Annotated in this window: 54 protein-coding genes and 1 other RNA gene (2 of these 55 only partly in view); 29 read left to right on the forward strand and 26 right to left on the reverse strand. The window is 64.2% G+C overall.

Going from position 1 to position 55,833, the window contains the following annotated elements; all coding sequences use genetic code 11:
• The 3 genes from LPA34_RS03710 to recG all read right to left on the reverse strand — a co-directional run.
• Positions 1–1,235 carry the 5' portion of a catalase gene (locus LPA34_RS03710; RefSeq protein ID WP_228975058.1) on the reverse strand. The gene continues 226 nt to the left of window position 1, outside the view, so the window shows 1,235 of its 1,461 coding nt (coding positions 1–1,235); its start codon is at positions 1,233–1,235; its stop codon lies off the left edge, out of view.
• Between the two features lie 372 nt (positions 1,236–1,607).
• Positions 1,608–2,567, reverse strand: a complete 960-nt coding sequence (locus LPA34_RS03715; RefSeq protein WP_228975060.1) for a LysR substrate-binding domain-containing protein — start codon at positions 2,565–2,567, stop codon at positions 1,608–1,610.
• Positions 2,568–2,734: 167 nt separating this feature from the next.
• Positions 2,735–4,945, reverse strand: a complete 2,211-nt coding sequence (gene recG / locus LPA34_RS03720; protein WP_228975061.1) for an ATP-dependent DNA helicase RecG — start codon at positions 4,943–4,945, stop codon at positions 2,735–2,737.
• A gap of 178 nt (positions 4,946–5,123) precedes the next feature.
• Here recG and queA point away from each other — a divergent pair, with 178 nt between their 5' ends.
• The 5 genes from queA (at position 5,124) to secF (ending at position 11,215) form a co-directional block, all read left to right on the forward strand.
• Positions 5,124–6,173: a tRNA preQ1(34) S-adenosylmethionine ribosyltransferase-isomerase QueA gene (gene queA, locus LPA34_RS03725; protein WP_228975064.1), complete on the forward strand. Its 1,050-nt coding sequence runs from the start codon at positions 5,124–5,126 to the stop codon at positions 6,171–6,173.
• A 114-nt stretch (positions 6,174–6,287) separates the two neighbouring features.
• On the forward strand, positions 6,288–7,475 hold the full coding sequence (gene tgt / locus LPA34_RS03730; RefSeq protein WP_228975066.1) for a tRNA guanosine(34) transglycosylase Tgt: 1,188 nt from the start codon (positions 6,288–6,290) through the stop codon (positions 7,473–7,475).
• A 254-nt stretch (positions 7,476–7,729) separates the two neighbouring features.
• Positions 7,730–8,053, forward strand: coding sequence for a preprotein translocase subunit YajC (yajC, locus tag LPA34_RS03735; RefSeq protein ID WP_228975067.1), 324 nt, complete (start codon positions 7,730–7,732; stop codon positions 8,051–8,053).
• A 144-nt stretch (positions 8,054–8,197) separates the two neighbouring features.
• Positions 8,198–10,246, forward strand: coding sequence for a protein translocase subunit SecD (gene secD / locus LPA34_RS03740; protein WP_228975070.1), 2,049 nt, complete (start codon positions 8,198–8,200; stop codon positions 10,244–10,246).
• A gap of 18 nt (positions 10,247–10,264) precedes the next feature.
• The gene (gene secF, locus LPA34_RS03745; protein WP_228975072.1) at positions 10,265–11,215 is read left to right on the forward strand and encodes a protein translocase subunit SecF; all 951 of its coding nucleotides are present in this window, start codon (positions 10,265–10,267) and stop codon (positions 11,213–11,215) included.
• 106 nt (positions 11,216–11,321) lie between these two features.
• Here the strand turns inward: secF and LPA34_RS03750 are convergent, their stop codons facing one another.
• From LPA34_RS03750 to LPA34_RS03765, 4 genes are all read right to left on the reverse strand, one after another.
• Positions 11,322–12,599 (reverse strand): MFS transporter, encoded by a 1,278-nt coding sequence (locus LPA34_RS03750; RefSeq protein ID WP_228975074.1) that lies wholly within the window; start codon positions 12,597–12,599, stop codon positions 11,322–11,324.
• A gap of 243 nt (positions 12,600–12,842) precedes the next feature.
• Positions 12,843–13,403 carry a YceI family protein gene (locus LPA34_RS03755; protein WP_228975316.1) on the reverse strand — a complete coding sequence of 187 codons (561 nt, stop codon included), beginning with the start codon at positions 13,401–13,403 and terminating at the stop codon, positions 12,843–12,845.
• Between the two features lie 86 nt (positions 13,404–13,489).
• Entirely contained in the window at positions 13,490–14,053 is a 564-nt protein-coding gene (locus tag LPA34_RS03760) for a YceI family protein (protein WP_228975076.1), read from the reverse strand.
• Positions 14,054–14,060: 7 nt separating this feature from the next.
• Entirely contained in the window at positions 14,061–14,630 is a 570-nt protein-coding gene (locus tag LPA34_RS03765) for a cytochrome b (RefSeq protein WP_228975079.1), read from the reverse strand.
• A gap of 440 nt (positions 14,631–15,070) precedes the next feature.
• Here LPA34_RS03765 and LPA34_RS03770 point away from each other — a divergent pair, with 440 nt between their 5' ends.
• The 7 genes from LPA34_RS03770 (at position 15,071) to LPA34_RS03800 (ending at position 21,789) form a co-directional block, all read left to right on the forward strand.
• Positions 15,071–15,751 (forward strand): paraquat-inducible protein A, encoded by a 681-nt coding sequence (locus LPA34_RS03770; RefSeq protein WP_228975081.1) that lies wholly within the window; start codon positions 15,071–15,073, stop codon positions 15,749–15,751.
• A 7-nt stretch (positions 15,752–15,758) separates the two neighbouring features.
• The gene (locus LPA34_RS03775; RefSeq protein ID WP_228975083.1) at positions 15,759–16,409 is read left to right on the forward strand and encodes a paraquat-inducible protein A; all 651 of its coding nucleotides are present in this window, start codon (positions 15,759–15,761) and stop codon (positions 16,407–16,409) included.
• A complete protein-coding gene (locus tag LPA34_RS03780; protein WP_228975086.1) occupies positions 16,406–18,025 on the forward strand; it encodes a PqiB family protein in 1,620 nt (539 codons plus the stop codon). The genes LPA34_RS03775 and LPA34_RS03780 overlap by 4 nt, the downstream gene beginning before the upstream one ends.
• On the forward strand, positions 18,022–18,819 hold the full coding sequence (locus LPA34_RS03785; protein ID WP_228975088.1) for a PqiC family protein: 798 nt from the start codon (positions 18,022–18,024) through the stop codon (positions 18,817–18,819). The genes LPA34_RS03780 and LPA34_RS03785 overlap by 4 nt, the downstream gene beginning before the upstream one ends.
• 281 nt (positions 18,820–19,100) lie before the next feature.
• Entirely contained in the window at positions 19,101–20,405 is a 1,305-nt protein-coding gene (locus tag LPA34_RS03790; protein WP_228975090.1) for a THUMP domain-containing class I SAM-dependent RNA methyltransferase, read from the forward strand.
• A gap of 192 nt (positions 20,406–20,597) precedes the next feature.
• On the forward strand, positions 20,598–20,981 hold the full coding sequence (locus LPA34_RS03795) for a VOC family protein (RefSeq protein WP_228975092.1): 384 nt from the start codon (positions 20,598–20,600) through the stop codon (positions 20,979–20,981).
• Between the two features lie 61 nt (positions 20,982–21,042).
• Positions 21,043–21,789 carry a helix-turn-helix transcriptional regulator gene (locus tag LPA34_RS03800; protein WP_228975094.1) on the forward strand — a complete coding sequence of 249 codons (747 nt, stop codon included), beginning with the start codon at positions 21,043–21,045 and terminating at the stop codon, positions 21,787–21,789.
• Between the two features lie 55 nt (positions 21,790–21,844).
• On the opposite strand, the gene LPA34_RS03805 is transcribed toward LPA34_RS03800, so the two are convergent.
• Genes LPA34_RS03805 through LPA34_RS03815 form a run of 3 tightly spaced genes read right to left on the reverse strand, consistent with a single transcriptional unit; the run spans position 21,845 to position 24,780 of the window.
• On the reverse strand, positions 21,845–23,299 hold the full coding sequence (locus LPA34_RS03805) for an NAD(P)(+) transhydrogenase (Re/Si-specific) subunit beta (protein WP_228975097.1): 1,455 nt from the start codon (positions 23,297–23,299) through the stop codon (positions 21,845–21,847).
• Complete coding sequence (locus tag LPA34_RS03810) at positions 23,299–23,625, reverse strand: NAD(P) transhydrogenase subunit alpha part 2 (RefSeq protein ID WP_228975099.1); 327 nt, start codon at positions 23,623–23,625, stop codon at positions 23,299–23,301. The genes LPA34_RS03805 and LPA34_RS03810 overlap by 1 nt, the downstream gene beginning before the upstream one ends.
• A gap of 12 nt (positions 23,626–23,637) precedes the next feature.
• Complete coding sequence (locus LPA34_RS03815) at positions 23,638–24,780, reverse strand: Re/Si-specific NAD(P)(+) transhydrogenase subunit alpha (protein ID WP_228975101.1); 1,143 nt, start codon at positions 24,778–24,780, stop codon at positions 23,638–23,640.
• Positions 24,781–25,008: 228 nt separating this feature from the next.
• Between LPA34_RS03815 and LPA34_RS03820 the strand changes: the two genes are divergently transcribed.
• The 3 genes from LPA34_RS03820 (at position 25,009) to LPA34_RS03830 (ending at position 28,379) form a co-directional block, all read left to right on the forward strand.
• Positions 25,009–25,506 carry an NUDIX hydrolase gene (locus LPA34_RS03820; RefSeq protein ID WP_228975103.1) on the forward strand — a complete coding sequence of 166 codons (498 nt, stop codon included), beginning with the start codon at positions 25,009–25,011 and terminating at the stop codon, positions 25,504–25,506.
• A gap of 10 nt (positions 25,507–25,516) precedes the next feature.
• On the forward strand, positions 25,517–26,677 hold the full coding sequence (gene mnmA, locus LPA34_RS03825; RefSeq protein WP_228975105.1) for a tRNA 2-thiouridine(34) synthase MnmA: 1,161 nt from the start codon (positions 25,517–25,519) through the stop codon (positions 26,675–26,677).
• 67 nt (positions 26,678–26,744) lie between these two features.
• On the forward strand, positions 26,745–28,379 hold the full coding sequence (locus LPA34_RS03830) for an FMN-binding glutamate synthase family protein (protein ID WP_228975107.1): 1,635 nt from the start codon (positions 26,745–26,747) through the stop codon (positions 28,377–28,379).
• 104 nt (positions 28,380–28,483) lie between these two features.
• Here LPA34_RS03830 and LPA34_RS03835 read toward each other — a convergent pair whose 3' ends face one another.
• The 3 genes from LPA34_RS03835 to LPA34_RS03845 all read right to left on the reverse strand — a co-directional run bounded on the left by LPA34_RS03835 (position 28,484) and on the right by LPA34_RS03845 (position 31,283).
• Positions 28,484–29,347, reverse strand: coding sequence for an ABC transporter permease (locus LPA34_RS03835; RefSeq protein ID WP_228975109.1), 864 nt, complete (start codon positions 29,345–29,347; stop codon positions 28,484–28,486).
• Positions 29,348–29,363: 16 nt separating this feature from the next.
• Positions 29,364–30,158, reverse strand: a complete 795-nt coding sequence (locus tag LPA34_RS03840; RefSeq protein ID WP_228975111.1) for an ABC transporter ATP-binding protein — start codon at positions 30,156–30,158, stop codon at positions 29,364–29,366.
• A gap of 102 nt (positions 30,159–30,260) precedes the next feature.
• On the reverse strand, positions 30,261–31,283 hold the full coding sequence (locus LPA34_RS03845; RefSeq protein ID WP_228975113.1) for an ABC transporter substrate-binding protein: 1,023 nt from the start codon (positions 31,281–31,283) through the stop codon (positions 30,261–30,263).
• Positions 31,284–31,517: 234 nt separating this feature from the next.
• On the opposite strand from LPA34_RS03845, the gene LPA34_RS03850 reads away from it, so the two are divergent.
• A complete protein-coding gene (locus tag LPA34_RS03850) occupies positions 31,518–32,195 on the forward strand; it encodes a response regulator (protein WP_228975319.1) in 678 nt (225 codons plus the stop codon).
• Positions 32,185–33,582: a sensor histidine kinase gene (locus LPA34_RS03855; RefSeq protein WP_228975115.1), complete on the forward strand. Its 1,398-nt coding sequence runs from the start codon at positions 32,185–32,187 to the stop codon at positions 33,580–33,582. Before LPA34_RS03850 ends, LPA34_RS03855 begins: the two co-directional genes overlap by 11 nt.
• 21 nt (positions 33,583–33,603) lie before the next feature.
• Here the strand turns inward: LPA34_RS03855 and LPA34_RS03860 are convergent, their stop codons facing one another.
• Positions 33,604–34,215 carry a glutathione S-transferase C-terminal domain-containing protein gene (locus LPA34_RS03860; protein WP_228975116.1) on the reverse strand — a complete coding sequence of 204 codons (612 nt, stop codon included), beginning with the start codon at positions 34,213–34,215 and terminating at the stop codon, positions 33,604–33,606.
• A 206-nt stretch (positions 34,216–34,421) separates the two neighbouring features.
• Between LPA34_RS03860 and LPA34_RS03865 the strand changes: the two genes are divergently transcribed.
• The 9 genes from LPA34_RS03865 to LPA34_RS03905 all read left to right on the forward strand — a co-directional run bounded on the left by LPA34_RS03865 (position 34,422) and on the right by LPA34_RS03905 (position 43,852).
• A complete protein-coding gene (locus LPA34_RS03865) occupies positions 34,422–35,846 on the forward strand; it encodes an aminopeptidase P N-terminal domain-containing protein (RefSeq protein WP_228975320.1) in 1,425 nt (474 codons plus the stop codon).
• Entirely contained in the window at positions 35,847–37,052 is a 1,206-nt protein-coding gene (locus tag LPA34_RS03870; protein WP_228975122.1) for a UbiH/UbiF/VisC/COQ6 family ubiquinone biosynthesis hydroxylase, read from the forward strand. It begins immediately after the preceding gene.
• Between the two features lie 196 nt (positions 37,053–37,248).
• Positions 37,249–38,304, forward strand: coding sequence for a tRNA dihydrouridine synthase DusB (dusB, locus tag LPA34_RS03875; RefSeq protein WP_228975123.1), 1,056 nt, complete (start codon positions 37,249–37,251; stop codon positions 38,302–38,304).
• Positions 38,301–38,534 (forward strand): Fis family transcriptional regulator, encoded by a 234-nt coding sequence (locus LPA34_RS03880; RefSeq protein WP_090532649.1) that lies wholly within the window; start codon positions 38,301–38,303, stop codon positions 38,532–38,534. Before dusB ends, LPA34_RS03880 begins: the two co-directional genes overlap by 4 nt.
• Positions 38,535–38,588: 54 nt before the next feature.
• On the forward strand, positions 38,589–40,154 hold the full coding sequence (purH, locus tag LPA34_RS03885; RefSeq protein WP_228975124.1) for a bifunctional phosphoribosylaminoimidazolecarboxamide formyltransferase/IMP cyclohydrolase: 1,566 nt from the start codon (positions 38,589–38,591) through the stop codon (positions 40,152–40,154).
• A gap of 256 nt (positions 40,155–40,410) precedes the next feature.
• A complete protein-coding gene (gene ruvC, locus LPA34_RS03890; RefSeq protein WP_228975128.1) occupies positions 40,411–40,953 on the forward strand; it encodes a crossover junction endodeoxyribonuclease RuvC in 543 nt (180 codons plus the stop codon).
• A gap of 151 nt (positions 40,954–41,104) precedes the next feature.
• Positions 41,105–41,686, forward strand: coding sequence for a Holliday junction branch migration protein RuvA (gene ruvA / locus LPA34_RS03895; protein ID WP_228975132.1), 582 nt, complete (start codon positions 41,105–41,107; stop codon positions 41,684–41,686).
• 120 nt (positions 41,687–41,806) lie between these two features.
• Positions 41,807–42,874: a Holliday junction branch migration DNA helicase RuvB gene (ruvB, locus tag LPA34_RS03900; RefSeq protein ID WP_228975134.1), complete on the forward strand. Its 1,068-nt coding sequence runs from the start codon at positions 41,807–41,809 to the stop codon at positions 42,872–42,874.
• A gap of 45 nt (positions 42,875–42,919) precedes the next feature.
• Positions 42,920–43,852 carry an oxygenase MpaB family protein gene (locus LPA34_RS03905; RefSeq protein ID WP_228975136.1) on the forward strand — a complete coding sequence of 311 codons (933 nt, stop codon included), beginning with the start codon at positions 42,920–42,922 and terminating at the stop codon, positions 43,850–43,852.
• Positions 43,853–43,937: 85 nt separating this feature from the next.
• Here LPA34_RS03905 and LPA34_RS03910 read toward each other — a convergent pair whose 3' ends face one another.
• The 3 genes from LPA34_RS03910 to tyrS form a co-directional block, all read right to left on the reverse strand.
• The gene (locus LPA34_RS03910; RefSeq protein ID WP_228975138.1) at positions 43,938–44,597 is read right to left on the reverse strand and encodes a histidine phosphatase family protein; all 660 of its coding nucleotides are present in this window, start codon (positions 44,595–44,597) and stop codon (positions 43,938–43,940) included.
• A gap of 75 nt (positions 44,598–44,672) precedes the next feature.
• Positions 44,673–45,131 (reverse strand): D-aminoacyl-tRNA deacylase, encoded by a 459-nt coding sequence (dtd, locus tag LPA34_RS03915; protein ID WP_228975142.1) that lies wholly within the window; start codon positions 45,129–45,131, stop codon positions 44,673–44,675.
• A 64-nt stretch (positions 45,132–45,195) separates the two neighbouring features.
• On the reverse strand, positions 45,196–46,443 hold the full coding sequence (gene tyrS / locus LPA34_RS03920) for a tyrosine--tRNA ligase (RefSeq protein WP_228975144.1): 1,248 nt from the start codon (positions 46,441–46,443) through the stop codon (positions 45,196–45,198).
• 190 nt (positions 46,444–46,633) lie between these two features.
• On the opposite strand from tyrS, the gene LPA34_RS03925 reads away from it, so the two are divergent.
• The gene (locus LPA34_RS03925; protein ID WP_228975147.1) at positions 46,634–47,764 is read left to right on the forward strand and encodes an anhydro-N-acetylmuramic acid kinase; all 1,131 of its coding nucleotides are present in this window, start codon (positions 46,634–46,636) and stop codon (positions 47,762–47,764) included.
• 111 nt (positions 47,765–47,875) lie between these two features.
• Here the strand turns inward: LPA34_RS03925 and erpA are convergent, their stop codons facing one another.
• The 3 genes from erpA to rplM form a co-directional block, all read right to left on the reverse strand.
• On the reverse strand, positions 47,876–48,241 hold the full coding sequence (gene erpA / locus LPA34_RS03930; RefSeq protein WP_090532670.1) for an iron-sulfur cluster insertion protein ErpA: 366 nt from the start codon (positions 48,239–48,241) through the stop codon (positions 47,876–47,878).
• Between the two features lie 224 nt (positions 48,242–48,465).
• Entirely contained in the window at positions 48,466–48,858 is a 393-nt protein-coding gene (gene rpsI, locus LPA34_RS03935; RefSeq protein WP_090532672.1) for a 30S ribosomal protein S9, read from the reverse strand.
• Positions 48,859–48,869: 11 nt separating this feature from the next.
• Positions 48,870–49,298, reverse strand: coding sequence for a 50S ribosomal protein L13 (rplM, locus tag LPA34_RS03940; protein ID WP_095418259.1), 429 nt, complete (start codon positions 49,296–49,298; stop codon positions 48,870–48,872).
• Positions 49,299–49,937: 639 nt separating this feature from the next.
• Between rplM and LPA34_RS03945 the strand changes: the two genes are divergently transcribed.
• Complete coding sequence (locus LPA34_RS03945; RefSeq protein ID WP_228975149.1) at positions 49,938–50,360, forward strand: OsmC family protein; 423 nt, start codon at positions 49,938–49,940, stop codon at positions 50,358–50,360.
• Between the two features lie 95 nt (positions 50,361–50,455).
• Here the strand turns inward: LPA34_RS03945 and rnpB are convergent.
• The 3 genes from rnpB to pyrC all read right to left on the reverse strand — a co-directional run bounded on the left by rnpB (position 50,456) and on the right by pyrC (position 52,955).
• An RNA gene (gene rnpB / locus LPA34_RS03950) (RNase P RNA component class A) lies at positions 50,456–50,869 on the reverse strand.
• Between the two features lie 39 nt (positions 50,870–50,908).
• Entirely contained in the window at positions 50,909–51,745 is an 837-nt protein-coding gene (locus tag LPA34_RS03955) for a DUF3025 domain-containing protein (protein WP_411178788.1), read from the reverse strand.
• 148 nt (positions 51,746–51,893) lie between these two features.
• Positions 51,894–52,955, reverse strand: coding sequence for a dihydroorotase (gene pyrC, locus LPA34_RS03960; protein WP_228975151.1), 1,062 nt, complete (start codon positions 52,953–52,955; stop codon positions 51,894–51,896).
• A 168-nt stretch (positions 52,956–53,123) separates the two neighbouring features.
• Here pyrC and LPA34_RS03965 point away from each other — a divergent pair, with 168 nt between their 5' ends.
• Entirely contained in the window at positions 53,124–54,041 is a 918-nt protein-coding gene (locus tag LPA34_RS03965) for a class II glutamine amidotransferase (RefSeq protein ID WP_228975154.1), read from the forward strand.
• A 105-nt stretch (positions 54,042–54,146) separates the two neighbouring features.
• Here LPA34_RS03965 and LPA34_RS03970 read toward each other — a convergent pair whose 3' ends face one another.
• The 3 genes in view from LPA34_RS03970 to LPA34_RS03980 are tightly spaced (each overlapping or abutting the next) and all read right to left on the reverse strand, a layout consistent with a single transcriptional unit that may run on beyond the window.
• Entirely contained in the window at positions 54,147–54,872 is a 726-nt protein-coding gene (locus LPA34_RS03970; RefSeq protein WP_228975156.1) for an amino acid ABC transporter ATP-binding protein, read from the reverse strand.
• Positions 54,869–55,546, reverse strand: coding sequence for a glutamate/aspartate ABC transporter permease GltK (gltK, locus tag LPA34_RS03975; RefSeq protein WP_228975158.1), 678 nt, complete (start codon positions 55,544–55,546; stop codon positions 54,869–54,871). Before gltK ends, LPA34_RS03970 begins: the two co-directional genes overlap by 4 nt.
• Positions 55,546–55,833, reverse strand: partial view of an amino acid ABC transporter permease gene (locus LPA34_RS03980; protein ID WP_228975159.1) — the 3' portion only. It continues 453 nt past the right edge of the window; the window shows 288 of its 741 coding nt (coding positions 454–741); the start codon falls outside the window, past its right edge; its stop codon occupies positions 55,546–55,548. Before LPA34_RS03980 ends, gltK begins: the two co-directional genes overlap by 1 nt.

Below are 55,833 nucleotides of genomic sequence, written 5' to 3' on the forward strand. Positions count from 1 at the left end.
TGGTCGTAGCGATCGACGTTCCCGGCAGCGAGCGGCGGTTCCGCGGCGTTGCGGTCCTGCGCAAAGTCACCAAAGCGGTTCGGCTCGTAGTTCGCCGTACCGCCCAGGTTGCTGTCGGTGCGCATGCCGCCGTCCCGATGGAACGAATGCGGCGACGCGACGCGCGACGCATTCACCGGAATCTGGTGATGGTTCACGCCCAGCCGGTAACGCTGCGTGTCGCCGTATGAAAAAAGGCGCCCCTGCAACAGGCGGTCCGGCGAAAACCCGATACCCGGCACCACGTTCGCCGGCGAAAACGCCGCCTGCTCGACGTCCACGAAGTAGTTGCCGGCATTACGGTTCAATTCAAGGGTGCCGACGTCGATCAACGGATAGTCCTTGTACGGCCACACTTTCGTGATGTCGAACGGATTGTAGCGATACGTCGCGGCCTCCGCTTCCGGCATCACCTGAATGCAGAATCGCCACTTCGGAAAATTCCCGCTGTCGATGTTCGCGACCAGATCGCGTTGCGCGCTTTCACGATCGGCGGCGATCACCTGCGCGGCTTCGGCGTCGGTATGGTTTTCGATACCCTGCATCGACCTGAAGTGGAACTTCACCCAGAAGCGCTCGTTATTCGCGTTGATGAACGAGTACGTGTGCGAGCCGAAGCCGTGCATCGTCCGGTAGTTCCGCGGAATGCCGCGATCGCTCATCACGATCGTCACCTGGTGCAGCGACTCCGGATGCTGCGACCAGAAGTCCCACGCCGCGACGTTGCTGCGCGTGTTCGTGTACGGGTCGCGCTTTTGCGTATGGATGAAGTCCGGAAACTTCAGCGGATCGCGAATGAAGAACACCGGCGTGTTGTTGCCGACGACATCCCAGTTGCCCTCTTCCGTGTAGAACTTGACGGCGAAACCGCGCACGTCGCGCTCGGCATCGGCGGCGCCGCGCTCACCGGCAACGGTCGAAAAACGCATGAAGAGCGGCGTTTCCTTACCGACCTGCGCAAACACCTTTGCTTTCGTGAAGCGCGAGATGTCGTGCGTGATCTTCAGCGTGCCGAACGCGCCGGACCCTTTTGCATGGACGCGTCGCTCGGGAATCACCTCGCGGTCGAAGTGCGCCAGCTTCTCGATCAGCCAGACATCCTGCAGCGCGACCGGGCCGCGCGGGCCCGCGGTCATCGAATTCTGGTTGTCGGCGACGGGCGCACCGGCGGCAGTGGTGAGTTTGCGTTCAGACATCCTTCTACTCCTGGCTTTTACTGGAAATTGAGCGTGGTGCCACAGGCGACACAGCCGCTATGGCCGCGAACCTCAGGCCGAAATCGCGCGATCGACGAGAAGTGCGAACGCCACGGTGCGCAGCGATGCGGCAAGGGTCTGTACCGGGAGCGTCGTGGCTTGCTGGGCAAGCGGGGAATGGGCTTGATTCATGGGTTCCTCCGGGAGTGTCGGATCGGGCGATCCATGGAGGAAACTATAACAATGGCTATTGAATTATAGAATTTGATTAAACATATCTATTCGATAGTCGAAGCCCTGAATCTGGGAGGGCTTCTTCTGGCCGCGCGGCGCGATGCCGGCGGCCAGTTCAACCGATGAGACAGCGCGCGTTTAACTGACCGCTACTGGCTGCTCGAGCTTGCTCACGCCGGACAGATCGCAGGCGTTGATGGCATCGCAGATGGCGTCGATGGCGGGCATCCGCGTGAAACTCTTGCGCCATGCCAGCACGACGCGACGGTCGGGTACCGGCTCGTCGAAATGCACGTAGCTGAGGAGCCCCGAGTCGACACCGCCCGCGTGCGGCTTCACCTCGGTCACCGACATGCGCGGCAGCACGGTGATGCCAACGCCGCTTGCGACCATATGGCGGATCGTCTCGAGCGAAGAGCCCTCGAACGTCTTCTGGATGCCGTCGGCGTTCTGCGAAAAGCGCATCAGTTCCGGACACACGCCCAGCACATGATCGCGGAAGCAGTGGCCGCTGCCGAGCAGCAGCATGGTTTCCTGCTTCAGGTCGCTGGGGTCGATTTTCGCGCGCGTCTCCCACGCGTGGCCCGACGGCAGCGCGACGACGAACGGCTCGTCGTACAGCGGACGCAGCATCAGGCCGGTTTCAGGGAACGGCAGCGCCATGATGGCGACGTCGATTTCGCCCTGCTTGAGCAGTTCGATCAGCTTGAGCGTGTAGTTTTCCTGCAGCATCAGCGGCATCTGCGGGACGCGCCGGATCATCTGCTTGACGAGCGTGGGCAGCAGATACGGCCCGATCGTGTAGATCACGCCCAGACGCAGCGGGCCGACGAGCGGATCCTTGCCCTGCTTGGCGATTTCCTTGATGGCGAGCGTCTGTTCCAGCACGCGCTGCGCCTGCGAGACGATCTGCTCGCCCACCGGCGTCACGCTGACTTCGCTCGTGCCGCGCTCGAAAATCTGCACGTTCAGTTCGTCTTCGAGCTTCTTGATCGCCACCGACAGCGTCGGCTGGCTGACGAAACACGCTTCGGCCGCCCGGCCGAAGTGCCGTTCGCGGGCAACCGCGACGATGTATTTCAATTCAGTGAGCGTCATTGGGGACCAATCAGAGCGATGGATTCGATAGGTTTCTGTTATACACCTATGGGGCCAATTCGCCAACCCGGGTTGACTTCAATGCAGGCAAAACCGCCGGCGCCCTGTCCAGCCCGGGTTGCGGGCCGCCCGCCGCCGGCGCGGCGCGGCATGGCGGGCGTCAGACGTCAGGCCTTCAGATAGTGCTCGCGCGCGCCGAGCCAGCGGGCCAGGTGCTGCGTGACGACATCCGGGTATTCGTCGAGCAGACGCGCGGCCGCTTCGCGCGCCGGCTCGATCAGCCAGCCGTCCTGTTCGAGATCGGCAAACCGCAGCATGGCCGCGCCCGACTGTCGCGCACCCAGAAACTCACCGGGACCGCGGATTTCGAGGTCGCGCCGCGCGATTTCGAAGCCGTCGGTCGTTTCGCGCATGGTCTGCAACCGTGCGCGGGCGGTTTGCGACAGCGGCCCGGTATAGAGCAGCACGCACACCGACGCCGCACTGCCGCGCCCCACCCGCCCGCGCAACTGATGCAGTTGCGCGAGACCGAAGCGCTCGGCGTGCTCGATCACCATCAGCGATGCGTTCGGCACGTCGACGCCCACTTCGATCACCGTCGTCGCGACCAGCAGTTGCACTTCGTTGCGCGTGAAGGCGTCCATCACCGCGGCTTTTTCGGCGGGCGCGAGGCGCCCGTGCACGAGGCCGACGTTCAGTTCCGGCAACGCCGCGATCAGCGTTTCGTACGTTTCAACCGCGGTTTGCAACTGTAGCGTCTCGCTTTCCTCGATCAGCGGGCAGACCCAGTAGACCTGGCGCCCTGTCAGCGCCGCCTCGCGCACGCGGCCGGTCACTTCTTCACGGCGCGCGTCGGAAACCAGTTTTGTCAGGATCGGCGTGCGGCCAGGCGGGAGTTCGTCGATGGTGGAAACGTCAAGGTCCGCGTAGTAGGTCATGGCGAGCGTGCGCGGAATCGGCGTGGCCGACATCATCAGCTGATGCGGCTGGAAGTCGCGCGCGCCGTCGGCGGCGTTTTGCCCCTTCGCGCGCAGCGCGAGGCGCTGTTCGACGCCGAAGCGGTGCTGTTCGTCGACGATCACGAGGCCAAGGCGCGCGAACTCGACGGCGTCCTGGATGATCGCGTGCGTGCCGATCACGAGCTGCGCGGTGCCGAGCGCCGCGGCTTCGAGCGCCGCGCGCTTGTCTTTCGCCTTCAGGCTTCCGGCGAGCCACGCGACGCTCACGCCGAGCGGTTCGAGCCAGCCGCGCAGCTTGCGCGCGTGCTGTTCGGCGAGGATTTCGGTCGGCGCCATCAACGCGGCCTGATAGCCCGAGTCGATCGCCTGCGCGGCGGCGAGCGCCGCGACGACCGTCTTGCCGCTGCCGACGTCGCCCTGCAGCAGACGCTGCATCGGATGCGGCTGTGTCAGATCCTGCGCGATCCCGGCCGTGACGCGCTGCTGCGCGCCCGTCAGCGCGAACGGCAACGCGGCGAGCAGGCGCGTGACGAGCGAAGCCTGATCCGCCGGCCCGCGACGCGGCATCGCCGGTGCCGCGCGGGTGCGCCGCTCTTCATGTGCGCGCTTGAGCGACATTTGCTGCGCGAGCAGTTCCTCGAACTTGATGCGCGTCCAGGCCGGATGCGTGCCGTCGATCAGCGCGTGCTCGTCCGAATCCGCGTTCGGGTGATGCAGCGTACGTACCGCGTCGATCAATGGCGGCACACCCAGCGGCTGCAGATACGCCTGCGCGACCGGCACGGGCAGCAGTTCCGGCAGCGCGGTGCGCGACAGCGCGTTATCGATCGACTTGCGCAGATAAGCCTGCGTCACGCCGGCGGTGCTCGGATAGACGGGCGTCAGCGCCTGCGGCAGCGGCGTTTCTTCTTCGACGACTTTCACCGCCGGATGCACCATCTCCATGCCAAAGAAGCCGCCGCGCACATCGCCGCGCACACGCAGCCGCTGGCCGATCGCCATCTGCCTGACCTGCGAGCCGTAGAAGTTGAGAAAGCGCAACACGAGTTCGTCGCCGGCATCGTCACGCAGCTTGACCAGCAACTGGCGACGCGGACGCCAGGCAATCTCGTTGTCGAACACGACGCCTTCGGTCTGCGCGATGCCGCCTGGCAGCAGTTCGCCCATGGGCGTGAGCGACGTTTCGTCTTCGTAGCGCATCGGCAGATGCAGCACGAGATCGATGTCGCGCGTGAGACCGAGTTTGGCGAGTTTGTCGGCGGTTCGGGTGGGCGCCGCAGCGGGCTTTTTCGCGCTGGCCTGATCGTCCGCCTGCGCATTCGACGCCGCGGCCGCCGCCTTGCCGCGCGCGGCGCGGCGTTTCGGCGCGACGCTCACTTCTTCGGTATCGGCAGGCATACGGCGTTCGGGCAAGGGCATGTGTCGCTTCGCAAGTACAATATCGGCTTTCCGGGGTGGTGCAGCGCTGCCGCGCGCGCCATGCCGGCACACCCGACGGGTCGCTCACGCGGGCTGGCGCAGCAATGTTTCGCAATCATAGCCGCTCGCCGCCCGGCACCGGTTCAATTCAGCATCGATTCACATCCAGTCCGTTCGCATGTTCACGCTTTCCGATTTCGATTTTGTCCTGCCGCCCGAGCTGATCGCGCAGACCGCGTTGCCCGAGCGCAGCGCGAGCCGTCTGCTCGAAGTGGACGGCTCGCGCGCGCCCGCCCGCTTCAACGACCGCCGCTTCGCCGAGCTGCCCGAGTGCATCGCGCCCGGCGATCTGCTGGTCTTCAACGATACCAAAGTCCTGAAGGCACGCTTCCTCGGCCAGAAGGCCAGTGGCGGCAAGATCGAAGTGCTGGTCGAACGGCTGACTGGCGAAACGACCGCGCTCGCGCAGATCCGCGCCAGCAAAAGCCCGGCGCCCGGCACGACGCTGCGTCTCGCGGATGCATTCGACGTCACGGTCGGCGAGCGTGTCGAGCCGTTCTACACGCTGCACTTTCCCGCGGACTGCCTGACGCTGATCGAGCAGTACGGCCGGCTGCCGCTGCCGCCCTACATCGAGCACGACCCCGACGCGACCGACGAGACGCGCTATCAGACCGTGTTCGCGCGGAACCCGGGCGCCGTCGCCGCGCCGACCGCCGGCCTGCACTTCGATACATCGCTGCTCGCGCGTCTGGACGAGAAAGGCATCGAGCGCGCGACGCTGACGCTGCATGTCGGCGCGGGTACCTTCCAGCCGGTGCGCGTGGAGAATCTCGACGAGCACAAAATGCACAGCGAGTGGTATCAGTTGCCGCAGACGCTCGTGGATCGCATCGCCGCGACCCGGGCGCGTGGCAACCGCGTGATCGCGGTCGGCACGACCTCGATGCGCGCGCTCGAAGCCGCCGCGCGCACTGCCGAGGAAGCCGGTCGCCCGCTCGCGGCAACGAGCGCCGAAACGGACATCTTCATCACGCCAGGCTACCGGTTCCGCATCGTTGACCGGCTGGTGACGAACTTCCACCTGCCGAAGTCGACGCTGTTGATGCTGGTGTCGGCGTTCGCCGGGATCGACACGATCCGCGCCGCCTACGCTCACGCGATCGAAGAGCGGTACCGCTTTTTCAGCTACGGCGACGCAATGCTGCTCACGCGCCGCGACGCGTGATTCACAGCGGCCCGGATATCAGGTAACAGGCAGTTTCAACCCGCCGCCGCGCCAGGCGAGAGCGGCATTCTTCATCTGCGCCGGACTGTTTTCCGGTGGCACAGGAGTCTTTTCATGACCGACGGTCATCAGCACGAAACACAAACCGGAAGCCCGGACAACGGCCTCAAGTTCGAACTGCTCACCACCGACGGCGAGGCGCGCCGCGGCCGCGTGACGCTCAATCACGGCGTCGTCGAAACGCCGATCTTCATGCCGGTCGGCACGTACGGCACGGTGAAGGCGGTCCAGCCGCGCGAACTCGAGGAGATGCACGCGCAGATCATCCTCGGCAACACGTTTCACCTGTGGCTGCGCCCCGGGCTCGAGACGATCGCCGCGCACGGCGGCCTCCATTCCTTCATGGGCTGGAAAAAGCCGATCCTGACCGATTCAGGCGGTTTTCAGGTGTTTTCGCTCGGCGATCTGCGCAAGATCACTGAAGATGGCGTCACGTTCGCGTCGCCGATCAACGGCGACAAGCTCTTCCTGTCGCCGGAAGTGTCGATGCAGGTCCAGAAGGTGCTGAACTCCGACATCGTCATGCAGTTCGACGAGTGCACACCGTACGCGACCGATAACGTCCCGACGTCGCACCAGGAAGCGGCTGATTCGATGCGCATGTCGATGCGCTGGGCGAAACGTTCGATCGACGAATTCAACAGGCTCGGCAACCCGAATGCGCTCTTCGGCATCGTTCAGGGCGGCATGTTCGAGGATCTTCGCGACGAATCGCTGGCGGGCCTGTCGGAAATCGGCTTCCACGGCTTAGCGATCGGCGGGCTTTCGGTCGGCGAGCCGAAGGAGGACATGATGCGCGTGCTGAACCACATCGCACCGAAGCTGCCGGCGAACAAGCCTCACTACCTGATGGGCGTCGGCACACCGGAGGATCTGGTCGCTGGGGTTGCAGCCGGCGTCGACATGTTCGACTGTGTGATGCCGACCCGCAATGCGCGCAACGGCTGGCTCTTCACCCGTTTCGGCGACGTGAAGATCCGCAACGCGACGCACCGGAACTCGCTGCGCCCGCTCGACGAGCGATGCGGCTGCTACACCTGCCGCAATTTCACCCGCGGCTATCTGCACCATCTGCATCGCGTGGGCGAAATCCTTGGCGCGCAGCTGAACACGATCCACAACCTGCACTACTACCTGGAATTGATGCAGGAAATGCGCGACGCGATCGAAAACCACATGTTCGACGCGTTCCGCAAGCTGTTTCACGAAAACCGGGCGCGAGGCGTCGAAGGGCCTGCCTGACGGCGTTCCCACGTTGTGGGTAAGGCCGCGTCGCCCGCAAACGCCCGTCCATTACCGCGTGCGGCGAAATCCGCAGAACAATGCGCCCATGCGACGGAACAAACCTTACAATCATCTTTCGCAATATGTGATCGAGCTGCACCTGTCGCAAATAACAGCTTGATCGGAAAGCGCATTTCATGTGCAGTTGCGGCTTATAGCAGGTGGTAGAATAACCGGCTGCATTTTTTGATCGTTATAACGGAGAGACCAACGTGTCGTTCATTTCCAATGCCTTCGCGCAAGGCACCGGTGGCGCAGAATCGAGCCTGATGAGCTTCCTGCCCCTGATCCTGATGTTCGCTGTGCTGTATTTCATCATGATCCGTCCGCAAATGAAGCGCCAGAAGGACCACCGCAACATGCTCGCCGCAATGGCCAAGGGCGATGAAGTCGTCACGAATGGCGGCATCGTGGGCAAGATCACCAGGGTGAGCGATGCTTACGTTGGCGTCGAAATTTCTGAGGGCACTGAAATCACCGTGCAGAAAGCCTCGGTGACGCAGATTCTCCCGAAAGGCACGCTCAAGTCGCTGTAAGGCCTGCTCTTCGCGTCCGGCGCGGCCTCGCCGGAACCGCACATGGCTCACGCCACGGTTCCCGCGCTCATCGCCGGACGCATCGCCTGAAAGCCAGGAAATCGGACCGGGCTTCCAGGCCAACCTTCCCGTTGGGCCATCCCCATGAATCGTTACCCCCTCTGGAAATATGTCGTGATGCTGGTGGCGCTCGTCATCGGCCTCGTGTACACGTTGCCCAACTTCTTCGGTGAAGCGCCGGCGGTCCAGGTGTTGAGCGGCAAAGCCACGGTCAAGCTCGATTCGACCACGCTCGCGCAGGTCGAATCCGCACTCGCTTCCGATCAGATCAAACCGTCCGCCGTCACGTTCGACAATTCGGCGACCAACGCGAACATCCGCGTGCGTCTGACGGACACCGACACGCAGCTGCGCGTGAAGGACCTGCTGCAGAAGTCGCTGAACGCCGATCCCACCGATCCGCAGTTCATCGTCGCGCTGAACCTGCAAAGCGCGTCGCCCAGCTGGCTGACCGCGCTGCACGCGCTGCCGATGTACCTCGGTCTCGATCTGCGCGGCGGTGTGCACTTCCTGCTGCAGGTCGACATGGCCGGCGCGCTGAACAAGAAGCTCGACTCCGACGCGTCCGACGCCCGCACCCTGCTGCGCGACAAGAACATCCGCGATGGCGGCGTGAACCGCGTGAACCAGACGGTCGTCGTCAATTTCGCCGATGCGGACGTCGCCGAAACCGCGCGCAAGCAACTTGCCACGGGCATCAACGAACTCCAGTGGACCACGCAGCCGGATCCGGCGGGCGGTGTCCTGGTGGTCGGCACCTTCACGCCCGCCGTGCAGAAGACGGTCGAAGACTCGGCGCTCAAGCAGAACATCACCACGCTGCATAACCGCGTGAATGAACTGGGCGTCGCCGAACCGGTGATCCAGCAGCAAGGCACCGACCGCATCGTGGTCGAACTGCCGGGCGTGCAGGACACGGCCAAGGCGAAGGACATCATCGGCCGCACGGCGACACTCGAAGCGCGTCTGGCCGACCCGGTGAACACGCATCCGAACCCGAACGATCCGGTGCCCCCGGGCGATGAACTCTTCACGCAGGGCGCGCAGACACCGGTGCTGCTGAGAAAGCAGATCATCTTCACGGGCGACCGGATTATCGATGCGTCGTCGGGCTTCGACGAGCATCAGCGTCCGTCGGTGAACATCCGCCTCGACAGTCGCGGCGGCCGCGCCGTGGCATCGGTATCGCGCGACAACATCGGCAAGCCGATGGCGATGGTGCTGTTCGAGAAGGGCAAGGGCGAAGTGCTGACGGTCGCGACGATCCAGTCGGAACTGGGCGACCGCTTCCAGATCACCGGCCAGCCGACGCCGCAAGCCGCGGCGGATCTGGCGCTGCTGCTGCGCGCCGGCTCGCTGGCGGCGCCGATGGACATCATCGAGGAACGCACGATCGGCCCGAGCCTCGGCGCCGACAACATCAAGAAGGGCTTCCACTCGGTAGTGTGGGGTTTCGCGGCGATCGCCGTCTTCATGATCGCGTACTACATGCTGTTCGGCCTGATCTCGATGATCGGCCTGTCGGTGAACCTGTTGCTGCTGATCTCGATTCTCTCGATGCTGCAGGCCACGCTGACGTTGCCGGGTATCGCCGCTATCGCGCTCGCGCTCGGTATGGCGATCGACGCGAACGTGCTGATCAACGAACGCGTGCGTGAAGAACTGCGCCACGGCGCGCCGCCGCAACTGGCCATCCAGAACGGCTATGAGCACGCATGGGCGACGATTCTCGACTCGAACGTGACCACGCTGATCGCGGGTCTCGCGCTGCTCGCGTTCGGTTCGGGTCCGGTGCGCGGCTTCGCGGTCGTGCACTGTATCGGCATCATGACGTCGATGTTCTCGGCGGTGTTCTTCTCGCGCGGTATCGTGAACTTCTGGTACGGCGGCAAGAAGAAGCTGAAATCGCTGGCGATCGGTCAGGTATGGCGCCCGGCACCCGTCGAAGGCGACGCGGCGTTCCTCGGCCACGACGATGCCGCCACCGACACGGCGCAAGCCGTCGCTGCCGCCGGCGCACGCAAGGCCGCGAAAGCCAGTGCGGCGAACGCCGCGCCGCGCACCGGCAAGCCGGTTGTCCGCCGTCGTAACGATCCGGGCACCGCGCCCCGGAAACCGGGTTCATCCCGCTGAGTCCCGGAGAAAGAGACCATGGAATTTTTCCGCATCCGCAAAGACCTTCCGCTCATGCAGCGCGCGTTGATTTTCAACGCGATCTCGCTGCTGACGTTTATTGCCGCCGTGTTTTTCCTTGCGCATCGCGGGCTGCATCTGTCGGTGGAGTTCACCGGCGGAACGGTGATCGAAGTGCAGTATCCGCAGGCCGTGCCGCTCGAACCGTTGCGCGACACGCTCGGCAAGCTCGGTTACGCCGACGCGCAGGTGCAGAACTTCGGCACTTCGCGCGACGTGCTGATCCGCCTGCCGCTGAAGTCGGGTTTCACGTCCGCGCAGCAGAGCGACCAGGTGATGGGCGCGCTGAAGACCGATAACGCGAAGGTGCAGTTGCAGCGCGTCGAGTTTGTCGGTCCGCAGGTCGGCAAGGAGCTCGCTACCGATGGCCTGCTTGCACTTGCATGCGTGGTCGCCGGTATCGTGATCTATCTGTCGTTCCGGTTCGAATGGAAGTACGCCGTCGCCGGCGTGATCGCCAACCTGCACGACGTGGTGATCATTCTCGGCTTCTTCGCGTTCTTCCAGTGGGAGTTCTCGCTGTCAGTGCTCGCCGCCGTGCTCGCGGTGCTCGGTTACTCGGTGAACGAATCGGTCGTTATTTTCGACCGGATCCGCGAGACGTTCCGCCGCGAACGCAAGATGACGGTCATCGAAGTCATCAACCACGCGATCACCAGCACGATGTCGCGCACGATCATCACGCACGGCTGCACGCAGATGATGGTGCTGTCGATGTTCCTGTTCGGCGGCCCGACGCTGCACTATTTCGCGCTGGCGCTGACGGTCGGTATCCTGTTCGGTATCTACTCGTCGGTATTCGTCGCCGCGGCGCTGGCGATGTGGCTCGGCGTGAAGCGTGAAGATCTGATCAAGGACAGGAAGGAACGTCACGACCCGGACGATCCGAACGCAGGCGCGCAGGTTTAAGTATTACCCTTCGCGACAACGCAGGTGCATATGACAAAGGCCGGTTCTTTCGAACCGGCCTTTGTCGTTTACCGCGCAACCGTCTGCCGTCTGCGCGGCAACCACATCATTTGAACCCGAGCTTGCGGCGCGCCGCGATCAACGCGACAAGACTGATCACCGCCGCGAACATCATGTAGAAGCTCGGCGCGGTTTTGGTCCCGGTCGCGCTGATCAGCCACGCGATGATGAACGGGCCGAAGCCGCCAAAAACCGTCACCGCGATGTTATATGCGAGCGACATGCCGGTCGTGCGCGTCGCCACCGGAAAGATCTCCGAGAGCAACCCCGGCAGCGCGCCGAAGTAACCGGTCATCAGAAACGCGAAGACGATCTGGATCGCGATGAGCGTTTCGAACGTCGGATGCGCGACGAGATACGCGAACGCCGGATAGATCAGCACCAGCAGCAACACGGCTGACGCCAGCATGATGCCGGTTCGTCCGTGGCGGTCGGACAGATGCCCCACGACCGGCGAGAACACGAGCTGGATCGCGCCGACGAGCAGGATCGCCGCGAACGACACCGAAGGCGACAGCCCCAGTTGCTTCACGCCGTAGGTCGGCATGAACAGCACGAGATACGTCGATACCGTGCCGAGCACCACGAGGCCCATCGCGATCACGAGGCGCAGCTTGTGGCTCGCGAAGGTATCGCGCAGCGGGGTGGTGGTGGTTTCGGCGGCGAGGAATTCCGGCGTCTCGTCGAGGCGCGTGCGGATGTACCACGCGACCGGCCCGATCAGCAGCCCGAAGACGAACGGCACACGCCATCCCCACGACATCATCTGCTCCGGCGAGAGCTTGCCCGTCAGCACGACGCCGAAGAGCGCCGCGAGCAGCGTGGTCAGCCCCTGGCTCGCGATCTGCCAGCTCGCGAAGAAGCCCCGCCGGCCCGGCACGTGTTCGGCGAGAAACGCCGTCGCGCTGCCGAACTCGCCGCCGGCGGAAAAGCCCTGCATCAACCGCGCGAGCACCAGGATCACCGGCGCGGCAAGACCGATCGTCCCGTATACTGGAAGGACCGCGATGATGAGCGTGCCCGCCATCATCAGCAGGATCGAAAGCGTCAGGGCCGCCTTGCGCCCTGCCCGGTCGGCGTACGCGCCGAGCACGATCGCGCCGAGCGGGCGCATGAAGAAAGAGACGCCGAACGTGCCAAGCGTGACCAGCAACGAAACGGTGTCGTTACCCGCGGGGAAAAACAGCTTCGAGATGGTGACCGCGAAAAACCCGTAGACGACGAGGTCGAACCATTCCAGCGCATTGCCGATCGACGCGGCGACTACGATGCGCCACGAACTGTGCCGTGCCGCTGCGGCGCTTGTGGCCGTCGTTGCATTCATTCAGATCTCCCGTGCGCGCGAATCGTGTCGTCGCCCGCCTGGATGCGCGCACAACCAGTTGGGCGGTAGCGCACTATGTACCTGAAAAATTAACTTCGCGCGAGCACCAGATGCAGCACCCGGACATCACGCCTGAAGCAAAACACCCCACTGGCGTCATCCGCCAGTGGGGTGCAGGGTCCTGCCAGTTGGGTTCAGTGCGGGTTCATGTCTCACCATCCCGCGCGGATGCCCGGGAAACCGTTACTGCTTGATGCCTTCAGACTGGATATGCAGCTTCGTCTGCATGCTGAAGCCATACTTCTTGCCGAAGTCCATGCCGAAGTCGGCGCGATCGAACGTCGTGCTGGCTTCCACGCCGCACACTTCGCGCTTGAGCACCGGATGCTGCATGCACTTGAACGATTCGATCGTCAGGTTCACCGGCTTCGTCACGCCATGCATCGTCAGCGTGCCGATCACTTCGACAGGCTTGTCGCCGTCAAATTTGATCTCAGTGCCTTTGTACGTCGCCGCCGGAAACTTCGCGACGTCGAAGAAGGCATCGGACTTCAGGTGCTCGTCGAGCTTCGGGTTACCGGTGCTCACCGAAGCCGGATCGACCGTGACGTCGACCGTGCCGGTCTTCGCCGCGCGGTCGAGCGTGACCGTGCCCGTGCTCTTCGTGAACTTGCCGCGCCACACCGACAGGCCGCCGAAGTGGTCAGCCTCGAAGCTCGGATACGTGTGCGTGGGGTCGAGTTGATAGGTATCGGCGGCGAACGCGCCAATCGAGAGGGTCGATGCCAGAGCGGCGATCAGCAGATGTTTCTTCAATTCATGCTCCTTCAGGTATCCAGATACGCCGCACACGGAGGCGGTGTGAGAACAGCGAGAACGGCAAACAATGATTACTTGTGTGCTGCAACGATATGAAACTTGATGACCACGTCGTCAGCCACGACCGACGTATCTTTCCATTCACCCGTGCCGACGTCGAACTGCAAGCGCCTGATGGGCAGCGAGCCGTCGAAGGTCTGCGTCGCGCCCTGCTGCACGACGGTGACCGGCACCGTGACCGTCTGCGACTTGCCCTTGATCGTGAGCTTGCCGGTCACCTTGAACTGGTTGCCGCCGGCCGGGGCAATCGCGCTCGAAACGAAAGTCGCCGCCGGGTAAGTCTTCGAGTCGAACCATTCCTTGCCGCGCACCTCGTCGTTGTAGCTTTCGTCGCCGAGGTCGTAGCTGGCGGTATCGATGGAAAGCTGTGCCGTGCCGGCCGCCGGTTTTGCCGGATCGAACGCGATCTGCGCGGTGAACTTGCCGAACTTGCCTTCGACCGGCACGTTCATCTGCTTCGACGTCGCCGTGACGGTGCTCTTCGAGACGTCGACCTGGGCGAGCGCGCTGCCCGCGACAGTGAGCGCCACGGCCGTGAAAGCCGTCAGCAAGGTGCGATGCAATGAAACCTTCATATGTGTCCTATTTGAGGAAAGGGATCATGCGCGACAGCAGGCCGTCGCGATCCACCAGCTGATGCTTGAGCGCCCCGACGACGTGCAGGACGACGAGCGTGAGCAGGCCGTAATTAAGCGTCACGTGAACGACCTTGAGGATGGCTTTCAGATGCGGGTCCGGCGCGATCAGCAACGGCAGGCGCACGAGACCGAGATACACGACCGGGATATTCGACGCCGAGCTGTACAGATAGCCCGACGCCGGAATCGCGATCATCAGCACGTACAGCAGCACGTGCACGAGCTGCGCGGCGAGCCGCTGCCAGGCGACCATGCCGTCCGGCAGTGCGGGCGCCACATGCGTCGCGCGCCACAGGATGCGCAGCACGGCGAGCGCGAACACGGTCACGCCGATCCACTTGTGCCACGAGAAATAGCGCAGCTTGGCGGGCGTGAAACCCGGGATGTCGGTCATCACCCAACCGAGCGAGAATCCACAGACGATCAGCAGCGCGATCAGCCAGTGAAACGCAATCGCGGTCCGGGTGTAATGATCGGGCGTGCTGGGTGCCGCAGCGGAAGAATGAAATGCCATGACGGATCGCTGACGTAAACAGGGTTAACGGGTCGCGCAAGCACTTATTCCAGCCGCCGCGGATGCAACCGATGCGGGCCCGGACAGCAACCATCCTGCATGGGACCGGAGTAACTTGCATGCGTATGTCGACGCCAAGGCCGCCATGCTACCGCAAGCCCGTAAAGCTGGCTGCACGCGCCCGTGCAACAGTGCGTCGCGCGAGTGGAACGATTTGGGGCCCGAAAGTGTCCGAAGCGTGCGGACCACCAGCCCCAGACGTGTGGGTGCAACAATTTTTGGAATCCTGCGGTCAGGGTGTTTGGTAACATGGGCGCAACTCACAGGCGAAAGCGCCCTGCGGCGCTGCTCTCCGGGTCGCCGTCTTCGTGAACGCTGGCAAAAGGTTGTACTGGTTTGTACCGCGGGTTCCTGTCCACGTCGTCTGTCTTCGCTCCTACATGGAACATGACCACCTGATCGCGTGCCACGAGTGCGACGCGCTGTTCCACAAGCCGCGGCTCGACCGCCGCTCGCTGGCGCGGTGCCCGCGCTGCAAGGCAACGCTCTACCGGAGCGCGTCGTCGCGCATCGACAACGTCGTCGCCATGACGCTGGCCGCGATCGTCACGTTCCTCATCGCACAGGCGTTCCCGATCGTTGAACTCGAAACCAGCGGAATCACGTCGCAGACCACGCTGTTCGGCGCGATCGTCGCGTTGTGGAACGAGGACATGCAGATCGTCGCGGTGATGGTCTTCTGCTCGACGACGCTCTTCCCGCTCACCGAACTCCTCGCCCTTCTCTATGTGCTCGTGCCGGTGCGCGCGGGCTACGTGCCGCCGCTCTTTAACCGCGTGCTGCGCGCGATCCAGTTCGTGCGACCGTGGGGCATGATCGAGGTGTTCATGCTCGGCGTGCTGATCACCATCGTGAAGATGATCAGCCTCGCGCGCGTGATTCCAGACGCCGCGCTCTTCGCCTTCGGCGCGCTGACGCTGATGTTCGCGGTCGTCGTCACGTTCGATCCGCGCACGTTGTGGGATATCGCCGATACCCTGCCCCGGGAGCGTCTGCGGCGCATCCGGCGCCTCAGGGCGACGCGGGCCGCCGGCCAGCCACCTGCACCCCATCAGGGATGAAAGCGGGATGAAATACATCACAGCAAAACGCGCGGGTTTCGTCAGTTGCCATGCATGCGGGCGGGTCGAGCCGTGGCAACGCCTGGCGCACGGTCAGCAGTGCGGGCGCTGCGGCGCGACACTGCACCGCCGCACCCCGGACAGCCTGATGCGCGTGTGGGCGCTGCTCATCTCGGCCGCGCTGCTCTATATTCCGGCGAACCTGCTGCCCGTCATGCATACGGCATCGCTGGTCGGCGCCGAGGACGACACGATCATGAGCGGCGTGGTCTACTTCTGGACCTCGGGCGACTGGCCGCTTGCCGTCATCGTGTTCATTGCCAGCATCCTGGTGCCGATGCTCAAGCTGAGCGTGCTCGCGCTGCTGACCATTACCGCGCAGCGCCGCTCGAAGTGGCGGCCCGACCAGCGCACGAAGCTCTACCGGCTCGTCGAGCGGATCGGCCGCTGGTCGATGCTCGACGTGTTCGTCGTGACGCTGACGGTCGCGCTGGTCCGTTTCAAATCACTCGCGGTGATTACCGCCGGCCCGGGCGCACTCGCGTTCGGCTCCGTGGTGATCCTCACGATGCTGGCCTCGATGCAGTTCGATCCGCGCCTCACCTGGGATTACGTCGATGAGCGCAAAGACAGAAAAACCACAGGGATCAAACCATGAATAGCCCACAAGGACCGAATCCGCCGCCCGATCTGCCGGATCCCGATATCGAGCCGCCGCGCCGCAGCTGGCTTCCGTCGCTCGTCTGGGTGGTTCCGCTGGTCGCGGCGCTGATCGGCGTCGCGCTGGTCGTCAAGTCGGTCTCCGGCAGGGGGCCGACCATCACGATCAGCTTCGTGAGCGCGGAAGGGCTCGAGCCGGGCAAGACGAAGGTCAAGTACAAGGACGTCGATGTCGGCTCCGTGAAGACCATCAAGCTCGCGAAAAACCTCTCGCACGTGAGCGTCGAGGTGCAGCTCACCAAGGAAGCCGAGGATTTCGCTGTGAAAGGCACGCGCTTCTGGGTCGTGAAGCCGCGCGTGGGCGCGAGCGGCGTGTCCGGATTGAGCACACTGCTGTCCGGCGCGTTCATCGGCGTCGACCCCGGACGCACGGAAGACACGCAGAAAGACTTCGTCGGGCTGGAGACCCCACCGCCGATTACCGGCGACCAGAAAGGCCATCAGTTCACGTTGCGCGGTGAGTCGCTCGGCTCGATCGACATCGGCTCGCCGATCTACTACCGGCGTGTGCAGGTGGGCCAGGTCGTGGGCTTTTCGCTCGACAAGGACGGCACCGGTGTCACGATGCAGGTGTTCGTGAGCGCGCCGTTCGACCAGTACGTCGGCACCAATACAAGGTGGTGGCACGCGAGCGGCGTCGACGTCCGGCTCGATTCGAGCGGCTTCAAGCTGAACACCCAGTCGCTTGCGACGTTGATCGTCGGCGGTCTTGCGTTCCAGGGGCCGCCGGGGCAACCGCCCGGTCCGCAGGCGCCAAACAACATGACGTTCCGCCTTGGCTCCGACCAGGCCGATGCGATGCGCGATCCGGACGGCGAACCGCTGCGCGTGGTGATGAACTTCAACCAGTCGCTGCGCGGGCTGGCGGTGGGCGCGCCAATCGACTTCCGGGGCATCGTGCTCGGCGAGGTCACGGCCATCGGCATCGACTACGATCCGAAGGCGCGCAACTTCAAGATGCCGGTAACGATCAACATCTATCCGGGACGTCTCTCGCGACGCGCGCGCGGCCCGGTGCCCGAACCGGGTAGCGCCGCGGGCCACGAGTTGCTGGAGCGGCTCGTCAAGCACGGTCTGCGTGGCCAGTTGCGTACGGGCAACCTGATCACGAACCAGCTGTACATCGCGCTCGACATCTTCCCGAAAGCGCCGCCCGCGAAAATCGACATCAATCAGGATCCGATGGAACTGCCGACGATCCCGAACTCGCTCGACGAACTGCAGATCCAGGTCGCGGATATCGCGAAGAAGCTGGATGCGGTGCCGTTCGACCAGATCGGCAACAACCTGAACGCCGCACTGAAGAACGCCGACCAGCTGTTCAAGCGGCTCGACACCGAAGTCGTGCCGGAGGCACGCGACACGCTGGCCGCCGCGAAGCAGACGTTCGGCTCGGCGGAAGCCACCTTGCAGCAGGATTCGCCACTGCAATCGGACGTGCACCAGGCGCTGCAGGAACTGACGCGCACGCTGCAATCGCTGAACGCGCTGTCGGACTACCTCGAACGTCATCCGGAATCGTTGCTGCGCGGCAAACAAGGAGATAAACCATGATGTTCGCCCGGCTGTTTCATCCGGCGCGCGCCGCTAGCCGTGCTGCTGTCCGCGCAGGGTTTCGTGCGGTTGCCGGTGCTGTTGACCGCACCGGCCTTCCCTCCGTCACGACGGTGGCCGTGGCCGCCGGGGTGCTGGCGCTTGCGGGCTGCGCGTCGCCAGTGAGCCGCTTCTACACCCTCAATGCCACCGACACGACAGCGTCCACACGTCCTGCCGGCAATTCGTCGATGCTGATTGAGGTGCCGCCCGTCGACGTGCCGCCGCAGGTCGCGAAAACCCAGCTGGTGGTGCAGACGGGCCCGACGCAGGTTCAGGTGCTCGAACAGGAACGCTGGGCGTCCCTGCCGGGCGACGAGATCCGCCGCGCACTGTCGTCGGACCTCACCGCCCGGCTCGGCGCGATCGACGTCTACGGCACGCCGTATCCGGACGGCGCACCGGTTTATCGCGTGAGCGTGAACGTGCAGCGCTTCGAGTCGTGGCCGGGCTCGCATGCGCTCATCGACGCCGTCTGGAGCGTGCGCGTGGTGCGCACGCAGGCGGTGCTGACCTGCCGCAGCGTCGTGAGCGAGCCGGTCGCGACCGGCTACGACGCACTGGCGGAAGGTCATCGTCGCGCGGTGCAGGAAATCTCGACGGAAATCGCCGCTGGCGTGCAGGCACTCGCCGCCGCGCCGCAGACGCGGGCGGCAACGCCCGCGAAGGGCGCGTCGTCAAGCATGGCGACCGGCGCGGGCGCGATCAAGGTGCCGTGTCCGGCGCCGATGTCACCGGTCACACCGGCTGCCTGAGCTAGCTGATCCGGGCGGTTGGCGGAAGCGTCAGGCATGACGTGCCGCCGGCGCGCGCGGTGTGGCCGGCGGCCGAATGCAGGAAGCGCCCGCCATGCCATCCGTCCGGCATGGCATGGCGCCGTCGCGCGCATTGCCGCCGGTGGCCCCGCGCTGAACGGGCCGCGCCGATCACGCCGATCGTGCGGCCGGCCTTGCCGGCATGGGCGGCACCATGGCCCTGAATGCGCCCGCCGACCGCGTACAATACGGGCTTCCCTCCAGGCCTTCCGGCAACCTCAATGTCCTTCGATTTTTTCGTCCCCTGCCCACGCGGCCTTGAAGCCGCGCTCGCGTCCGAACTTGCCGAGATCGGCGAGCGCCATCTGAACGGCGCGCCGTTCGCGCCCGGCGCGCAGGTCCCGGGTGGCGTGCACTTCCGCGGAGGATGGCCCGCCGGCATGGCCGCCAACCTGCATTCGCGGATCGCCAGCCGCGTGCTGCTGAAGATCGCCCATCGCCCGTATCGCAGCGAGCAGGACATCTACGCGCTCGCGCTCGAACAGCGCTGGGAACAGTGGTTCTCCGCGAACGAAACACTGCGCGTCGACGTCACGGCGATCAAGTCGCCGCTGCGCAGCCTCGAATTCGCGACGCTGCGCATCAAGGACGCGATCTGCGACCGTCTGCGCGAAAAGAGCGGCGCGCGCCCGAGCATCGATACGGCCGAGCCCGACGTGCGCGTGTTCGCGTTCCTCACCGCAACCGACTGCACGCTGTATCTCGACACGTCCGGCGATCCGCTTTTCAAGCGTGGCTGGCGGCTCGACAAGGGCGCCGCTCCCCTGCGCGAAAACCTCGCGGCCGGCATCCTGCGCCTGACGGGCTGGACCGCTGGCACGCCGCTCTATGATCCGATGTGCGGCAGCGGCACGTTCCTCGCCGAGGCGGCGCAGGTCGCGCTGAATATCGCGCCGGGCGTCGAGCGCCGGTTTGGCTTCGAACGTCTGAAGCAGTACGACGTCAACGCGTGGCAGACGCTGAAAGTCGCTGCCGTCGACGCCAAACGCGCCGCGCGCGGCTCGCGTGCCGATCTGCAGATTTTCGGCAGCGACATTTCCGGCGACATGCTCGACAAGGCGCACGCCAACTTCGAGCGTGCTGGCCTTAACGTACCGCTCAAGCAGGTCGACGCGCGTGGCATGACGCCGCCAGCTGGCACGCCGGGCATCCTCGTCGCGAATCCGCCGTACGGCGAGCGTATCGAGGTGCGTGGGCGCGGCCCGCGCGGCGAAGTGCGCGAAACCGGCCGCGAAAGCCGCGAAGACGAAGGCTTCAAACGCGTCCACACCGATGCGCCGGACAGCGAATTCTTCAAGTCGTTCGGCGACGCGCTCAAGCAACGCTTCACCGGCTGGCACGCGTTCGTCCTGACGTCGGACCGCAAGCTGCCCGGCCAGATGCGCCTGCGTGAATCGACCAAAACGCCGCTCTTCAACGGCGCGCTCGAATGCCGTCTGTTCCGCTTCGACCTGATCGCCGGCAGCGTGCGCCAGCGGCCGGCAGCCAACCCAGGTGACACGGCTGAAGGCCAGAGCCAGAGCTAGCCTCCTTCTGTTCAGGCACGCATCAGAACAACGCGGCGGCGGGCACATGCCCCGTCCGCCGCGTTTTTTTGCCCTCGAATATTCGCGCGCTCAGCTCAGGCTACTGACAGGACGATGTCAGTAGCCCGGCAGCACACTCCAGTCTCGTCATCCGGCATCTGGCCCGGAGCGGCGACCACCAAGGAGCGTGTCATGTCAGCAGCTGATTCCCGCGTTATCGCCTGGTTTGAAATTCCGTCCACCGACTTCGATCGCGCGGTGCGTTTCTATGAGACCGTCCTCGGTAACCCGATGCGCCGCGCAGACTTCGGCCAGCCGATCGCCATCTTCACCTATGGCGAACAGGCGACCGGCGGTTGCGTGGTCGGCGGCACGTCGCTGAAGCCGTCGGCGGCCGGCACGATGGTGTATCTCAACGCCACGCCCAACGTGAACGCCGTGCTCGCGCGCGTCGAGAAGGCCGGCGGCAAGGTGGAAGGCCCTGCCATCCAGTTGCCGGACGACATCGGCTACATCGCCTTCATCACCGATACCGAAGGCAACCGCATCGGCCTGCATTCGCAGCACAACGGCTAGGCGATCGTGAAGCCGGGCGGACCGCACAGCGCGCTCCGTCCGCGGATAAGCGGAGCACGTCATGCGGCGCTATCATCGCGGGGGCGTTTCCGCCCTGTTACCTCCACGCAGGACATCCCCGATGACGCGTCGCGCCGACCGCCTTTTCCAGATCGCCGAACTGCTGCGTGGCCGCCGGCTTACCACCGCGCAGCAGCTTGCCGAATGGCTGAAGATCTCGCCGCGCACGGTGTATCGCGACGTGCGCGATCTGCAGCTCTCAGGCGTGCCGATCGAAGGCGAGCCCGGCATCGGTTACCGGCTAGCCCGCACGGCCAGCCTGCCGCCACTCACCTTCACCGCAGAGGAACTCGCCGCGCTCGCCGCCGGCGCGCGCATGCTCGAAACGTGGGGCGGCGCGAGTTTCGCTTCGGGCGCGCGCGGAGCGCTTGCAAAAATCGCCTCCGCGATGCCCGCGGACAAGCGCGCGACGCTTGAACGCGCGCCGTTCTTCGCACCGTCGTTTCACGTCAAGGGGGAATTCCCGGAGAAGGTCGACGCGCTGCATCGGGCGATCGACGATCATCGTGTGGTGAGCTTCGCCTACGTCGACCGGAACAAAGCCGCGACAGAGCGGCGCGTGTGGCCGCTCGGGCTCGTCTACTGGGGGGCGCGCTGGACGATCGGCGCGTGGTGCGAACTGCGTGAGGGGTTTCGCAACTTCGACGTCGAGCGCATGCGGGACGTCGCGTTGCACGAAGCGTTTCCAGATATGGAAGGCCGCAGACTGGCGGACTTCATGCGGCATGTGAGAGCAAAGCCACGGTGAACCGGTTCGCATCGCGGTTGCCTGAACCGCGACACGAACCGTTACATCACACGCCTCACTCCACCGCCTTCACCATGTCCTCGATTACCTTCTTCGCATCGCCGAAAACCATCATCGTCTTGTCCATGTAGAACAGATCGTTGTCGAGCCCGGCATAACCCGCCGCCATCGAGCGCTTGTTGACGATGACCGTGCGCGCCTTGTAGGCCTCGATGATCGGCATGCCCGCGATCGGCGACTTCGGATCGTTCTTCGCGGCCGGATTCACGACGTCGTTCGCGCCGAGCACCAGCACCACGTCGACCTGGCCGAACTCGCCGTTGATGTCGTCCATTTCGAAGACCATGTCGTACGGCACTTCGGCTTCCGCCAGCAGCACGTTCATGTGGCCCGGCATCCGTCCGGCCACCGGGTGAATCGCGTACTTCACCACGATGCCCTTCTCGACGAGCTTGTCGGTCAGCTCCTTCAGCGCATGCTGCGCGCGCGCCACCGCCAGCCCGTAACCCGGCACGATCACGATCGTTTCCGCGTTGCCCATCATGAACGAAGCGTCTTCCGCCGAGCCCGACTTGACCGGGCGCTGTTCCGCCGAGCCACCCGCTACCGCCGCGCCGCCTTCATTGCCGAAGCCGCCCAGGATCACGTTGAAGAACGAACGGTTCATCGCGCGGCACATGATGTACGACAGGATCGCACCCGACGAACCCACGAGCGAGCCCGCGATGATCAGCATCGGATTGTTCAGCGAGAAACCAATGCCCGCGGCCGCCCAGCCCGAGTACGAGTTGAGCATCGACACGACTACCGGCATGTCCGCACCGCCGATCGGGATGATGATCAGCACGCCCAGCGCGAACGCGATCAACGTCATGATGATGAACGGCAGCCAGGCCTGCGTGAGAAAGAAGATCACGCCGAAGCCGAGCATCCCGAGCGCGAGCAGCAGGTTGATCAGATGCTGGCCTGCGTAGACGACGGGCGCACCCTGAAAGAGCCGGAACTTGTACTTGCCCGACAGCTTGCCGAACGCGATCACCGAACCGGAGAACGTGATCGCCCCCACGAACGTGCCGATGAACAGCTCGACGCGATTGCCGTACGGCAGGAAGCCCGCGTACGGAGCATCCTCGACGCCCAGCCCGAACGCGGCCGGCTCCGACACCACCGCGTACGCGATACACACCGCGGCGAGACCGATCAGCGAGTGCATCGCGGCGACGAGTTCGGGCATCTTCGTCATCTCGACGCGCGCGGCGACGAACGCACCGATCGCACCGCCCACGATCAACGCGGCGAACAGCAGGCCAAGACCGAGTGCGAGGTTCGAGCCGAGTCCGGCGGCCTGCTTCGTGATCAATGCGATGGTCGTGAGAATCGCGATCGCCATCCCGACCATGCCGAACACATTGCCGGTGCGCGCGGTCTTCGGATTCGACAGCCCCTTGAGCGCCTGGATGAAACACACCGACGCAACGAGATATAACAGCGTGACGACATTCAGGCTCATTACGCGTTCTCCTTCGCGGCTGCGGGGAGCTTCTTCGGCTCTTTCTTGCGGAACATCTCGAGCATTCGTCTGGTGACGAGAAATCCGCCGAACACGTTCACTGCCGCAAGGCCAACGGCGAGCGTGCCGAAGAACTTGCCGGTCGTGCCCAGCGTGAGGCCTGCGGCCAGCATCGCGCCGACGATCACGATCGCCGAGATCGCGTTGGTCACGGCCATCAGCGGCGTGTGCAGCGCGGGCGTGACGTTCCAGACGACGTGGTAGCCGACGTAAATCGCCAGCACGAAGATGATCAGATTGATCACCGTATGGTTGATGACTTCCATTGCTGAGACTCCTTATGCCTTGCGTGTCACGGCGCCATCGCGGGCCAGCAGCGTGGCCGCGACGATGTCGTCCGCAAGATCGATGTTCAATGCGCCTTCCTTCGTGACGATCAGCTTGAGGAAGTCGAGCAGATTGCGCGCGTAAAGCGACGACGCGTCGGACGGCACCATCGACGCCAGATTCGTATAACCGACGATCTGCACGCCGAACTTCGTGACGACCTTGTCCGCTTCGGTCAGCGGACAGTTACCGCCGCGCTGCCCTTCATACTCGGGACCGCGGCCCGCGGCCAGATCGATCAGCACGGAACCGGGCTTCATCGCCTGCACGGTTTCGACGGAGATCAGCGTCGGTGCCGGACGGCCCGGAATCAGCGCGGTGCTGATGACGATGTCGGCCTGCTTCGCACGTTCGTGAACGAGTGCGCCCTGGCGTGTGAGCCACGAAGCCGGCATCGGCCGCGCGTAACCGCCGACGCCCTGCGCGGCGTCGCGCTCTTCGTCGGTTTCGTAGGGCACGTCGAGGAATTTAGCGCCGAGCGATTCGATCTGCTCTTTCACCGCCGGGCGCACGTCGGATGCCTCGATCACCGCGCCGAGACGTTTCGCAGTCGCAATCGCCTGCAACCCGGCCACGCCCGCGCCGAGAATCAGCACGCGCGCCGCCTTCACGGTGCCCGCCGCCGTCATCAGCATCGGCATGAAGCGCGGATACAACGTCGCGCCGAGCAGCACCGCTTTATAGCCCGCAATGTTGGCTTGAGACGACAGTACGTCGAGACTTTGCGCGCGCGTCGTGCGCGGCGCCGCTTCGAGCGCAAATGCAGTCACACCCGCAGTGGCGAGCTTTAATGCGTTTTCTGAATTAAATGGGTCCAGCATCCCGATGAGCGTGGCGCCGCGTTTGAGCATCGGCAGTTCGCTATCGGTGGGTGACTGGACCTTGAGAACGAGATCGGCGCCGAACGCGGTCTGTGCGTCGACAAGTTCCGCTCCGGCGGCCGCAAAGGCTTCATCGGTAAAGCTCGCACCGGTGCCGGCGCCGCTTTGGATCGTGACTTTGTGACCTTGGGAAACGTACTTTTTGACCGTCTCGGGCGTCGCGGCAACGCGGGTTTCGTACGGCCGCGTTTCGGCTGGCACTCCGATGTGCATCGTTGAATCCTCCTCGACTTCCTGTTATTTCGTACAGTTGCGCCGACGAGGCACGCCGGCTTTGAGTATTGCATCGGCTAACTGCCTCACTTTAACCGAAACCCGCCGACAGACAGAAACTAGGGCCAATCCGGGTATCCAAATAGTTAATCCCTGCAATCCGGTCGCTGGATCGTCTGTGGGCGCGCTGCCGGCAGCCCTGCGCCATAGACGGTAAAATGCGATCCCATGAAACCGGAATCCTGGGCTCCACACGTCACGGTCGCAGCGATCGTCGAGCGCGACGGGCGCTTTCTCGTCGTCGAGGAACATACGGACGACGGGTTGCGGCTGAACCAGCCGGCCGGCCATCTGGAGGCGGGCGAAACGCTTGTCGAAGCGGTGATCCGCGAAACACTCGAGGAAACCGCGCATCCGTTCACGCCTCACGCACTCGTCGGCGTTTATATGACGCATTTCGCGCGGCAGGAGCGCGAAGGCATCACGTATCTGCGCTTCACGTATTGCGGCGGCAGCGGCGAACCCGAGGCGGGTCGCGCGCTCGATCCCGATATCGTGCGCACGCTGTGGATGAGCGCCGACGAATTGCGCACGTGTCCCGAACGGCATCGCACGCCGCTCGTCATGCAATGTATCGACGATTACCTCGCAGGCCGGCGCGTTCCGCTCGACTTCGTGCACACGCATTCGGTCGGGCCGCCCCGGTCAGTGAGCACACGGAAGTAGCAGGCAAACAATGAGCAAGCAGAAAGTAGTCGTAGGCATGTCGGGCGGCGTCGATTCGTCGGTGACCGCGTGGCTGCTGAAAGAACAGGGATACGACGTTGTCGGTCTTTTCATGAAGAACTGGGAAGACGACGACGACGGCGAGTACTGCTCGACGCGGCAGGACTGGATCGACGTCGTCTCGGTGGCCGACCTCATCGGCATCGACGTCGAGGCGGTCAACTTCGCCGCCGAATATAAAGATCGCGTGTTCGCCGAATTCCTGCGCGAATACTCGGCCGGCCGCACGCCGAATCCGGACGTGCTGTGCAATGCCGAAATCAAGTTCAAGGCCTTCCTCGATCATGCGATGTCGCTCGGCGCAACAACCATCGCGACGGGTCACTACGCCCGCGTGCGCGAACGCGAAGGCCGTTTCGAACTGCTGAAAGCGTTCGACCACACGAAGGACCAGTCGTACTTCCTGCATCGCCTGAACCAGGCGCAGCTGTCGAAAACGCTCTTCCCGCTCGGCGAAATTCCGAAGACGAAAGTACGCGAGATCGCCGAACAGATCGGTCTGCCGAACGCGAAGAAGAAAGACTCGACCGGTATCTGCTTTATCGGCGAGCGGCCGTTTCGCGACTTCCTGAACCGCTATCTGCCGACGAAGCCCGGTCCGATGAAGACGACGGATGGCAAGGTCGTCGGCGAACACATCGGTCTTGCGTTCTATACGTACGGCCAGCGCAAGGGCATCGGTCTGGGCGGCAGCAAGGACGGCAGCGGCGAGCCGTGGTTCGCCGCGGGCAAGGACATCCCGTCGAATACGCTGTATGTCGCGCAGGGGCACGACCACCCGTGGTTGCTGAGCCATACGCTGAGCGCGGGAAACACGAGCTGGGTGGCGGGCGACGCGCCGCCGGAAGACTTCGCGTGCGCGGCCAAAACGCGCTATCGCCAGGCGGACGCGGCCTGCACATTCAGCACCGCGGAGCTCGTCGAAGGCCATTTCGGCCTGCACTTCGACGACGCGCAGTGGGCTGTCACACCAGGGCAATCGGCGGTGCTCTACGATGGCGACGTGTGTCTTGGCGGCGGCATCATCGAACATGCCGCGACGGCGCAGCCGGCCACGCGTGCGCCGCAAACCGCTGCGTTGCTGGGCGCACGGCAGGCTGCGGCGCGCTAGCGCATCAGCGGACTGGCGTTGCCGGCACCGCGCGGGCTGCGGCGATATTCACTGCAATGGAGCTTTCATGTTCTCTCGACGTTATGTGGCGATGTGGTGCGCGATCGTACTGCTGGCCGCCTGCGCAGCGCTCGCCGCGCTGCATCACCTCTCGTGGTTCTGGATCGTCGTGCCGCTGGCGCTGGTCGCGCTCGGCATTTTCGATCTGACGCAGGAACGCCACGCGATCCTGCGCAATTACCCGCTCTGGGGCCACTTCCGTTTTCTGTTCGAATTCATCCGCCCGGAGATCCGCCAGTATTTCGTCGAAGGCGATACCGACGAGCGTCCGTTCTCGCGCGCCCAGCGCAGCATCGTCTACCAGCGCGCGAAAAACGATGTCGACAGCCGGCCGTACGGCACCGAGCTCGATGTGAAAGCGGTCGCGCACGAATGGATCAGCCACTCGCTCGCGCCGACAAAGCTCGACAGCCATGACTTTCGCATCGTCGTCGGAGCGGAGCGCGCGCAGCCTTATTCGATGTCGATCTTCAACGTGTCGGCGATGAGCTTCGGCTCGCTGTCGGCGAACGCGATCATGGCGCTCAATCTCGGCGCGAGGAAAGGCAACTTCGCGCACGACACCGGCGAAGGCTCGATGTCGAAATATCACCGCGAACACGGTGGCGACATCATCTGGGAAATCGCCTCGGGCTACTTCGGATGCCGCAACGACGACGGCACGTTCAGCGCGGAAAAATTCGCGAAGCAGGCGAACGAGCCGCAGGTGAAGATGATCGAAATCAAGCTGTCGCAAGGCGCGAAGCCCGGGCACGGCGGCGTGCTGCCGGCGGCGAAGATCACGCCGGAAATCGCGGAGACGCGCGGCGTGCCGATGGGCCGCGACTGCGTGTCGCCCGCCACACATTCCGAATTCTCGACGCCGCGCGGGCTGCTCGAGTTCGTCGAGCGGCTGCGCACGCTGTCAGGCGGCAAGCCGACCGGCTTCAAGCTGTGCATCGGACATCCGTGGGAATTTTTCGGCATCGCGAAAGCGATGCTGGAGACGGGCATCGTGCCGGACTTCATCGTCGTCGACGGCGCGGAAGGCGGCACGGGCGCGGCGCCGCTGGAGTTCACCGATCACGTCGGCGTGCCGCTGCAGGAAGGACTGCTGCTCGTGCACAACACGCTCACCGGCATCGGCCTGCGCGACAGGGTCCGTGTGGGCGCGAGCGGCAAGATGATCACCGCGTTCGATATCGCGAAGACACTCGCGATCGGCGCGGACTGGGTCAATGCGGCGCGCGGCTTCATGTTCGCGGTCGGCTGCATTCAGGCGCAGACATGCCACACGGGCCGCTGCCCGACCGGCGTCGCGACCCAGGACCCGGTTCGCCAGCGCGCGCTCGTGGTGCCGGACAAATCGGACCGCGTGTTCAACTTTCATCACAACACGCTGCATGCGTTGCAGGAAATCATCCAGGCCGCCGGCCTCGAACATCCTGCCGATCTGCGCGCGCATCACATCGTGCGGCGCGTGTCGTCGCATGAAGTGCGGTTGATGTCGGATCTGCTCAAGTATCTCGAGCCGAACGATCTGGTCGACGGCAACTACCGGTACTCGCTGTATGAAAAGTGGTGGCCGGTCGCGCGTAGCGATTCGTTCTCGCCGAAGCGCGTGCCGCCTGTGAAGCAGCCAGCGCAACCGCAGACCGCGTAGAGCGGAAGCAAAAAAGAAAGCGCGCGCCCGAAACCCGGGACACGCGCTTTCTGTGCCGCACAGCCTGCAGCCTGCCTGTGGCTACACGCGAGATCCGCGAAAAATCACGTCGGCGTCGGCCGCCATTTCAGCAGACGATGTTCGACCGCCGTCAGCAGATAATCCGCCGCGAGCGCGACCACCGCCAGCACGATCATCGCCGCGAACACGCCGCTCGCGTTGAACGCGCCCTGCGCGGTCGAGATCAGCAGACCGATACCCTGCTTCGAACCGAGGAATTCGCCGACCACCGCACCGACCAGCGCGAAGCCGAAGCTCACGTGCAGGCTGGCGAGAATCCAGCTGAGCGCCGAGGGAATCACCACCGACGTCGTCACCTGACGGCGCGACGCACCCAGAATCTGCGCATTCGCGATCATGTAGCGATCGGCTTCACGCACGCCCTGGAACGCATTGGCGAACACGACGAAGAACACCATCACCACCGCGAGCGCCACCTTCGACGCCATGCCGAGACCGAGCGCAATCACGAACACCGAGCCGAGCACCACGCGCGGAATCGAGTTGGCGATCTTGATATAGAGGCTGAACACGTCGGAGAGCAGCTTGTTGCGCCCGAGCACGATGCCGCAGACGATGCCGCCCGCCCCGCCGATGAGAAAACCGATGATCGTCTCTTCGAGCGTCACCCAGACCTGCGTCAGAAGCGGGCCCTGCGACGTGCCGTTCACGAACCAGTCGACGATCTGGTCGAAAATCGCCGACGGCATCGAAAAGAAGAACGGATCGATCCATTTGAGTCGCGCGAACAGTTCCCAGCCGCCGAGCACGACGACCAGAATCAGCACGCGCAGCGAAATGACCAGTGCCTGACGCTGGCGGATGCGCTTCTGCGCGACGCGCTCGACCTGCGCGAGCGAAGCCGGGTCGAGGCCCGCGGGCATCATCTGTTGAGGGGTAGTAGACATGTTTCCCGTTCCTTGATTAACCGATCTGCACTTCTTCGCGCAGGTCATGCCAGATATCGCGCGAGATCTCGATGAAGCGCGGGTCGTAGCGAACCTCCGACGTGACGCGCGGACGCGGCAGGTCGATCTCATACACTTTCTTCAGCGTGGCCGGACGCGCGGTCAGCACGAACACGCGATCGGCGAGCGCGATGGCTTCCTCGAGATCGTGCGTGACGAACACGACCGAGCCCGTGCCCGACCACAGTTGCAGCAGTTCGTCCTGCATCAGCGTGCGGGTCTGCATGTCGAGCGCGGAGAACGGCTCGTCCATCAGCAGGATTTCCGGCTTGTTGATGAAGGTCTGCGCGAGCGCGACGCGCTTTCTCATTCCGCCCGACAGTTGATGCGGATAGTGCTTGCCGAATTTCTCGAGACCGACGCGGCGCAGCCATTCGTTCGCTTCGTCATGCGCGGCCGATTTCGAACGGCCGCGATACAGCGGACCCGCCGCCACGTTGTCGAGCACCGAGCGCCACGGGAACACGGCGTCCGCCTGAAACACGAAACCGATGCGCGGATCGATGCCGTCGACCGGTGCGCCCATCACGCGCACTTCGCCGGTCGTCGGCTTCAGAAGGCCGGTGATCATGCTGAGCGTGGTCGACTTGCCGCAGCCGGTCGGACCGACGATGGCGACGAACTCGCCGCGCGCCACCGACATGCTGAAATCGCGCAATGCGACCGTCGCCTTGCCGTCCGGCGAAATGAAACGGCACGATACGTTGCGCAGCTCGATGGCCGGCGTGCCGCGTGACAATGGTTGATTCATCAGCTGGTGCCTCGTTGTTGCCTGACTGTTGCCTGGTTGTTGCGGGAAGGACAGGCGCGCCGCCGGGCACGCCCGTTCACGCCTGTCCGTCCTGTGAACGGATTACTTCGATACCGTCTTGACCGGCGCCGACGAAACGAAATCGTTCGTGTACGTCTTCGCGAGATCGATATGCTTGCCCTTCACCGAAGGGTTGAACGCCGACAACACTTTCAGCACCGTCTCCGGACCGTCGGCCGGCATCTTGCCGTCCTTCGTGAACATCGGCAGCGACGCCTTCAGCGCGCTCACGTACATATCCTTGTTGTTGCCGTAGTAATCCTTCGGCATCTTCGCGGCGATTTCCTCGGCGCTATGCGTCGCGATGAAGTTCAGCGTCTTCGCGAACGCATGCGACAGCTTCGCCGCTTCGTCCTTGTGCGACTCGGCCCACGCGCGCTGCACGTAGAAGCTCGATGCCGGGTACGTGCCGCCCAGTGCGGCCCTCGTGCCTTCGAGCGTGCGCATGTCGACCAGCACCTTCGCGTCGCCGGTCTTCAGCAACTGCGAGACGGTCGGCTCCGTCGTCATGCCGGCGTCGATGCGGTTTTGCTGGATCGCCGCGATAAAGCTGTTGCCGGCACCCACCGGCAGCAGCGTGTATTGCGTCGACGGCACGCCGGCGCGCTGTGCCAGGTATTGCGTGAGGAAGCTCGTCGAGGAACCGAGGCCCGTCACGCCGAGCGTCTTGCCCTTCGCGTCCGCCATGCTCTTCAGCGTGCCGGCGGCTTTGGTCGACACCATTTCGACTTCGCCCGGCACCTGGCCGAAGATCACCAGCGCCTCGACTTCCTTGCCCTTGCTCTGCAGGTCGATCGTGTGATCGTAAAAGCCGACCACACCTTGCACCGCACCCGCGAGCAGCTCGTTTTCGGCGTCGACGCCCGCCGGTTGCGAGAGGACCTCGACATCGAGGCCTTCGTCCTTGAAGTAGCCGAGCTCTTCGGTCAGTCTCGCCGGCAGATAGATGATCTTGGCGGCACCGCCGACCATGATCGTAAGTTTCTCGGCATGGGCCGAAGCCGAAACAGCGGCGAGGGCAAACGCAACACCGGACACGGCGGCAATCTGGCGCAAGGTACGCATGAAGCAGTCTCCTGAGGTCGGGTCGCCGCTTTGAGGTGCGGCGTTTTCTGGATGAATGTGGCGGATTATAGAAAGCGGAATCCTTCTGCCAGCTTTCGGTATGAATAGCAAATCATGGGTGTTAACCCCACGACCCCCCGAAAACGCCCCGCAAAACGCTGCAAATGCGGCGGGTGACACGCAAGGCGCGTGTTTTACGGCACAATCGACGGCCTGATTTCAGCCGTACTCACCATGAAGCTGCTGCTCATCGAAGACAATCCGACGCTCGCGCACTGGCTCGCGAAGATGCTCGAGCAGGAGTCGTTCGCGCTCGACGCCGTTCAGGACGGCGACGCCGCCGACCAGCTCCTGCGCACGAATCACTACGACGTCGTGCTGCTCGACCTGAACCTGCCGAAGCTGTCGGGCAAGAATGTGCTGCGCCGCCTGCGCCAGCGCGGCGACGTGACGCCCGTGGTGATCCTGACCGCGAGCGGGTCGATCGACGAGAAAGTGGAACTGCTCGGCGCCGGCGCCGACGACTACCTCGTCAAGCCATTCGAAGTACGCGAACTGGTCGCGCGGATCAAGGTGCTGATCCGTCGGCAAACGCCCTCGAAAGCAACCGAAGTGATCTGCGGCGACCTCACATTCGATATCGACACGCGCCAGTTCACGCTGCGGGGCGCGCCGCTCAACGTGACGCCGCGCGAGCGCACGGTGCTCGAAACGCTGATCCTGCGGCTCGGCAAGACAGTGTCCAAACCGGCGCTGGTCGATGCGATCTTCACGCTCTCCGACGAGCCGAGCGAGGACGCCGTCGAGATCTATATCTCGCGGCTGCGCAAGAAGCTCGACGGCAGTTCGGCGGCGATCGTCACGCTGCGCGGGCTCGGCTACCTGCTGCGCAAGAAAGAAGATGACCAATAGCCTGCGCATGCGCCTGCTGTGGTGGCTGCTCGTGCCGCTCGCGCTGTACGTGTTCGTCACCGGCAAGGCGGAGTTCGACAACGCGCGGCACACGGCCGATCTGGTGCAGGACAACCAGCTGGTGTCGTCGGCGCGGATGATCGCGGGTGAAGTGGAATGGGTCGATGGCTTTCTGCGCGTCGACGTGCCGCCGGCGGCGCTCGAAGTGTTCGTCTCGCCGTATCACGATCAGGTGTTCTATCGCGTGACCGTCGAAGACGGCCAGCTGCTCGCCGGTACGCCTGATTTTCCGGGCAACCCGTCGCCGGTTGCGTCGGGAAATCCGACGTTCTACGACGCCAGCCGTGACGGCGACGCCGTGCGCGCCGTCGCTTTCGTCCGGCAAATGTACGACAACGGCGCGACGCGGCGCGTGCTGGTGTCGGTCGGCAAGACCGTGCGCTCGCGCGACGCGATGGCGCAGCAACTGTGGCAACCGCAACTCGTGCGGCAGATCGAGATGATCGTGCTGGCGGTGGCGCTCGTGTGCATCGGCCTCACGTTCGAGCTGCGGCCGCTGATGAAGGTGAAGGACGACGTCACCGACCGCGATCCGATGCAGCTCGCGCCGATTCGCGTCGAACGGCTCCATACGGAACTGCGGCCGATCGTCGACGCCATCAATCAATGCATCGCGCGCCTCGGCGTGCAGGTGGCCGCGCAACGGCGCTTCATCGCGGATGCCGCGCATCAGCTGCGCACCCCGCTCACGTTGCTTGGAACCCAGCTGCAGTTCGCGCGCCAGCACGGCGGCATCGAGCCCGGGCTCGCCGAAGCGCTCGCGGCGATGCACCGGAGCAACCGCTCGATGGTAGGCCTCACCAACAAGCTGCTACTGCTCGCGCAGGCCGAGGCGGCCGACTACACGCGGCTCGCGAGCGAACCCGCCGACCTGGCCGCGATTGCGAAAGACGTGGCCGAAGACCTGGCGCTCCTTGCGCAGGCGCGGGAAATCGACCTGGGGGCCGAACTCGATGGACCGGCGCCGGTGACCGGCCATCCGGGATTGCTGGCGGCGCTGGTCGCGAACCTCGCTGAAAACGCGATCCGCTATACGCAGGCAGGCGGCCATGTGACGGTGGCCGTGCGCACCGAAGGCGCGACGGTCACGCTGATGGTATCGGACGACGGACCTGGCATTGCACCCGAAGCGCGCAGCCGGGTGTTCGAGCCGTTCTACCGTGCCTCGGCCGATACCGAAGGCACCGGCCTTGGCCTTGCGATTGTCCGCGAGATCGTGCAGGCGCACCGCGGCGAGATCACGCTCGAACCCGGCGCGGGTGGCCGCGGCGTGACCGCGACCGTGACGCTGGCCGCCGCGCACAGCCCGGCGCCACCCGGGGCATGACCCCGGACGCCGCGTGCGGGCTCAGTTCGACGGCACGGTATCGATGAACGACTGGCGCAGCGACAGCTTCTGGAAGTGCCGGTCGAGATCGGGGTACGTGTCGCGCCAGTTCAGCTCGGGCATGCGGAAATCCAGATAGCCGAGCGCACAGCCCACCGCGATGTCCGCGAGCGTGTAGTGATTGCCGGTACACCAGGTCTTGCTGCCGAGCCCGCGCGACATCGCCGCCAGACCGTCGTCGATCTTGTGCCGCTGCCGCGCAATCCAGGCTTCGCTGCGATGCTCTTGCGCGCGCTGCGTGCTTTCGAGACGGATCAGCACGACGGCGTCGAGCATGCCGTCCGCCAGCGCCTCCCAGCAACGCACCTCGATCCGCTCGCGACCCGACTGCGGAATCAGCTTGCCGACCGGCGACAGCGTATCGACGTACTCGCAGATCACGCGCGAATCGAAGACCGCTTCGCCGTCGTCCATCACGAGACACGGCACCTTGCCGAGCGGGTTGAAGGTGTGAATCGTGGTTTCCGGCACCCAGACGTTCTCGAGCACCAGCTGATAGTCGATCTTCTTTTCGGCGAGCACGATCCGCGCCTTGCGGACAAACGGACTGCCGAACGAACCAATGAGTTTCATGACACTGCCCTGTTTGGAATCCGGCGGAAGTATAACGTCGGTTTGCGTCGATCCCGGCGCCGCCCGGCGTCTTGTGATGCGCGCCGCACAGCGCTGTGGACGGATTGCAACATTGCGCCTCCGGCGCGCCGGAGGCGAGCTGGCCGGATGGCTAACGCAGTGCCCGCGTGCCGGCCTCCCCGGGCATTGGGCGCTACAATCGCACGATGAACCTGCTGACCGAACCCCAGATTGCCGTCGACGTCTACCGCAAGCGCCGCGAACGCGTGCTCGCCACGCTGCGCGCGAACGGCGGGGGCGTCGCCATCGTGCCCACGGCGCCCGAGGCGCTACGCAACCGTGACGCCGACTATCCGTACCGGCACGACAGCTATTTCTATTATCTGACAGGTTTCACGGAGCCCGAAGCGCTGCTCGTGCTGGACGCGAGCGCCGGGCCGGATGCACCCGCGTCGATCCTCTTCTGTCGCGCGAAGAACGTCGAGCGCGAAACATGGGAGGGCTTTCGCTTCGGGCCCGAAGGCGCACGCGAGGCGTTTGGGTTCGATGCGGCTTTCGCCTTCGACGAAATCGACGCGCAACTGCCGCGTGTGATCGCGAACAAGCCCGCGCTGCATTACGCGCTCGGCGCTTCGGCGACGCTCGACGGCCAGGTGCGCGGCTGGCTCGAAGCCGTGCGCGCCCAGGGCCGCAGCGGCGTGAGCGCGCCCGCGGCGATTCACGACCTGCTGCCCGTGCTCGACGAAATGCGTCTCTTCAAGGATGCGCACGAGCTCGCGATCATGCGTCGTGCCGGCCAGATTTCGGCCGAAGCCCACCGCCGGGCGATGGCCGCCTGCCGGCCTGGCGTGCGCGAGTACGAACTCGAAGCGGAGCTGCTCTACACGTTCCGCAAGCACGGTGCGCAGGCGCCGGCGTATGGCTCGATCGTCGCGGCAGGCGCGAACGCGTGCGTGCTGCACTACCCCGCCGGCAACGCGATCGCGCAGGAAAACGACCTGATCCTGATCGATGCCGCGTGCGAACTCGACGGCTATGCGTCCGACATCACACGCACGTTTCCCGCCAGCGGAAAATTCACGCCGGCTCAGCGCGAGCTGTACGACATCGTGCTCGCCGCACAGCAGGCGGCAATCGACGCCACACGCCCAGGCGCGACGTTCGACGCGCCGCACCAGGCGGCCTTGCGCGTGCTGTCGCAAGGCCTGCTGGATACGGGCATCCTCGACCGCGGGCTCTTTGCCAGCGTCGACGAAGTCATCGCCGGGCGCGCCTACGCGCCGTTCTACATGCACCGCACCGGTCACTGGATCGGCATGGACGTGCACGATTGCGGCGACTACCGGGAACGCGGCGCACCGCCGGACGAAACCGGCGCGCTGCCGTGGCGCATCCTGCAGCCGTCGATGACGCTGACGATCGAACCGGGTCTCTACATCCGCGCGTCGGACGCGGTGCCCGAGCGCTACTGGAACATCGGCATCCGCATTGAAGACGACGCGGTCGTCACCGAAACGGGCTGTGAACTGCTGACACGCGACGTGCCGGTCAAGGCGGACGAGATCGAGGCGCTGATGCAGGCCGCGCAGGTCGGCGCGGCCGAGGACAGGAACGCAAGGAAGCGGCACTAAATGAATGAAGTAGCGCAACCGTCGACGCAACCGGCAACGGAATCGCCGTTCGATTTCGACATCACCATCGTGGGCGCGGGCCCGGTCGGCCTCGCGCTGGCGGGCTGGCTCTCGCGGCGCAGCGCGACACGCGCGCTTTCCGTCGCGCTGATCGACGCACGCGAGCCCGGCGATGCCGTGTCCGACCCGCGCGCGATCGCGGTGTCGCAAGGCAGCCGGATGATCCTCGAGCCGCTGCGCTGGCCCGGCGACGCCACGGCGATCCAGCGGATTCACGTGTCGCAGCGCGGTCACTTCGGTCGCGCGGTCATCGATCACACTGAGCATGACCTGCCCGCGCTCGGCTATGTGCTGCGCTATGGCTCGATCGTGCATGCGCTCGCTGACACCGTGCGCGAAACGCCCGTGCACTGGCTGCGTTCCACGTCCGCGCTGCCGTCCACGCAGGAGCACGACGGCGTCACGTTGCCGCTGGAAAGCGCGCACGTGAAACACACGGTGCGCACGCGGATTCTCGTCAACGCGGAAGGCGGCCTCTATCACGAGCAGAAAAGCGGTAACGGCACCTCGCGCGACTACGGGCAAACAGCGCTGGTCGGCACAGTCACGGTGTCGGCGCCGCAGCCGCACGTCGCGTGGGAACGCTTCACCCCGGGCGGCCCGATTGCGTTGCTGCCGATGGGCGGCGTGCGCGGCGCGGATTACGCGCTCGTCTGGTGCTGCTCGCCGGATGAAGCCGCCCGCCTCGCGCAACTCGACGACGCCGCACTCCTGCAGGCGCTCGGCGCGGCGTTTGGCGACCGCATGGGCGCCTTCACGCAGATCAAGGGCCGCGCGTCGTTCCCGCTCGGCCTGAATGCCGTCGATACGCTCGTCAAGGGCCGCGTCGTCGCAATCGGCAACGCCGCGCAGACACTGCATCCGGTCGCAGGACAAGGCCTGAATCTGGGCTTGCGCGATGCACACGCGCTTGTCGACGCGCTCGCGCAGCACGGCGCCACGCCGCTGGCGCTGGCCGCGTTCGCGGCGCGCCGCGCGCTGGACCGACGTCTGACGATCGGCGCCACCGACACGCTCGCGCGCCTCTTCACCGTCGACTTCCCGCCGCTCGCCACGCTACGCGGGCTCGCGCTCACCGCGCTTGAATTCCTGCCGCCGGTCAAGACCGCCCTCGCGCGGCAAATGATGTTCGGCCAGCGCCGCTGAGTGCCGGCGCGGCCCGCGCGCCCGGTGGGCCGCGGGCGCGGCACCGGTCGATGGCGAAGGCGCTTTCATAAAAGATTTAATGGCTTACGTCTGAGGCAAGTCGTCTGTCAGGAACCCGTTAACGGTAAAATAGCCGTTTTCCTACGTACTTCGTCATCGCGCGGATCGGCCCCGATCGCGCGGGAACGCTTCGGTCATGCCCATTCTCGGCTCGCACAATCTGCGCAATAACCTGTTCGTCGCCCCGATGGCCGGCGTGACGGACCGGCCGTTTCGCCAGCTGTGCAAACGGCTGGGCGCGGGCTATGCCGTCTCGGAGATGGTGGCGTCGAACGCGCAGTTGTGGAAAAGCGAGAAAACCCTGCGCCGCGCGAACCACGCGGGCGAAGTCGAGCCGATCGCCGTGCAGATCGCCGGCGCCGATCCGGCGATGATGGCCGAAGCGGCGCGCTACAACGTGGCGAACGGCGCGCAGATCATCGACATCAACATGGGCTGTCCGGCCAAGAAGGTGTGCAACGTCGCCGCCGGCTCCGCGCTGCTGCAAAACGAACCGCTGGTGCAGCAGATCGTCGAGGCCGTCGTGGGCGCGGTGGGCACCGGCCCCGATGCGGTGCCGGTCACGCTGAAAATCCGCACGGGCTGGAACCGCGACAACCGGAATGCGCTCAACATCGCGCGGCTCGCCGAAAACGCGGGCATCTCGATGCTGACGGTACACGGCCGCACGCGCGCCGACCTGTATCACGGCGACGCCGAATACGAGACCATCGCCGCCGTGAAAGGCGCGGTGCGTATTCCGGTGGTGGCGAACGGCGACATCGCCACGCCGCAAAAGGCGCGCGACGTGCTGGCCATCACAGGTGCCGATGCCATCATGATCGGCCGCGCGGCACAGGGTCGCCCGTGGCTCTTCCGTGAGATCGAACATTTCCTGCAGACGGGCGAACTGCTGCCGCCCCCGCGTATCGACGAGATCCAGCAGGTGATGAACGAACACCTGGAAGATCACTACGCGTTCTATGGCGAATTCACCGGGGTGCGCACTGCACGCAAGCATATCGGCTGGTACACTCGCGGCCTTTCTGGCGCCAATGTGTTCCGGCACCGTATGAATACGCTGGACACCACGCGCGAACAACTGCTCGCCGTCAACGAATTTTTCGACGCGCAGAAGGCGGTTTCCGACCGCCTGATCTACGTCGAGGACACCGTCGGCGAGCCGGACAATAACGACCGACTGGCAGCATGAGCAGACACAACATCGAACGATGCGTCCGCGACAGCCTGGACATGTACTTCCAGGATCTCGACGGCTCGAACCCGCACGATATTTACGACATGGTCGTGTCGTGCGTAGAAAAACCGATGCTCGAGGTGGTGCTCGAGCAGGCGGGCGGCAACCAGTCGCTGGCCGCCGAGTATCTCGGCATCAACCGCAATACGCTGCGCAAGAAGCTGCAACAGCACGGTTTGCTGTAGCGGGTTTGTCATAACTTCACGCGCCCCGTCACGTCTCTCCCCGGCTTTCTCATCATGATCAAGCAAGCGCTCATCTCCGTTTCCGACAAGACCGGCATCGTCGATTTCGCCAGATCGCTGTCGGACCTCGGCATCAGGATCCTGTCGACCGGCGGCACCGCGAAACTGCTCGCGGACGCGGGTCTCCCGGTGACCGAAGTTGCCGATTACACCGGCTTTCCTGAAATGCTCGACGGCCGCGTGAAAACGCTGCATCCGAAGGTTCACGGCGGCATTCTCGCGCGCCGCGACCTGCCGGAACACATGGCAGCGCTTGAGAAACACGACATCCCGACAATCGACCTGCTCGTCGTGAACCTGTACCCGTTCGTGCAGACCGTGTCGAAGGCCGAGTGCTCGCTGGAAGACGCGATCGAAAACATCGACATCGGCGGCCCGACAATGCTGCGCTCGGCCGCCAAGAACCATCGCGACGTGACGGTCGTGGTCGATCCGGCGGATTACGCGGTGGTGCTCGACGAAATGCGCGCCAACGCGAATTCGGTCGGCTACAAGACGAACTTTCGTCTGGCCACCAAGGTGTTCGCGCACACCGCGCAGTACGACGGCGCGATCACAAACTACCTGACGAGCCTGACCGAAGCGCTGCAGCATTCGTCGCGCAACACGTATCCGGCCACGTTCAACCTCGCGTTCGACAAGGTCCAGGATCTGCGCTACGGCGAGAACCCGCACCAGAGCGCTGCGTTCTACCGCGACCTCGCGGTGCCGGCAGGCGCACTCGCGAACTACAACCAGCTGCAGGGCAAGGAGCTGTCCTACAACAACATCGCGGACAGCGACGCGGCGTGGGAATGCGTGAAGACGTTCGACGTGCCGGCATGCGTGATCATCAAGCACGCGAACCCTTGCGGCGTGGCGATCGGCGCGGACGCGAACGAAGCGTACGCGAAGGCGTTCCAGACGGATCCGACCTCCGCGTTCGGCGGCATCATCGCGTTTAACCGCGAAGTCGACGAAGCGACGGCGCAGGCCGTGGCGAAGCAGTTCGTCGAAGTGCTGATCGCGCCGGCGTTCAGCGCGGCCGCACGCCAGGTATTCGCGGCAAAGCAGAACGTGCGCCTGCTCGAAATCGCCCTCGGCGACGGTCACAACGCGTTCGACCTGAAGCGCGTGGGCGGCGGTCTGCTCGTGCAATCGCTCGATTCGCGCAACGTGCAGCCGCACGAACTGCGCGTCGTCACGAAGCGCCACCCGACGCCGAAGGAAATGGACGACCTGCTCTTCGCATGGCGCGTCGCGAAGTACGTGAAGTCGAACGCGATCGTATTCTGCGGCAACGGCATGACGCTTGGTGTCGGCGCGGGCCAGATGAGCCGCGTGGATTCGGCGCGCATCGCGAGCATCAAGGCGCAGAACGCCGGACTGACACTGACCGGCTCGGCCGTGGCGTCCGATGCGTTCTTCCCGTTCCGCGATGGCCTCGACGTGGTCGTCGCCGCGGGCGCGACATGCGTGATCCAGCCGGGCGGCTCGATGCGCGACGACGAAGTGGTCGCCGCCGCAGACGAACACAACATCGCGATGGTGCTGACGGGCGTGCGTCACTTCCGTCATTGATTCAGGCTGATTTGCCGGAATCAACGGAACTGCCGGATGCGGCGGATGCTCCGGACATGACGGCCTGACCCGGAACGGCTCGACAGTTTTCCTGTCGGGCCGTTTTCTTTTGACCACACGCGATGCCGCCTTCGCCGGCACCCTGCACTTTCACATGTCCACCCTCGCGACATTTATTGCCACGCCGCCCACGCCACTGCCCGCTGTGCCGCCCGTTCGTTGTAGTATCGCAGGCACTTATTCCGCATCGCACCTCATGAGAATTCTCGGCATCGACCCTGGTTTGCGCGTCACCGGCTTTGGCGTGATCGACCAGACCGGTCATCAGCTGACCTACGTCGCGAGCGGCGTCATCAAGACGGCCGATGCCGATCTGCCATCGCGGCTCGGCACGATCTTCGACGGTATCTCGACGCTCATCCGTCAGCACACTCCCGATCAGTCCGCGATCGAAAAAGTGTTCGTCAACGTCAACCCGCAATCGACGCTGCTGCTGGGCCAGGCGCGTGGCGCGGCTATCTGCGGGCTCGTGGCGGGCGGCGTGCCGGTCTCCGAATACACCGCGCTGCAACTGAAGCAGGCGATAGTCGGCTACGGACGCGCCACCAAGGAGCAGATGCAGCAGATGGTCGCCCGCCTGCTGAACCTCTCCGGCGTGCCGGGCACCGACGCCGCCGATGCGCTCGGCATGGCGATCTGCCACGCGCACGGCGGCAGCACGCTGAGCACGCTCGGCGGCCTCGCGCCTTCGCTGGCGAAGAAGGGGCTACGCGTGCGGCGTGGACGGCTCGTCGGTTGAAGCGAAGCCACCGCTCTGTGCGTTCACCGACAGCGCAGGCGCGCCGCGATCGATCCACATTCGCACCGTTTCACCCGGGCCTTCACCGTAGCCATCCTGCCACCCGACACGCTGCGCTACACTCGCGCTTTACTTCACCATCGAACTCACCATGATCGGTCGCATTGCCGGCGTCCTGCTGGAAAAGAATCCGCCGCATCTGCTCGTCGACTGCAACGGCGTCGGCTACGAAGTCGACGTACCGATGAGCACGTTCTATAACCTGCCGGCAACCGGCGAGCGTGTGGTTCTTCTCACGCAGATGATTGTGCGGGAAGACGCGCAGCTGCTGTACGGCTTCGGCACCGCCCAGGAACGCACGACGTTCCGCGAGCTGCTGAAGATCAGCGGCATCGGCGCACGGATGGCGCTCGCGGTGCTCTCCGGCATGAGCGTTCACGAACTCGGCCAGACCGTCACGTTGCAGGACGCCGCGCGCCTCACACGCGTTCCTGGCATCGGCAAGAAAACGGCCGAACGCCTGCTGCTGGAACTAAAAGGCAAGCTGGGCGCCGATCTGGGTGCGATGGCGGGCGCGGCCTCGGCATCCGGTCACGCCAGCGATATCCTGAACGCACTGCTCGCATTGGGTTACTCCGAAAAAGAAGGATTGGCGGCCATCAAGAACGTGCCGGCCGGCGCCAGCGTTTCCGACGGCATCAAGCTTGCGCTGAAAGCATTGTCGAAGGGCTGACGCGGGTTGCGGACACACGTGCAGCGCGACGACGGTTAAAGCTTCGCACGTCGCCTCGCGCTGCGCACCCTGGCCGTTCGGCCAGCTTTCGCGGCGGGCATCGCGCGGTACAATGTCCGCATGATCGAAATCGACAAACTCGCCGCCGAACGCGTCATCGCCGCCACGCCTACGTCGCCGAACGAAGAGGCGTTCGAGCGCGCGTTGCGCCCGCGCCAGCTCGACGAGTACGTCGGACAGGAAAAGGTGCGCGGCCAGCTCGAGATCTTTATTGAGGCGGCCAGGCGCCGCTCCGAATCGCTCGACCACGTGCTGCTGTTCGGGCCGCCGGGTCTCGGCAAGACCACGCTCGCGCACATCATCGCGCGCGAAATGGGGGTCAATCTGCGGCAAACGTCCGGGCCCGTGCTCGAACGCGCAGGCGACCTCGCGGCGCTGCTGACCAATCTCGAAGCGAACGATGTGCTTTTCATCGACGAAATCCACCGGCTCTCGCCGGTCGTCGAGGAAATCCTGTATCCGGCGCTGGAGGATTACCAGATCGACATCATGATCGGCGAAGGTCCGGCCGCGCGTAGCGTGAAGCTCGATCTCCAGCCGTTCACGCTGGTTGGCGCCACAACGCGTGCCGGCATGCTGACGAATCCGTTGCGCGACCGTTTCGGTATCGTCGCGCGGCTGGAGTTCTACACCGCTGAAGAGCTTGCGCGCATTGTCGGCCGGTCTGCATCGCTGCTGGGTGCGCAGATTCATCCGGATGGCGCGTTCGAAATCGCCAAACGCGCACGCGGCACGCCGCGGATCGCGAACCGTTTGCTGCGTCGCGTGCGCGATTTCGCGGAAGTGAAGGCGGACGGCAACATCACCGCGAAAGTCGCCGACGCGGCGCTTGCCATGCTCGATGTCGATCCGGTCGGCTTCGATCTGATGGACCGCAAGCTGCTCGAAGCGATCCTGCACAAGTTCGACGGCGGCCCGGTGGGCGTCGACAACCTGGCTGCCGCGATCGGCGAAGAGCGCGATACGATCGAAGACGTGCTCGAACCGTACCTGATCCAGCAGGGCTTCCTGCAACGCACGCCGCGCGGCCGCGTGGCGACGTTGCTGACGTACCGGCACTTCGGCCTGTCCGCGCCGGAATCGTCGAACCCGGTGCGCGATCTTTGGGATGCGGGCGGCGCGTCCTGATCCTCAGGGCGCGCGAACGGTGTCCCGGGCAGGAGTATTCCGCCGATGTCAGATCAAGCCAGCCAGCCGAACGATCGCGCCAGTTTCGCCGCGCTGGTGGCAAAACGTGTCCGCACCAGGCTCGCTGCCGGCGTCACCCATCTGACAAGCGGCAGCGGCCCGTCGCTCGATTATTCGTCACCGCCCGGAGATCCAGGGCTGTTTGGCCCTGATGCCATCTGCTGGAAAGTCCACGCCGACTTCACGTCGATGATGGCGGGCGGCATTAGCGCGTTGTTGCTGCAGGCGCTGCATCCACTGGCGCTGGCCGGCGTATGGGACCACTCGTCGTTTCGCACCGACATTCTCGGCCGCCTGCGCCGCACCGCGACGTTTATCGCCGGCACGACTTATGGCAATCAACGTGATGCGCTCGCACTGATCGAGCGCGTGAAGCGGATCCATCTCGGCGTGACCGGCACCGCGCCGGATGGCCGCCCGTATCGCGCAAGCGATCCCGCGCTGTTGACGTGGGTGCATGTCGCGGAAGTATCGAGCTTCCTCACCGCTCACCTGTACTACGTGAACCCGGCGTTGCCGGGCGAGGCGCAGGACCAGTATCTTGCCGAGACGGCGCGCATCGCCAAAATGCTTGGTGCTGCGGGCGTTCCCCGTTCGCGGGCTGAAATCGACGCGTACCTGATCGCGATGCAGCCCGAACTGGAGGCCAGTTCGCGTACCCGTGAGGTCGTAAGAATCCTGATGAACGCGCGGCCGCCGGGCGCGATGATGCGGCCGGCAGGAGCCCTGATACTCAACGCGGGCGTCGACCTGTTGCCGCCATGGGCGAAGGCCATGCTCGGGTTCGACACGTTCGCCGGCGTGCGACGCGCGCTGGTGCAACCGGGCGTGAAACTGGTCGCGCCGGTGATGCGCTGGGCACTGGTGAATGGCGTATCGAAGCGTGCACGCCGGCGCGTGGCGACGCCGCACGGATAAACCTGATCAAGAGCAGGAGCGCGTCGTTACGCGTCGGCAGGCGGTGAGCGCAAGTCCAGTGCGGCACCTCGCACCCGAACGCGCGCTACAGCACCTTTCGGAAGCCGTCGTCATCGCTACGTCCGCCGAGATGTTCGACGTCGGCCCACGATACGACCGTCGCGACACCGCCGTCGAAATTCACGACGTTCACGCTCGTGTTGAGTAGCGCATAGTTACGCGGTGCATCCAGCGGCAGGGTGTTCGCAAACCGGTACACGCAGTCGAGCACGCCGCCGTGCGCCACGCACGCGATCCGGCCGTCCGGGTGCGCCGCGACAAGCGGTTCGATCGCGTGCACGACGCGGTGATAAAACATGCGCATCGATTCGCCAGCCGGCGGCGTGAAGCCGGGATCGCGGGTTTGCCAGTGCGCGTATTCGTCCGGAAAACGCACGGCGATCTCATCGCTGTCGTGTCCCTGAAACGCGCCAAACGAGCGCTCGCGCAAGCCGTCACGCAGTTCGATCCGCATGCCGAGCGCATCCGCGACGGGCTGCGCAGTTTGTTGCGCTCGCATCAGATCGCTCGAATAGATCGCGTCCAGCAGCGCGCCCTGCTCCGCCTCGCGTGCAAGCCGCTCCGCCAGCTTCCGCGCCTGTTCGATACCGCGCGTTGCAAGCGGAATGTCGGTGTGCCCCTGGATGCGCTTGATGCGGTTCCAGTCGGTCTCGCCGTGCCGGATGAAGAGAACCTGCGTGGTCATCGGATATGCGCCTCGGTCGGATGCGGAAGGGCCATTGTCGCAAAAAGCGGCAATGCAAGACGCCGCGCTGAGTCTTCAGGGACGCGTCTGGAGCCAGAACGTGACCGGGCCGTCGTTGACGAGCGATACCTGCATGTCGGCGCCGAACTCGCCGGTCTCGACGACCGGATGTCTGGCACGCGCGGCAGCGACGAAGTAGTCGAACAGACGCCGGCCTTCGTCAGGCGGCGCGGCGGGCGTGAAGCCCGGACGCAGGCCGCTGCTGGTATCGGCGGCGAGCGTGAACTGCGACACGAGCAGCAGGCCGCCCGCGCCACCCGCTCCGTCGATGTTCTGCACGGACAGGTTCATCTTGCCCGCGGCATCGCTGAACACGCGGTAGCCGAGCAGCTTCGCGAGCAGCTTGTCCGCGACGGCATCGGTATCGCCGCGTTCCGCACAGACGAGCGCCAGCAGACCCGCCCCGATCTCCCCCGTCACGCGATCGCCCACGCGCACGTCAGCGCGCCGCACGCGTTGAATCAGCGCGATCACGCCGGATTCCCCGGTACGACGATCAGCGCAAAGCCGGCCACGACCCGCAAACGCGTGAAGACCATCAGGCCGTCAACGTCACGCGGGCGAAGCGGCGCTTGCCGACCTGCACGACGTACTCGCCCGCCTCGATCTTGAGACCCTTGTCGGACACCGTCGCGCCGTCGATCTTCACGCCGCCCTGCTCGATGTTGCGCAGCGCCTCGCTCGTCGAGGGCACGAGACCCGCCTGCTTCAGCAACTGCCCGATCGCGAGCGGCGCCCCGGCGAGCGTGACCGAGGGAATATCGTCGGGCACACCGCCCTTCGCGCGATGATTGAAGTCTTCGAGCGCGCGTTCGGCATCGGCCGGCGAGTGAAAGCGTGCGACGATTTCCTGCGCGAGCATCACCTTGAAATCACGCGGGTTACGGCCGCCTTCGATCTCGCGCCTGAAGCCCGCGATTTCGTCCATCGGGCGGAACGACAGCAGTTCGAAGTAACGCCACATCAGCACATCGGAGATGCTCATGAGCTTGCCGAACATATCGGCCGGTTTTTCGCTGATGCCGACGTAGTTATGCTTCGACTTCGACATCTTCTCGACACCGTCGAGACCTTCGAGCAGCGGCATCGTCAGGATGCACTGCTGTTCCTGGCCGTACTGCTTCTGCAGTTCGCGGCCGACGAGCAGGTTGAACTTCTGGTCCGTGCCGCCCAGTTCGAGGTCGGCGTTCAGCGCGACCGAATCGTAACCCTGCATCAGCGGATACAGTAATTCGTGGATCGAGATCGGCACACCGCCCTGGAAGCGCTTCGTGAAATCCTCGCGCTCCAGAATACGCGCGACCGTGTAGCGCGACGCGAGCTTGATCATGCCGTCGGCGCCAAGCGGCATCGACCATTCGCTGTTGTAGCGGATTTCGGTCTTCTCACGGTCGAGTACGAGCGCGGCCTGATCGAAATACGTCTTCGCGTTCGATTCGATCTGTTCGCGTGTGAGCGGCGGACGCGTTGCGTTGCGCCCCGACGGATCGCCGATCAGCGACGTGAAATCGCCGATCAGGAAAATCACCGTATGCCCCAGATCCTGCAACTGACGCATCTTGTTCAGCACGACGGTATGGCCGATGTGGATGTCGGGCGCGGTCGGATCGAGGCCCAGCTTGATGCGCAGCGGCGTGCCGGTGGCCGCGCTCCTGGCGAGCTTTTGCGCGAACTCGTCTTCGATCAGCAGTTCGTCGACGCCGCGTTTGGTGACGGCGAGCGCGTGACGAACCTCGTCGGTGATCGGGAAAGCGGGGGTGGGCTTTGAAGTGGACTCGGAGCTCATGCTGGAACGTGACGTCGAAAAAGGAGATTGTCCCATAGTTGGCGCGGGCGGCCGGCGCCGGGACGGACACCGGATTTTACGTGATTCGCCCCACAAGGCCGGTCTTTCGCGGACACGCGCCTTTCCTCGCGGCCTGTTGCGCTGTTAATCTGTTAAAACAGTTCGCAATAAACGGCACAAGGAGCAAAACGTGGCGCGAGACACGGCAGATGGCGTGTATATCGGATTGATGTCCGGCACAAGCATGGACGGCGTTGATGGCGTCGCAGTCGAGTTCACCCAGGGCAAGCCACCGGCGGTCAAGGCCGAAGCGTTCGTCGGCTTTTCGGAAGGCTTGCGTGACGCGTTGTTCGCCCTGCAACAGCCGGGAGAGAATGAAATCGAGCGTGAAGCAATGGCCGCGAACGCGCTCGCCGCGCGCTACATGGTGTGCTGCCATGAACTGATGCGCAGTGGCAACCTGTCCGTCAGCCAGATTCGCGCGATCGGTGTGCACGGTCAAACCGTGCGGCATCGTCCGGAGAAAGGCTACACGCGCCAGATCAACAATCCGTCGCTGCTCGCCGAGATGACCCATGTCGATGTGGTCGCCGATTTCCGTTCGCGTGATGTCGCCGCCGGTGGCCAGGGCGCGCCGCTCGTGCCAGCGTTTCACGCGACGGTGTTCGGCAAGAAGGGCGAGACGCGCGTCGTCTGCAACCTCGGCGGCATCAGCAACATCACGATTCTTGGCGCTACCGGCGGCGTACGCGGCTTCGATTGCGGACCCGCCAACGCGTTACTCGACGAATGGGCGCACCGTCATCTCGGCAAACCGTTCGACGAAGGCGGCGCTTTCGCTGCCAGCGGACAGGTGCATCGCCCCCTGCTCAACGCGTTACTCAACGAGCCGTTCTTCGAACAGCAACCGCCGAAGAGCACCGGGCGCGATCTGTTCAATGCCGGCTGGATGGACGCGAAGCTCGCGCCCTTCGCCGAAGTAAGCCCGGCCGATGTGCAGGCGACGCTCACGGCGCTCACCGCGATCACGATTGCGCGCGAGATCGAGCGCCACGCGTCCGATAGCCGGGCGGTCTATGTGTGCGGCGGTGGCGCGCGCAATCCTGAACTGCTGAAAGCGCTGAAGACGGCGCTCGAGGAAAGCGGCGTAAGCGGCGTGCCGGTGATGACCACCGAAGCGCTCGGCGTGCCCCCCAACCAGGTGGAGCCGCTGGCGTTCGCGTGGCTCGCGATGCGCTGTATCGCGCGCGAACCGGGCAACCTGCCGGCCGTCACGGGAGCCGCCGGCGAGCGCGTGCTTGGAGCGATCTATCCGCGTTGAGCGGCCAGTGCGCTACCTTCGGTTGAAACGCTGGAAGGCAATAAAAAACGGGGCTTTTCAGCCCCGTTTTTGTCCGTCTCCGGCGTAATGCCGGTCGGCTGTCAGATCGAATCAGACCGAGAACGATGAGCCGCAACCGCAGCTCGTCGACGCGTTCGGATTCTTGATCACGAACTGCGCGCCGTTGATGTCGTCCTTGTAATCGATCTCGGCGCCTACCAGGTACTGGTAGCTCATCGAATCGATCAGCAACTGGACGCCGCTCTTGTTCATCACGGTATCGTCTTCGTTGATGGCTTCGTCGAACGTAAAGCCGTACTGAAAGCCCGAGCAGCCACCGCCCTGCACGAACACGCGCAGCTTCAGCTCCGGGTTGCCTTCTTCGTCGATCAGCTGCTTGACCTTGTCAGCCGCTGCGTCGGTGAAAACGAAGGGGCTTGGCATCTCGGTCACGGGGGTGTCGGTGACTGCGTTCATTCGAACTCTCCAAATAAGCTTCTAGCCGCTATTGTAGGGCTGATCTCAATATCGTGCTGAAGCCCTGTGAAATCAAGGGCTTCGTGTAGGGGTATTCGGCGCCCCGACTTCAGGCCAGGCGGATTCCGGGACACACGCCATCCCATGAAAAAAGCCGCCCACGCATACGCGAAAGCGGCTTTTTTGCAGCAGATTCGCCCGAAGACAAATCTGACCCAAAGCGATTAACGCTTCGAGAATTGCTTCCTGCGGCGTGCCTTGTGGAAGCCGACCTTCTTACGTTCGACTTCACGGGCATCACGCGTCACGAAGCCAGCGCTCGACAGAGCCGGCTTCAGCGTTGCGTCATAGTCCATCAGCGCGCGGGTGATGCCGTGGCGAACCGCACCGGCCTGACCCGTTTCGCCGCCGCCCGACACGTTGACCTTGATGTCGAACGTGGTGGCATGGCTCGTCAGTTCCAGCGGCTGGCGCACGATCATCAGCGACGTTTCGCGCGAGAAGTAATCGGCGATGGGCTTGCCGTTCACAATGATGTCGCCCTTGCCTGCCTTGATGAAGACACGTGCAACGGCGCTCTTGCGGCGGCCCGTACCGTAATTCCAGTTACCGATCATGTGGGCTCCCCTTAGATCTCGAGCGCTTTCGGCTGTTGTGCCGAATGCGGATGCGTTGCGTCAGCGTAGACCTTCAGCTTCTTGATCATCGCGTAGCCGAGCGGGCCCTTCGGCAGCATGCCCTTGACCGCTTTCTCGAGCGCACGGCCCGGGAAGCGTTCCTGCATCTTGCCGAACGTCGTTTCGTAGATACCGCCCGGGTAACCCGAGTGACGGTAGTACTTCTTGTCAGTAGCCTTGTTGCCCGTGACGCGAAGCTTGCCGGCGTTGATAACGATGATGAAATCACCGGTGTCGACGTGCGGAGTGAATTCAGGCTTGTGCTTGCCGCGAAGACGGTGTGCCACTTCGCTGGCGACACGCCCGAGAACCTTATCCGTCGCGTCAATCACGTACCATTCACGCGTAACCTCATGGGCTTTTGCGGAAAACGTCTTCATGATCGATCCAAAAAAATTGCTGCGCCCAATGTATTTTTTCCTGCTTGTAGTATGCGCATCGAGGCGCGTGCAGGCTCTCCCTGGTTCTTCCTCCGCGGGCGCGGATGCGGAAAAGCCCTGAATTATAAAGGAAATTGCCGCGCGGCGTCAAAAATTGCGACGAAAGGCACAGGCGACGGGGTGGCGACCCGTAAAGGGCAGGCAAAAGGCAGGCGAAAAAAAGCCCGAACGGTTGGTTCGGGCTTAATCCACCAAAGGAGGAGGTGGAGGAGACAGCGGAGATTGTCGAACTGCGACAACCAATGAAACCGATTATATGAGCCGACCTTGTGCAACGCAAGAATATTTGCATGGTGAAATGTTATTTCATTATGCAAAACGACGGCATCGCCAGTCTGAATGAGTAAAAACCCTTATAAATCAGCGCATGCCGGCGCTGCAACGCAGTCGACGGATTGGACGGCTAGAGTAAAACCCCTAAAAGCATCGAGGCAATCCCGTGACCGGCGCAGCATGGCGCACCGCAACATACAAGGCGTTTGCGGGCGCACCGGAATGCCCGGACAGGCGCGGACATCCCTTGAACCGGCGGGCTACAATGCCCATCTTGAATTCAAGCGGAACGCGCTGGAGCACGGCATGGAATGCAAAGTAAGCTGGATGGGGCAGGACGGGATGGCTTTCGCAGCCGAAACGGGTAGTGGCCATCTGGCCATGATGGACGGCGCGCCGGAAGGCGGTGGCCGCAATCTGGCGCCGCGTCCGATGGAAATGGTGCTCCTCGGCACCGGCGGCTGTACGGCGTACGACGTCGTGATGATCCTGAAGAAGAGCCGTCAGGAAATCGCCGGATGCTCGGTCACACTGAAGGCCGAGCGCGCGAGCGAAGATCCGAAGGTCTTCACGAAGATCCACTTCCACTTCACCGTGACGGGCAAGAACCTGAATCCGGCGACCGTGGAACGTGCGATCAACCTGTCACACGACAAATACTGCTCGGCGTCGATCATGCTCGCCCGATCGGCCGAATTGACGCATTCGTTCGATATCGTCGCGGGCTGATCCGGGCTTCACGCAATCAGCCGCACGTATTGCACCTGCGCACCAAAGAAAAATGCCGGCGTCGATCATTCGACGCCGGCATTTTTTTGTTCAGGTGGCAAAGCAGGCCGATAAGCCGGATTCTGTGCACGCACTGCGCCCGAAGGCGCGATGCGCGTGGCAGCCATTCCTCTAGGCGCGCCATTGCTGACGCGCTCAAGCTTCCTACCCGCAGACGAGACGGGGGCCCCATCCTGCATCTCGAAGATGCGCGCCTGCCTACTTGGAATTGCTCCGGGTGGAGGTTACCGTGCCGGTCTGTGTCGCCACAGCCGCGGTGCGCTCTTACCGCACCGTTTCACCCTTACCTGATCCCGGCTTGCGCCGGGCCATCGGCGGTCTGTTCTCTGTTGCCCTGTTCCGCGTGTCACCACGGATGGCCGTTAGCCATCACCCTGCCCTGTGGAGTCCGGACTTTCCTCGCCCTCTCTGGCCGAAACCGCGGAGGCCGCGACTGCCTGACCTGCTTTGCTGGCGCCGATTCTAACATCGCGCGGCAAAGCCGCTGTTTATCGGGCCCGCCGGCCGGACCGAAAGACTGCCGTGTCGTCGTAAAACGTTGGGGTTTCGTTTGCCGCCCACCAGCCTGGAATGCCCAGCACCGGAAGCGGCGCGAACACGCGCCCGTTCAGTTCGCCCGCCGCCGGGAGCGCCGCGCTCACCGCGCTGTCCAGCCATGCATCGCGTACGGTGACGCTCCAGGCGAACCAGTCCGCAGGCACGTCGACGATCCATGCATGCGCGGTGCATGCCTTATATGGCGCGACCAGCTTCTCGAGCAGCGCGTGACCAAAGCATCGCACCTCGCATCGCGAGCCCCACGCCGTACGATTCGCGACGAGCAGCGTGCGCCAGTCGAACGCACGCAACGCGGCGCCGAGCGATGGATCGGTACACGCGAACAGCACGGCGTTTTCGTCGAACAGCGTCAGCGCGTCGCGCGTGCCGCCGCGCGTCGGGCCGACGCCGAGCACGTCGATCGCCGCCGACTGCAGCGCGTTCAGCGTCGCCTTGATCCGCGGAAACTGGAACCAGACGAGCGCGTTGAAGAAGTCGTGAAGATTGTGGCGGGTCGGCACGCCGCCAGTGGACGCGATATGTGCTTCGTACGCGGAGCCGGCCGGCAGGTCGTCCTGCGCGATGAAGGCAAGCGGCTGGCCGCGGCCGGTCGTCTGCTGCGAGCGCTCCGCGTCCGCATTCATCGCGGCGAGCAGCGCAGGTGCGCCGACGAGCGCCGCCTGCTGCCAGCGCTCGCCGCGCGCGACGAATTGCGCGAACCACGGCGCGCGCCAGTCGATCCGCGCGAACGGCGTTTCCATTTGCGAAAGACGACCGGACGACGCCATGTCAGGTGCAGGATTCACCGCCGATGCCTCGAACGCGGTACACCCTGAAGCGGCCGCGAGCGAATGCGTCGCGGCGTCCTCCCGGGTTGAGTCGAGGCCGCCAGGCTCCGTGTTCACCCGCCACGCCCCCGCATCACCAGACCGACGCTCAGGCGAGACGCCAGCCGATTGCTTCGCCGCCGCGCAGCGGCACGACCGGCGTATCGCCCGCGACGACTTCAGCCGGCAGCGTCCACTGCTCGCGCCGCAGCGTCACCGTTTCGGCGCTTCTCGGCAGCCGGTAGAAGTCCGCGCCGAAGAAACTCGCGAAACCTTCGAGCCGGTCGAGCGCGCCCGCGTTATCAAACGCCTCGGCGTACAGTTCCAGCGCGTGCAGCGCCGTATAGCAGCCCGCGCAGCCGCACGCGTGCTCCTTCAGGCCCTTTGGATGCGGCGCGCTGTCCGTACCGAGGAAAAAGCGCGGATTGCCCGAGGTCGCGGCCTCGACGAGCGCGACGCGATGCGTTTCGCGCTTCAGCACCGGCAGGCAGTAGTAATGCGGTCGGATGCCGCCCTGGAAAATCGCGTTGCGGTTGTACAGCAGATGGTGGGCCGTGATCGTCGCGCCGAGCAGTTCCGGCACTACGCCCGCATCGCGGATGTAGTCGACTGCATCTTTCGTCGTGATGTGCTCGAACACCACTTTCAGCGCCGGAAACGCGCGGCGCAACGGCGTCATCACGCGATCGATAAACACCTTCTCGCGATCGAAAAGGTCGATCGACGCATCCGTCACCTCGCCGTGCACCAGCAGCGGCATGCCTGTTTCCTGCATCGCTTCGAGTGTTTTCGCGCACTTCATGATGTCGGTGACGCCCGCGTCCGAATTCGTCGTCGCGCCCGCCGGATACAGCTTCACGCCATGCACGAAGCCGCTTTCGCGCGCGCGGCGGATTTCGTCGGGCGGCATGTTGTCGGTGAGATACAGCGTCATCAGCGGCTCGAACGTCACGCCCGCCGGAATCGCGGCCACGATCCGCTCGCGATACGCCGCGGCCTGCGCGGTGGTCGTCACGGGCGGCTTCAGGTTCGGCATGATGATCGCGCGGCCGAACTGGCGCGCGGTGTGCGGCAGCACGGCCGCGAGCATCGCGCCGTCGCGCACGTGAAGGTGCCAGTCGTCCGGGCGGGCGATCGTCAGGGAATCGTGGGAAACGTTGGAAGCTGTCATGGCGAAAGAAGTGACGAGCGCCGCGAAACGATTCAATCGACGTCGGCAAACCGCAACACTGCGGCCTGAACACCCGTCAATTTCATTATTTGCCGCTTCTGGCTCGGTGATATGCTTGGAAAATCATCATTGTAACGGCTCACTCCGTTCACCCGCGGCTTTCGCAACATGTGCCAATTACTCGGAATGAACTGCGCCGCGCCCACGGACGTCACGTTCTCGTTCACCGGCTTTGCCGCGCGCGGCGGCGTCACCGATCACCACGCGGACGGCTGGGGTATCGCCTTCTTCGAAGACAAGGCCTGCCGGCTCTTCATCGATCACCAGTCGTCAGCCACCTCGCCGATTGCCGAGATGGTCAAGCGCTATCCGATCAAGTCGAAGAATACGATCGCGCATATCCGCAAGGCGACGCAAGGTCATATCCAGCTCGAAAACTGCCACCCGTTCATGCGCGAACTGTGGGGACGGCACTGGATCTTCGCGCACAACGGCGATCTGCAGGATTACCAGCCGTTTCTCACAGGCGTCTATCAGCCGGTCGGCACCACCGACAGCGAACTCGCGTTCTGCGCGTTGCTGCAAGGCCTGCGCAAGGAATTCCCGGGCTCGCAGCCGGGGCTCGATGAACTGTTCCCCGCACTCGAAAAACTGACACGCGAAATCACGCAGGCCGGCGTGTTCAATTTCCTGATGTCAAACGGACAGGCGCTCTTCGCGCACTGCTCGACGCGCCTCTACTACCTCGTGCGGCGCTGGCCGTTTTCGACGGCGCATCTGGTCGACGCCGACGTATCGATCGACTTCGCCAAGTACACGACGCCGGAAGACCGCGTCGCGGTGATCGCCACGCAACCGCTCACCGACAACGAAGTGTGGACCGCGTTCGAACCCGGCGATCTGCTGATGTTCCAGCACGGCGAAGTGGTCGCCCGCACGAATGTGCCGGTGCCGCCGGCCGTGCTCGAAAAGCTGCGCGATCCGGCAAGCGACCCTTCGGTTTCGGCGCCGACGCCGGTCGTTCACGAGCCGATGCCCGCGACCCTGGATCTCGAATCCGACGACGCGGCCGCGTTCGAATCCTGAAACGCGGCGCCGGGCCACCGCCGTTAGCAACGCCCACGCCCAGTAAAAAAGCCGCTTCGAAAGAAGCGGCTTTTTCTTGCGCCCTGGATGCAGCGCGCCGAACCGTCAGTGCAGGATTTTCGCCAGAAAATCCTTCGCGCGATCCGACTTCGGATTCGCGAAGAAGTCTTCCTTGCGGTCGTCTTCGACGATCAACCCCTTGTCCATGAAGATCACGCGGTGCGCGACCTTCTTCGCAAAGCCCATTTCGTGCGTGACGCACATCATCGTCATGCCTTCCTGTGCGAGTTCGACCATCACGTCGAGCACTTCGTTGATCATTTCCGGATCGAGCGCCGAAGTCGGTTCGTCGAACAGCATCGCGATCGGGTCCATCGAAAGCGCGCGCGCAATCGCCACGCGTTGCTGCTGACCGCCTGACAACTGCCCCGGATATTTGTCCGCCTGCGCGCGCAGGCCGACGCGATCCAGCAGCTTCAGGCCCTTTGCATTCGCTTCGTCTTTCGAACGGCCGAGCACCTTGATCTGCGCAAGCGTCAGGTTCTCGGTAATCGACAGATGCGGGAACAGCTCGAAGTGCTGGAACACCATGCCGACTTTTGCGCGCAGCTTCGACAGATTGGTTTTCTTGTCGGTCAGCGACTGGCCGTTGATGACGATCTCACCCTTCTGGAACGGCTCGAGGCCGTTCACGGTCTTGATGAGCGTCGACTTGCCCGAACCCGACGGCCCGCACACGACCACGACTTCGCCTTTTTTCACTTCCGTCGTGCAGTCGGTCAGCACCTGGAACTGGCCGTACCACTTCGAAACATTCTTGATAGAGATCATCTTGCGACCTTTTTCTGAAGACCTTTGACAAGGCTCGATGCGACCACGCAAATCACGAAATAGCACGCGCCGGCGAACAGTACCATCTCGACGTTGGTGCCGTCGCGATCGCCAATATTCGTTGCTGTACGGAAGAAATCCGCGAGGCTGATCACGTACACAAGCGACGTATCCTGAAAGAGCACGATCGCCTGCGTGAGCAGCAGCGGCACCATTGCACGGAACGCCTGCGGCAACACGATGAGCCGCATCGCCGTGCCATACGGCATGCCGAGCGCGAACGCCGCATTGATCTGGCCGCGCGGCACCGCCTGAATCCCGGCGCGGATGATCTCCGAATAATAAGCCGCTTCAAAAAGCGAGAACGCGACCATCGCCGAGGCCAGACGGATGTCGATATCCGCCGAAAGACCGAGCACGTTCTGCAGCACCTGCGGGACGATCAGGAAGAACCACAGCAGCACCATCACGAGCGGAATCGAACGGAAGACGGTGACATAGCCCTTCGCGAACCATTCGAACGGCTTGAACGACGACAGCCGCATCATGGCGAGCACGGTGCCCCACACGATACCGATGACGATCGCGATCAGCGTGATCTGCAACGTGACGATGGCGCCGGTCCACAACGTAGGCAGTGCGCCCGGAATACCACTCCAGTCGAAATGATGCATCACTTGCCTCCGATGTAGCCGGGCAGCCGCGCTCTGCGCTCGATGGCGCGCATCAGCAGCATGACAACGAAGTTGATCAGCACGTACGCGAGCGTGACCGCAATGAACGATTCATAGGTTTGTGCCGTGTAATCGACGAGCTGCCGTGCCTGGGCCGACAGATCGAGCAGACCGATCGTGGACGCCACCGCCGAGTTTTTGAAGATGTTCAGAAACTCCGACGTGATCGGCGGCACGATGATCCGGTACGCCACCGGCAGCAGCACATAGCGATACGTCTGCCATTG

The sequence above is a fragment of the Paraburkholderia gardini genome (assembly GCF_907164575.1).
Taxonomy (GTDB): domain Bacteria; phylum Pseudomonadota; class Gammaproteobacteria; order Burkholderiales; family Burkholderiaceae; genus Paraburkholderia; species Paraburkholderia gardini.

Bases quoted from the DNA above. Each gene is read 5' to 3' on its own strand.
- LPA34_RS03715 (WP_228975060.1), bottom strand. From the start codon at position 2,567: ATGACGCTCACTGAATTGAAATACATCGTCGCGGTTGCCCGCGAACGG.
- recG (WP_228975061.1), bottom strand. From the start codon at position 4,945: ATGCCCTTGCCCGAACGCCGTATGCCTGCCGATACCGAAGAAGTGAGC.
- queA (WP_228975064.1), top strand. From the start codon at position 5,124: ATGTTCACGCTTTCCGATTTCGATTTTGTCCTGCCGCCCGAGCTGATC.
- tgt (WP_228975066.1), top strand. From the start codon at position 6,288: ATGACCGACGGTCATCAGCACGAAACACAAACCGGAAGCCCGGACAAC.
- secD (WP_228975070.1), top strand. From the start codon at position 8,198: ATGAATCGTTACCCCCTCTGGAAATATGTCGTGATGCTGGTGGCGCTC.
- secF (WP_228975072.1), top strand. From the start codon at position 10,265: ATGGAATTTTTCCGCATCCGCAAAGACCTTCCGCTCATGCAGCGCGCG.
- LPA34_RS03750 (WP_228975074.1), bottom strand. From the start codon at position 12,599: ATGAATGCAACGACGGCCACAAGCGCCGCAGCGGCACGGCACAGTTCG.
- LPA34_RS03760 (WP_228975076.1), bottom strand. From the start codon at position 14,053: ATGAAGGTTTCATTGCATCGCACCTTGCTGACGGCTTTCACGGCCGTG.
- LPA34_RS03765 (WP_228975079.1), bottom strand. From the start codon at position 14,630: ATGGCATTTCATTCTTCCGCTGCGGCACCCAGCACGCCCGATCATTAC.
- LPA34_RS03770 (WP_228975081.1), top strand. From the start codon at position 15,071: ATGGAACATGACCACCTGATCGCGTGCCACGAGTGCGACGCGCTGTTC.
- LPA34_RS03775 (WP_228975083.1), top strand. From the start codon at position 15,759: ATGAAATACATCACAGCAAAACGCGCGGGTTTCGTCAGTTGCCATGCA.
- LPA34_RS03780 (WP_228975086.1), top strand. From the start codon at position 16,406: ATGAATAGCCCACAAGGACCGAATCCGCCGCCCGATCTGCCGGATCCC.
- LPA34_RS03785 (WP_228975088.1), top strand. From the start codon at position 18,022: ATGATGTTCGCCCGGCTGTTTCATCCGGCGCGCGCCGCTAGCCGTGCT.
- LPA34_RS03790 (WP_228975090.1), top strand. From the start codon at position 19,101: ATGTCCTTCGATTTTTTCGTCCCCTGCCCACGCGGCCTTGAAGCCGCG.
- LPA34_RS03795 (WP_228975092.1), top strand. From the start codon at position 20,598: ATGTCAGCAGCTGATTCCCGCGTTATCGCCTGGTTTGAAATTCCGTCC.
- LPA34_RS03800 (WP_228975094.1), top strand. From the start codon at position 21,043: ATGCGGCGCTATCATCGCGGGGGCGTTTCCGCCCTGTTACCTCCACGC.
- LPA34_RS03805 (WP_228975097.1), bottom strand. From the start codon at position 23,299: ATGAGCCTGAATGTCGTCACGCTGTTATATCTCGTTGCGTCGGTGTGT.
- LPA34_RS03810 (WP_228975099.1), bottom strand. From the start codon at position 23,625: ATGGAAGTCATCAACCATACGGTGATCAATCTGATCATCTTCGTGCTG.
- LPA34_RS03815 (WP_228975101.1), bottom strand. From the start codon at position 24,780: ATGCACATCGGAGTGCCAGCCGAAACGCGGCCGTACGAAACCCGCGTT.
- LPA34_RS03820 (WP_228975103.1), top strand. From the start codon at position 25,009: ATGAAACCGGAATCCTGGGCTCCACACGTCACGGTCGCAGCGATCGTC.
- mnmA (WP_228975105.1), top strand. From the start codon at position 25,517: ATGAGCAAGCAGAAAGTAGTCGTAGGCATGTCGGGCGGCGTCGATTCG.
- LPA34_RS03830 (WP_228975107.1), top strand. From the start codon at position 26,745: ATGTTCTCTCGACGTTATGTGGCGATGTGGTGCGCGATCGTACTGCTG.
- LPA34_RS03835 (WP_228975109.1), bottom strand. From the start codon at position 29,347: ATGTCTACTACCCCTCAACAGATGATGCCCGCGGGCCTCGACCCGGCT.
- LPA34_RS03840 (WP_228975111.1), bottom strand. From the start codon at position 30,158: ATGAATCAACCATTGTCACGCGGCACGCCGGCCATCGAGCTGCGCAAC.
- LPA34_RS03845 (WP_228975113.1), bottom strand. From the start codon at position 31,283: ATGCGTACCTTGCGCCAGATTGCCGCCGTGTCCGGTGTTGCGTTTGCC.
- LPA34_RS03850 (WP_228975319.1), top strand. From the start codon at position 31,518: ATGAAGCTGCTGCTCATCGAAGACAATCCGACGCTCGCGCACTGGCTC.
- LPA34_RS03855 (WP_228975115.1), top strand. From the start codon at position 32,185: ATGACCAATAGCCTGCGCATGCGCCTGCTGTGGTGGCTGCTCGTGCCG.
- LPA34_RS03860 (WP_228975116.1), bottom strand. From the start codon at position 34,215: ATGAAACTCATTGGTTCGTTCGGCAGTCCGTTTGTCCGCAAGGCGCGG.
- LPA34_RS03865 (WP_228975320.1), top strand. From the start codon at position 34,422: ATGAACCTGCTGACCGAACCCCAGATTGCCGTCGACGTCTACCGCAAG.
- LPA34_RS03870 (WP_228975122.1), top strand. From the start codon at position 35,847: ATGAATGAAGTAGCGCAACCGTCGACGCAACCGGCAACGGAATCGCCG.
- dusB (WP_228975123.1), top strand. From the start codon at position 37,249: ATGCCCATTCTCGGCTCGCACAATCTGCGCAATAACCTGTTCGTCGCC.
- LPA34_RS03880 (WP_090532649.1), top strand. From the start codon at position 38,301: ATGAGCAGACACAACATCGAACGATGCGTCCGCGACAGCCTGGACATG.
- purH (WP_228975124.1), top strand. From the start codon at position 38,589: ATGATCAAGCAAGCGCTCATCTCCGTTTCCGACAAGACCGGCATCGTC.
- ruvC (WP_228975128.1), top strand. From the start codon at position 40,411: ATGAGAATTCTCGGCATCGACCCTGGTTTGCGCGTCACCGGCTTTGGC.
- ruvA (WP_228975132.1), top strand. From the start codon at position 41,105: ATGATCGGTCGCATTGCCGGCGTCCTGCTGGAAAAGAATCCGCCGCAT.
- ruvB (WP_228975134.1), top strand. From the start codon at position 41,807: ATGATCGAAATCGACAAACTCGCCGCCGAACGCGTCATCGCCGCCACG.
- LPA34_RS03905 (WP_228975136.1), top strand. From the start codon at position 42,920: ATGTCAGATCAAGCCAGCCAGCCGAACGATCGCGCCAGTTTCGCCGCG.
- LPA34_RS03910 (WP_228975138.1), bottom strand. From the start codon at position 44,597: ATGACCACGCAGGTTCTCTTCATCCGGCACGGCGAGACCGACTGGAAC.
- tyrS (WP_228975144.1), bottom strand. From the start codon at position 46,443: ATGAGCTCCGAGTCCACTTCAAAGCCCACCCCCGCTTTCCCGATCACC.
- erpA (WP_090532670.1), bottom strand. From the start codon at position 48,241: ATGAACGCAGTCACCGACACCCCCGTGACCGAGATGCCAAGCCCCTTC.
- rpsI (WP_090532672.1), bottom strand. From the start codon at position 48,858: ATGATCGGTAACTGGAATTACGGTACGGGCCGCCGCAAGAGCGCCGTT.
- rplM (WP_095418259.1), bottom strand. From the start codon at position 49,298: ATGAAGACGTTTTCCGCAAAAGCCCATGAGGTTACGCGTGAATGGTAC.
- LPA34_RS03945 (WP_228975149.1), top strand. From the start codon at position 49,938: ATGGAATGCAAAGTAAGCTGGATGGGGCAGGACGGGATGGCTTTCGCA.
- LPA34_RS03955 (WP_411178788.1), bottom strand. From the start codon at position 51,745: ATGGCGTCGTCCGGTCGTCTTTCGCAAATGGAAACGCCGTTCGCGCGG.
- pyrC (WP_228975151.1), bottom strand. From the start codon at position 52,955: ATGACAGCTTCCAACGTTTCCCACGATTCCCTGACGATCGCCCGCCCG.
- LPA34_RS03965 (WP_228975154.1), top strand. From the start codon at position 53,124: ATGTGCCAATTACTCGGAATGAACTGCGCCGCGCCCACGGACGTCACG.
- LPA34_RS03970 (WP_228975156.1), bottom strand. From the start codon at position 54,872: ATGATCTCTATCAAGAATGTTTCGAAGTGGTACGGCCAGTTCCAGGTG.
- gltK (WP_228975158.1), bottom strand. From the start codon at position 55,546: ATGCATCATTTCGACTGGAGTGGTATTCCGGGCGCACTGCCTACGTTG.